This window comes from Microbispora triticiradicis (assembly GCF_005864065.1).
Taxonomy (GTDB): domain Bacteria; phylum Actinomycetota; class Actinomycetes; order Streptosporangiales; family Streptosporangiaceae; genus Microbispora; species Microbispora triticiradicis.
In genome coordinates this window covers 1-57671 of record NZ_VANP01000006.1, presented here as the reverse complement: position 1 = coordinate 57671, position 57671 = coordinate 1, and the positions used below count along the sequence as shown (strand labels likewise).

Genomic DNA, 57671 nt, shown 5'->3' with positions numbered 1-57671 from the left:
CAGCCGGTGGAGGCGAGCACCTCCCGAAGCAGATTCACCGATGCGGCGTCCATCAGATTCTCCCCAGGGGGCCGTTGCCTTCAGGTGACGGGGGAATCGGGAGCGGAAGGGCCGCCAAGGCGCGGGTGTGCGGTGACCTGCCTGGTTTGCGCATCAGAGATCGGTCTCCGTTCGTCGCGTATTGGATGTGCGGCGCTGTCATGATGATCGTGTGACTCGGCAAGGGCGCATGTCCCCCGCTGCGGCGTATGACCTTGGGCACCACGTCGTGTGGTGCCCGAAGTACCGGCGCCCGGTCCTCGGCGGGCGAGCCAAGGATCGTCGTGAGGAACTGATTCGCGCCACAGCCGGCGAGCACGGCTGCCAGATCATGGCGCTTGACGTGGTGTCGGACCAGGTGCACCTGTTCGTCACGCCCAACCCGAAGAGCGCGCCGGCGTACGTCGCCAACCAGTTCCCGGGCTTCACCTCCCACCACCCGCGCGCCGGGTTCCCGCACCCGCGTTCCCCGTTGCCCACACCGTGGTCAAGGTCCTGCTTCGTGGCCACGGTCGGCGCGGTGCCGGCCGAGACGGTGCGGCGCTATATGGAGACGCGGTACGAGCGGCCGGAAGGCGGTGGCCGTGCCTAGGTCGTTCAAGTTCCTGCTGCGCCCGACCGCCAAGCAGGCCGCCGCGCTCGCCGCGTGCCTGGAGGACCACCGCACGCTGTACAACGCGGCCTTGGAGCACCGCCGTACGGCCTACGTCAAGGCGGGTGTGAGTGTCCGGTACGGCGACCAGTCCGCCGAGCTGAAGCACATCCGGGGTGATGACCCCGACGGGCAGGGCCGGTGGTCGTTCTCCTCCCAGCAGGCGACACTGCGCCGTCTGGACAAGGCGTTCGCCGCGTTTTTCACCCGCGTGAAGGCCGGGCGCACCCCGGGCTTCCCCCGGTTCAAGGGCCGGGGCTGGTTCGATGCGGTGGAGTGGCCCAAGGACGGTGACGGCTGCCGCTGGGACTCCCAGCCCGAGCACCCCTCGGCCACGTTCGTGCGACTTCAGGGCGTCGGACATGTCCGGGTGCACCAGCACCGTCCGGTCAGGGGCCGGGTCAAGACGATCAGCGCCAAGCGGGAGGGCAAACGCTGGTACGTGGTCCTGGCGTGTGACGACGTGCCCGCCGAGCCGCTTCCCGGCACGGGTGCGGTGGTCGGCCTCGACATGGGCGTGGCCTGTCTGGTCACCATGAACGACGGTGTGCACGTCGCCAACCCGCGCCACCTCGCCGCGACCGCCGATCGTCTCGCGGAAGCTCAGCGAGACCTCGCCCGCGGCGAACGCGGATCCAGACGCCGCCGCAAGAAGGTGGCGCGGGTCGCCGCCCTGCACGGCAAGGTCCGCCGTCAGCGGATCGACTACGCGCACAAGGTCGCCAACGCGCTGGTCCGGGCGTATGACGTGATCGTGCACGAGGACCTGCGGATAGCGAACATGACCCGTTCGGCGTCCGGCACGGTCGAGCAGCCCGGCCGGAACGTCGCGCAGAAGTCCGGCTTGAATCGCAGCATTTTGGACGCGGGTTGGGGGGTGTTCCTGACGGTCCTCGCGCACAAGGCTGAAAGCGCCGGTCGAGAGCTGATCGCGGTGAACCCCGCCGACACCTCCCGCACCTGCTCGCGTTGCGGGCATTGCGCGAAGGAGAACCGCGTCACCCAGGCCGAGTTCGTCTGTACAGCGTGCGGACATGCCGCGCACGCCGACGTGAACGCGGCGACCAACATCTTGAGGGCGGGGCTTGCCCTTCGCCAGGCTGCGGAAGCGGCTTAGCGAGAAGCCGCTCCCTCCAGAGAGCGGAGGAGTCACGAACGTCATGGTGCCTGACAGACACGAGTGAAGTCCCGCCGATCCGGTTCTTGACACACCGTTACCGGAGGATGACGATCAGCCCACGGCGCTGAGATCGTCCTGTGCACACCCCACCGGAAGGCGGCTCGATGAACCTGCGCGTGCGCGCCCTCGTGTCGATGATCGGGGTCTTCCTCCTGCTGCCCGCGCTGGGCGGCACCGCGCACGCGACCTCCGCCGGGGACGTCGTCGAGGCCCGCGCGACCACCGTCTACCTCGCCCCGGGCAGGCTGCTGGAGGTGCCGGTGAAGGCGTGGCACCTCCGGTACCGATCCACCTCCGCGACGGGTGAGCCGAACGTCGTCTCGGGCACCCTCCTCGTGCCGGCCGCCCCCTATCCGCTGGGCCGGCGGCCCGTCGTTGGCTACGCCGTCGGGACGCACGGCCTGGGAGACCAGTGCGCCCCGTCCGCCGCGATGGCCGGCGGCACCGAGGCCGAGCTCGCGATCATGAGCCTGATGCTGCTCAAGGGCTGGGCCGTCGCGGTGACCGACTACGAGGGCCTCGGCACGCCGGGCGACCACACGTTCATGGCGGGCCTCTCCCAGGGGCACGCCGTGCTCGACGCGATCAGGGCCGCGGTCCGGGTGCCGGACGCGAACCTGTCCGCCGCCGCGCCGGTCGTGGTGATGGGCTACTCGCAGGGCGGCTCGTCGGCGGCGTGGGCGGCCCAGCTCCAGCCGTCGTACGCGCCCGAACTGCGGCTCAGGGGAGTCGCCGCGGGCGGGGTCCCGGCCGACCTGAGGGCGGTGGCCGATCACCTGGACGGCACGGGAGACTTCGGGCTGGCCGCCGCGGCGGGCCTCGGGCTGGACGCCGCCTATCCGGAGCTGCGCCTGGAGAGCCATCTCACCCCCGAGGGCGCCGCGCTGTTCGGCGACGCGCGGGACGACTGCGTGGGCGACCTGCGGGCGAAACTCGGCGGACGGCGCCTGTCGGAGCTGACCACGACCGACGTGCTGGACCTGCCCGAGTGGCGGGCCCGCCTCGCCGAGAACCGCCTCGGGGCGTCCGCGCCGAAGGCGCCGCTGTTCCTGTACCACGCGAAGGGCGACGAGATCATCCCGTACGAGCTGGGCCGGACGCTGCGGCGGGAGTACTGCGCGCGTGGGGCGAACGTCCTGTGGACCGGCCTGCCGGCCGGCGGTCACGTGCTCGGCGCGGTGGAGGGCGCCCCGCTGGCGGTGGCCTGGCTGGCGACCCGGGTGGCCGGGCTGCCCGCCATCGGCGACTGCTGAGCCGTTCACGTCCCCGGACGCGCTCCGCCCGGGCGGTTCCCGGCCCCGGCATGCTGGCATGATCTGACTCATGGCAGAGCAGACCACAGATGTCCCCGACGTGTCCGGGCTGACCATCGGCATCCTGGGCGGCACCGGAGACCAGGGCAAGGGGCTGGCCCGCCGGTTCTCCCTCGCCGGTCACACCGTGCTGATCGGCTCGCGCAGCGCCGAGCGCGCGGGGGAGGCGGCCCGGGAGATCGGCGTGCGCGGGGCCGCGAACGCCGACGTGGCGGCCGAGGCCGACGTCGTGATCGTCGCCGTGCCCTGGGAGGGCCACCGGGCCCTGCTGGAGTCGCTGCGCGAGCCGCTCACCGGCAAGATCGTGGTCGACTGCGTGAACCCGCTCGGCTTCGACAAGCAGGGGGCGTACGCGCTGCCCGTGGAGGAGGGGAGCGCGGCCCAGCAGGCGGCGGCGGTGCTGACCGGCAGCCGCGTGGTCGCGGCGTTCCACCACGTGTCGGCGGTGCTGCTGCTCGACCCCTCGGTGGAGGAGATCGACCTCGACGTCCTCGTGCTCGGCGACGACCGGGAGGCCACCGACGTCGTGCGGGCGCTCGCCGCCCGCATTCCCGGCGCACGCGGGGTCTACGCGGGACGGCTGCGGAACGCCCACCAGATCGAGGCGCTGACCGCGAACCTCATCTCGGTCAACCGCAGGTACAAGGCCCACGCCGGCATCCGGGTCACCGACGTATAGCCATCCGGGCGTCATCTGATCTTCACGGCGGAGACGTCGTCGTTCACTACCTTCGGGCGCTGTCACCGCTGTCTGAAAGGTCTCCAGTGCCACGTCACCTCTTCGCCGGTCTGGCCGTCGCCGCCGCGCTCACCCTCACCGCCACCGGTACGGTCGCCGCCACCCCGGCCGGGGGCCCCGTGGTCGTCGCCGACGTCACGCTGCCCGCTCCCGCGCTGAAGCGGGTGCAGCCGTCCATCGCGGACGACCACGGCGTGCGGTTCGGCGGGGCCGGCAGCGGCCTGTTCCCGGCCGGCCGGGCCGGTGAGTTCTGGCTCGTCACGGACCGCGGGCCGAACGGCCAGCCGACCGTGGACGGAGAGAAGCGCCGCACCTTCCCGGTGCCCGAGTTCACGCCGGCGATCGTCCGGGTCGCCCTCGCGCGCGGCACGGCCACGATCAAGCAGTACATCCCGATCGTCGGCGCCTCGGGCAGGCCCGTGACCGGCCTGTCGAACCAGGCGGGGCACGACGAGACGCCGTACACCTGGGACGGCCGCACGGCCCTGCCGTACAACCCGAGCGGCCTGGACGTCGAGGACCTGGTGCGCACCCGGGACGGCGACTTCTGGCTGGTCGACGAGTACGGCCCGTCGCTGGTGCGGGTGTCGCGCGACGGCCGGGTGCTGGAGCGCCACGTTCCGGCGGGGCTCGGACTGACCGGCGCGGACTATCCGGTGAAGGAGACGCTGCCCGCGATCCTGGCGAGCCGGCAGCAGAACCGCGGTTTCGAGGGCCTCGCGATCTCGTCCGACGAGCGCACGCTCTACCTGGCCGTGCAGAGCCCGCTGGCCAACCCCGACAAGAAGGCCGCCAAGAAGTCGCGGATCGGGCGCATCCTCACCTTCGACCTGCGCCACCGGAAGGTGACCGGGGAGTATCCGTACCGGTTCGAGGACGTCACGACCTTCGACCCGAAGGTGAACGGCGACCAGAGCGAGATGAAGATCTCCGGCCTGGCGTACGCCGGCCGGGGCCGCCTGCTCGTCGACGAGCGCACCGACAACGTGGCGCGGGTGTACTCGATCGACCTGACCAGGGCCGCGAACCTGCTCGGCGGGCCCTACGACGACCCGAAGACCAGCCCGTCTCTGGAGGAGGGGGCGGGCGCGTCCGATCTCAGGCTGCCCGCCAAGTCGCTCGTGCTGGAGCCGAACGCGCTGGTGCCGTCGCTGCCCGGCAAGATCGAGGGGCTGGCGGTGCTCGACCCCCGCACGATCGCCCTGGCCAACGACAACGACTTCGGCCTCGGCGACTTCGGCCCCGACGGCAGGCTGGTGGACAGCGGCGTGCCGAACCGCCTCGTCGTCATCCGGCTCCCTCGCGCGCTCGGCGCCCGCTGAGGGCGCCCGCTGGAGGCCCGCTGAGGGCACCCGCCCGTCAAACGGCGGTGGCGACGAGCCAGTCGGCCACCGCCTCGGGGGCGACGAGCTGGTGCAGGTGCTCGCCGGGGATGCGCGCGACCGGCCAGCCGCGCTCGCCGGCCTCCCCGGCCAGGGCGGCGTATGCGTCCCCGAACCACAGGTAACCGCTCCTGACGTGGTCCCAGCGGGCGGGCACGGGGATCTCCTCCTGGTAGTACGCGAGCGGCAGGCGCGGCTGCTCGGCCACGACCACCTGGCGCGTCACGGGGTCGGGCAGGAGGGCTGCGACGTCCTCCTCGGGCCACCAGTCGGTCCACCGTGGCAGGACGCCCGCGTCGTCGGCGAGGGAGCGCAGGAAGCCGAGGTGCTCCGGCTCCGCCGCACGGCACGTGCCGTCGCGCGGCGGCAGGGCGGCGTCCACGAACAGGCACGCGGCGACCTGCCCGGCGAGCGCCTGGGCGATCAGCGGCACGAACAGCCCGGCGTTGCTGTGCGCCACGACCGCCAGCGGCCCGCGCGGCGCGCTCGCCGTCACCTGCCGCACCAGGCCCGGCCAGTACGGCGGCGGGCCGGCCGTCACGTCCGTCAGCGGCGGCACGACCGCGAGGTGGCCCCGCGCCCGGAGGGCCTCGGCGACCGGTGCCCAGGTCGAGGGACCGACGGAGGGGCTGTGCACCAGGAGGAAGCTGATGTCCATTCCCTCATCCTCGCCGTGGGCGGCGGCGACGGGATCGGACTCCGCTCGCCGCTTAACCGGTCGTCGGCGGGCCAAACTGACAAGAATGGCTTTTGTGGGTCATTCTGGACGACATGAGCTCCCTGCATCCGGAAACGCGTGTCGTCCACCTGCCCCGGCCCGTGCCCGAGGGCAGCACTCCGATCTCCATGCCGATCTACCAGACCTCGGGGTTCGTCTTCGACGACCCGGCCGTCTTCGCCGACGGCATGGGGCGGCCCGACGGGGCGTACGTCTACGGCAGGCTCTCCAACCCCACCGTGCGGGCCCTGGAGGAGGCGGTGGCCGGTCTGGAGGGCGGCGTGGCCGCCGTGGCCACCGGCTCCGGCATGGGCGCCATCAACGCCGTGCTGCTCGGCCTGCTGAAGTCGGGCGACCACGTGATCGCCCAGTCGGCGCTCTACGGGGCCACCGCCCAGGCGCTGGCCGACCTCGCGCGGCGCTTCGGCGTGGAGGTGACCCACGTGCCGCAGGACGACCCCGCCGCCGTGCGCGCCGCCGTACGGCCGACGACGCGGCTGCTGTACCTGGAGACCATCGCCAACCCGATGACGCAGGTGGCCGATTTGCCGGGCATGTGCGCGGCGGCGCGCGAGGCCGGGATCCTGACCGTCGTCGACAACACCTTCGCCTCGCCGATCCTGTGCCGGCCCATCGAGCACGGCGCGGACGTCGTCGTGCACTCCGTCACGAAGTACCTGTCCGGGCACACCGACGTCCTCGGCGGGGTCGCCGTCTTCGCCGACCACGACCTGCACCGCGGGGTGTGGTCGTACGCCGTGGAACTCGGCGCGACGGCCGACCCGTTCGCCGCGTGGCTGACCCTCCGGGGGATCCAGACGCTGCCGCTGCGCATGGAGCGGCACTGCGCCAACGCCCGCGTGCTCGCGACGCGGCTGGCCGGCCACCCGGCCGTGGCCGCGGTCCACTGGCCGGGCCTGCCGTCGCATCCGTCGTACGACCTCGCGGCCAAGCTCCTGCCCGACTTCGGCGGGGTGTTCTCCTTCGACCTCGCCGGAGGACGCGCCGCCGGCGAGGCGTTCATGCGGAACGTTCGCCTCGCGCTGCTCGCGCCGTCGCTCGGCGGCGTCGAGACGCTGATCCTCCACCCGGCCACCACCTCGCACCGCACCGTGGACGCCGCGGGACTGGCCGCGGCCGGCATCGGCGAGGGCACGGTGCGGGTGGCCGTCGGCATCGAGCACCCGGAGGACCTGTGGGCCGACTTCGCCCAGGCGCTCGACGCCGTCTGACCGGCTCGTGAGGCGGCTCGCGAGGCGTCCCGTGAGGCGGCTCGCGGGGGATTACCGGTAGCTGTGCTCCGGCGTGGGGAACACGCCGGAGACGACCTCGTCGGCGTAGGCGCGCACGGCGCGGTCCATCTCGCCCGCGAGGTCGAAGTACTTCTTCACGAACTTGGCCGGCTGGGGGGTGAGGCCCATCAGGTCCTGCCAGACGAGCACCTGCGCGTCCGTGCAGGGCCCGGCGCCGATGCCGACCGTGGGAATGCTCAGCGAGGTGGTGACCCGCGCGGCGAGGTCGCTCGGCACGCACTCCAGCACGACGGCGAAGGCGCCCGCGTGCTCCAGCGCCTTGGCGTCGGCCATCAGCTCGTCACCCGCCTGGCCGCGGCCCTGCACGCGATAGCCGCCGAAGGCGTTGACCGACTGCGGGGTCAGGCCGAGGTGGGCCATGACCGGGATGCCGGCCGACACGAGCATCTCCACCTGCGGGAGCACGCGGTGGCCGCCCTCCAGCTTGACGGCGTGCGCGCCGGCCTCCTTCATGAAGCGGGCGGCGGTCTCCAGCGCCTGCTGCGGCGAGGCCTGGTAGGAGCCGAACGGAAGGTCGGCCACGACCATCGCGCGTGAGGAGCCGCGCACCACGGCGGCCGTGAGGGGGATCAGGTCGTCGACGGTGACCGGCAGCGTCGAGTCGTAGCCGTACACGACCATCGCGGCGGAGTCGCCGACGAGCAGCACCGGGATCCCGGCCTCGTCGAACACCCTCGCCGTCATGGCGTCGTACGCCGTGACCATCGGCCACTTCTCGTGCCGCTCCTTGGCGGCCGCGATGTCGCGGACGGTGACCCTGCGACCCGCGGCGCCGCCGTACAAGGCGGAAGTGGACACAGCGGAAACAGAGGACATGGCTACCTCCTGGCCTCGTGGCGCCCCTGTGGCGTCCCCGGACAGTCCGATCATTGCATGCCGACATGGCATGGAACACCCCGGATCGGCGCCGTAATCCAGGGGTGCGACCAGTGGGGCGCGTGGGGCCCCGGCGGCGAACTTGTCGGACCCACCAGGCACAATGCCTGCGGAGGTAAGCAACCACAATGGCTTTTGATCGTTACCGGCGGGTGCTCGCCCTGCCGGGCGTGCGGGCACTGCTGCTGGTCGGCATGATCGCGAGAATCCCCCTGACCGGCACCGGGATGACCCTCACCCTGCACGTGGTGAACCACCAGAAGCTGGGTTTCCTCCAGGCCGGCCTCATCGGCGCGGCGTCCATGGCGGGCGCCGCGATCGGCTCGCCGCTCGTCGGAAGGTTCGTCGACCGGCGCGGGCTGCGCCCGGTGATGGCGGTCACGACGGTGGTGCAGCTGTGCCTGTGGTGCGCCGCGCCGGCGATGCCGTATGCCGTGCTGCTGCCGGGCGCGCTCGTCGGCGGGCTGTTCAGCCAGCCCGTCTTCGGGGCGGTGCGCCAGTGCATCGCCGCGATGGTGCCCAAGGAGAACCACCAGACCGGCTTCGCCCTCGACTCGATGGGCGTGGAGCTGTCGTACATGGTCGGGCCGGCTCTCGCGGTCACGTGCGTGACGGCGTTCGGCAGCACCGCGACGATGTACGGCGTGGCGGCCGGGCTCGTCGGCGCGGGGGTGGCGTTCTACCTGCTCGACCCGCCCACGCGCTCCGCAGAGGAGGCCGCGGGGCACGAGGAGGCCGTCCCCCGGCGGCAGTGGCTGCGGCCCGCGTTGTTCGCCCTGTTCGGGATGGTGACGGGGCTCACCTTCGTGCTCACGACGACCGAGCTGGCCGTCGTCGCGATGCTGAAGGCCGGTGACGCCGGGCTGGTCGTCGCGCTGTGGTGTGCCTACTCGCTGGTCGGAGGCTTCGTGTACGGCGGGCTGCCGCGGGGGCTGTCGCCCGTGCTGCTCGCGGGCGGCCTGTGCGCGCTGACCGTGCCCGTCGGCCTGGTCGGCGGCGGCTGGTGGTGGCTGTGCCTGGCGCTGCTGCCGTCCGGGCTGCTGTGCGCCCCGGCGCTGTCGTCCACGGTGGACGCGGTCAACCGGCGCGTCCCGGCGGCGGCCAGGGGAGAGGCGATGGGCCTGCACGGCACCTCGCTGACCATCGGCGGAGCCCTGGCCGGGCCGATCGCCGGCGGGATCCTCGACGCCCACGGCCCCGCCTGGGCGTTCGCCGCGTCCGGAGTGGCGGGTCTCGTGCCGGCCGTGATCGCCGTGCTGGTCTGGCGCAGGGCGCCGGTCTCGGTCCCCGGCGCGACGGCTCCGGGCGCGATGTTTCCGGGCGCGGCCCTTCCGGAGGCGGCGGTTCCGGAGGCGGGAGCCGCCCTGGAGGTCCCCGGCGCCGGCGGCGCCGTCGCCGGGGCGGAGGCCGCCGCCTCACTGCGCGCGTCCGACGGGGAATAGAACCCGCCCCCGGGCGCTTGGTACGGAGGCATCGGGCGATTATGAAACGGTGCCGTTGCGTATCGGAACCGCCTAGCGCTACGCTAGCGTTGCGAAACTCAAGCGTATCGAAATCATGCGTACCGCAGTCATGGGGGATTCCTTGGAAGCGCATACCGGTCACCCACGCCGATGGCAGATCCTCGGCGTGATGGTGTTCAGCCTGCTGGCCGTCGTCCTCGACAACACCATCCTCAACGTGGCGATCAAGACGATCGCCGATCCCGTCCACGGCCTGGGCGCGACCCAGAGCGAGCTCGAATGGGCGATGAACTCCTACACGCTGGTGTTCGCCGGCCTGTTGTTCACCTTCGGGGTCCTGGGCGACCGCTACGGGCGTAAGCGCATGCTTTTCGTCGGCATGGCCCTGTTCGGCCTGGCCTCCCTGGCCAGCGCGTACGCCCAGGACCCGATGCAGCTCATCGCGGCGAGGGCGCTGATGGGCCTCGGGGGCGCGGCCATCATGCCGGCCACGCTGGCGGTCATCTCGAACGTCTTCCCGATCCACGAGCGGGGCAAGGCGATCGGGATCTGGGCGGGCGGCGTCGGCATCGCCGTCGCGATCGGCCCGATCACCGGGGGCGTGCTGCTGGAGCACTTCTGGTGGGGCTCGGTCTTCCTCGTCAACGTGCCGATCGTCATCATCGGCCTGGTGCTCATCGCCGCGCTCGTCCCCGACTCCAGGGACCCGAGCAAGAACAGCCTCGACCCGGTCGGCGTGTTGCTGTCCATCGCCGGTCTGATCAGCCTCGTCTACGGCATCGTCCGGATCAGCGACCTCGGCACCGTCGCGGACGTCTCGGTCATCGCGCCTTCGCTGCTGGGGCTCGCGATCCTCGCCGCGTTCGTGTGGTACGAGAGCCGCATCGAGCACCCGGCGTTCGACGTGCGCAACTTCCGCAACGCGGGATTCTCCACCGCGATCGTCAGCGTCGGCCTAGTGTTCTTCTCGGCCATGGGCGTCATGTTCTTCCTGGCCTTCTACTGGCAGATCGTGCGCGGATACTCGCCGCTGCAGTCCGGCGCGCTCGTGCTCCCGTTCGCCGCGGCCCAGCTGATCTTCGCGCCGCAGAGCGCGCGCATGGTCCAGAAGTACGGCGCGCGGGCCGTCGGCACGGTCGCGATGCTGGTCATCACGCTCGCCCTCGCCGCCTACGCCTTCGTGCAGGTGGACACCCCGATCTGGCTGCTGCTCGTCCTTACGTTCGTCCAGGGCGTGGCGATGGCCAACATCATGCCTCCGGCGACCACGGCCATCATGAACGCGCTGCCGCGGGAGAAGGCCGGTGTGGGCTCCTCGATGAGCAACGTCGTCCGGCAGGTCGGCGGCACGCTCGGCATCGCCATCCTGGGCGCGGTCCTGTCCGCGAGCTACCGCAACGACATGCAGGACAAGGTCACCGCGCTGCCGGAGGAGCTCCGGCACGTCGTCACCGAGTCCATCTCGGGCGCGGCGGGGGTCGCCGGACACCTGGGCGCGCGGGGCGCGGGCCTGCTCGACACGGCCAACGCCGCGTTCGTCACCGGCATCCACTGGGCGGCTCTCGGCTCGGCCCTCGTCGCCCTCCTCGGCACCCTCGTGGTGGCCCGCTGGATGCCGGGTAAGACCCGGGTCGACGTCGCGGCCGACAAGGCCGGGACCGAAAAGGAAGCGGCGGTAGTCTGAACAGGCCATGAATACGCAGCAGACGGCTGAGGGGGCGGCCCGCCCGGCGGGCCGCCCGCGCAGCGAGAAGGCGGAACGGTCGATCATCGAGGCCACCCTCGACCTGCTCGGCGAGGGCATCGGCGTGTCGGAGCTGTCCATCGAGTCGATCGCGAGCCGCGCCGGTGTCGGGAAGACCACGATCTACCGCAGGTGGTCCAACAAGGAAGACCTCGTGGTGGACGCCCTGGCGACGCTCAAGCCGCCGATCCCGCTGCCTCAGGGCGGGACGGTCCGGGACGACCTGGTGACCTACCTCCGGGTGATCCAGGAGGAGACCCGCCACCTCCGCACCCGCTGCATCATGAACATCGCCATGAGCGACTCCGAGCGGCATCCCCGGCTGGCGGAGCGGTTCCGCGAGCTGGCCGTGGAGCCGCGAAGAGCGGTGGTGGCGGCCGTCCTGCGCCGTGGCATGGACACCGGTGAGCTGCGGGCCGACCTCGACGTCGACATGGCGCTGGCGCTCCTCAGCGGCGCCATGGTGTGGCTCACGAAGTGGTCCGACGGGCACTCCCCGGCCGACCTGCCCGAGCGGATCGTCGACGAGGCGCTGAAGGGCTTCCGCCCCCGCCCCGCCGAGTGACCCGCCGGACGACCCGTTGAGTGAACCCCCGCGCGGCCGGCCACGCCCGGCCGCGCGGAACGGCGGCCGGGCACCATTTGGCCGCCTCCGTCCGACATCGGCGGCGACGCCACCCTGTCCGGCATCGCCGGGAGGACCATCGGCCCCCGAGGCTGCCGCGGCTGGTCAGCGCGGCTCGTACGCCTTCGGCAGCCGCATGCCGCGGTCGGTCATGATCTGCCGCACGCGGTTCGGGTAGTTCGTGATGACGCCGTCGATGCCCATATCCATCAGGGCCTCGATGGTGGCCGGGTCGTCGCAGGTCCAGGGGACGACCTTCAGGCCGAGGGCATGCGCCTCCGACACCATGTCCTCGGTCACGTAGAAGCGGAACGCCGGGTCGCTGATCTTTCCGTCCTGGGGGAAGCCGTAGACGGGCGACAGTGCGGCGACACCGGGGATGGTGGCGGCGGCCCTGACGAAGTCGCCACCGAAGTCGTCGGCGTCGAGGCCGCCGAGCCATGGGGAGGCCCCGGGCTTGCCAACCTGGAGGAAGTCGTAGTTCGTCAGCGCCACAAGCGGCCAGGCGGGCGCGAGCCGGTGCATCTCCTTCAGCGCGCCCCAGTCGAAGGACTGGATGGTGACCTGCTCCTCGATCCCGGAGTTGTGGATCTCCTCGTAGACCCGGCGGACGAAGAGCTCCCGCGGCGCGGTCTGTTGCGGCGCGCCCGCCTCGACCTTGGTCTCGACGTTCAGCTTGACCTGCTTGGCGCGGTAGCTTTTGACGAGGTCCAGCACGTCCTTGAGCTCGACCATCCGGAAGCCCTCGATCTGCTCCTGATCGGGGAAACCCGGCAGCTGCTGGTATCCGCAGTCCATGGTTTTGATCTGGGCCAGGGTCAGATCCTTGATGTACTTGCCCACGTACGGATACATCGGGTCGCCCGGCGTGATCGGCCCGGTGTCGCGGCACTTCTGGGCGCTGATCTGCCGGTCGTGGTTGACGACGACCTTCTCGTCCCTGGTGACGTGGGTGTCCAGCTCCAGCGTGCTGACGCCAAGGCGCATCGCCTTGGCGAAGCCCTCCAGTGACTCCTCGGTCGTCATGCCGATGCCACCCCGATGGGCCTGCAGGTCGAAATGGGTCTTCTGCGGCAGCACGACACCGGGATCGCCGGTCGTTGACGCGGAAGCGGCATCGGGCGCGAACGCGATGAGCGCGGGCAGCACGGTCAGGGTCGCCAGGACATGACGTACGAACATGAAGAGACCTCGGCTCCGGACGGTTCACGGTGACGGCGCGACGCTATTCCGGGAGCCGGCCTGATGCGTGATCCTGGCGTGATGGACGGCTGAACGTTCACGGAACGCGTGCATGCCGGCCTGCCGCCGCGGACCCGCGAGGCGCGCGGCGGGTGACTAGAGGCGCTCGCGCCAGCGGTTGGTGATGGGCAGGCGGCGATCGCGACCGAAGTTCTTGGGCGTGATCTTCGGGCCCGGCGGATACTGGCGGCGCTTGTACTCGGCCAGGTCCACCATGCGGATCACCTTGGTCACCAGCTCGGGATCGTGCCCGGCCGCGATCAGTTCGTCCCGCCCCATGTCCCGCTCCACGTAGTCGCGCAGCAGGCTGTCGAGCACCTCGTACTGCGGCAGCGAGTCGGTGTCGCGCTGGTCGGGCCGCAGCTCCGCGCTCGGCTCCTTGGTGATGGAGTTCTCCGGGATCGGCGGCACCCCCGGCTGGGCGTTGCGCCACTCCGCGAGCTTCCAGACGACGCTCTTCAGCACGTCCTTGATCGGCGCGTAGCCGCCCGCCGAGTCGCCGTACAGGGTGGAGTAGCCGGTGGCGAGCTCGCTCTTGTTGCCGGTGGTCAGCACGAGGTGGCCGTGCTCGTTCGACAGGCTCATCAGCAGCATGCCGCGCACCCGGGCCTGCAGGTTCTCCGCGGCCAGACCGGTCAGGGCGATCTCCTTCTCGAACGCCGAGACGATGTCGGCGATCGGCACGACCTGCGCGTTCACCCCCTGGCGGCGCACCAGCTCCTCGGCGTCGGTGATCGAGTGGTCCGAGGAGTACCGCGACGGCATCAGCACCGTGTGGACCCGCTCGGGCCCGATGGCGTCGGCCGCGATCGTGGCGGTCAGGGCCGAGTCGATGCCGCCGGAGAGGCCGAGGATGACGGACTTGAAGCCGTTCTTGCGCACGTAGTCGCGCACTCCGGTCACCAGCGCGTGGTAGACCTCCGCGAGGTCGTCCAGCCGCTCGGCGACGACCGGGGGCTCCGGCTCGTACGGCTCGACCGGGTCGGCCGACAGCAGCACCCGCTCGACCGTGATGACCGTCCCGTCGTGGGCGTCGTAGGAGTCATGGCTCGGCTCGCCGAGCTCGACCGCGGCCTCCGGGAGCTCCAGGTCGGTGACGAACAGCTCCTCGCGGAACTGGGACGCGCGGGCGACCAGCGCGCCGGAGGCGTCCACGACGAGGGAGTCGCCGTCGAAGACCAGCTCGTCCTGGCCGCCGACCATGTTCACGTACGCGAGGGCGCAGCCCGCCTCGCGGGCCCGCCGCGCGCACAGTTCCAGCCGCACGTCGTCCTTGTTGGTCTCGTACGGCGAGCCGTTGGGCACGACGAGCAGCCCGGCGCCCGCCTCGGCGACCACCGAGACCGGCCCGCCCTCCTGCCACAGGTCCTCGCACAGGGCCACGGCGACGTCGACGCCGTGCAGCCGGAAGATCGGCAGCCGGTCGCCGCGGACGAAGTAGCGGTACTCGTCGAACACCCCGTAGTTGGGCAGGTGGTGCTTGGCCGACTTCGCCACGACCCTGCCCCGGTGCAGCACGGCGGCGGCGTCGAGCGGGGCGCCCTTCGGCTGCCCGACGCGGGGGGCGAGGTCGGCGCGGTCGAGGTATCCCACCACGACGGGGAGGTCTCCGAGCCCCTCGTCGGCGAGCCGCGCCGCCACCTCGGACAGCGTCGCGATCGACGCCTCGGCGAACGACGAGCGGAGCACCAGGTCCTCGGCCGGGTAGCCGGTCAGGAACATCTCGGGGAAGACGACGAGGTGCGCGCCGCGCCCGGCGGCCCGGCGGGTCCACTCGACGAGGGTCTCCGCGTTGCCGGCGATGTCTCCGACGACGGGATTGGTCTGGGCGAGAGCGATACGCAGTTGAGCCACGCCCCCACCTTAAGGTGTCCGGTTTTTTGTCGTCAAACTGACGATAAGTAGTTCAGGCGCCGGGCGTTCCCGGGCTGACCAGACCCCTCTCGTACGCGAGGACCACCAGCTGGGCGCGGTCGACCAGCCCCAGCGCGCGCAGCAGCGCCGTCACGTCGCCGGCGACCTCGCCTTCCGGCACGTCGAGTGTCATCGCGATCTGCCGGTTGGTGAAGCCCCGGGCGACGAGTTTGATGAGGTCGACGTCGGCGTCGGACAGGCCCTCCGGCGCCGACGGGTCGCGCCGCCCGGCGAAGGCGGAGATGAGATGGGTCGTGACCGCCGGGTCCAGCAGGGCGTCCCCCGCGACGGCCGCCCGGACCGCCGCGATGAGCTGCTCGGGCGCCGAGGTCTTCAGCACGAAACCGCTCACCCCGGCCCGCAGCGCCGCGTACAGGTTCTCGTCGGTGCCGAAGGTGGTCATCATGATCACCTTCGGCGGGGCCTCCGCCGCGAGGATCCGCCGGGCCGCCGCCAGGCCGTCCAGGCGCGGCATCTGGATGTCCATGAGCACCACGTCGGGCCGCGTGTCGCGGACGAGCGCGATGGCCTGCTCGCCGTTCTCCGCCTCCCCGACGAGGTCGAGCCCCGGCTCGCTGTCGAGGATCACCTTGAGGCCGGTGCGCACCAGCGCCTGGTCGTCGGCGATCAGCACGCGCAGGGCACGGGCGCCGGCCCGCGCCGGCTCGGTTCCGCGCGGCGTGTCGGGCACGGCGGGAGCGACCCGCGCTCCGGGCGACACGCCGGAGGCCGGGCCCGCCTCGGGGGCGTCGAGGTGCCCCGCCTGCGCGAGGATGTCCTGCTCCAGACGCTGCAGGGTGGGGCCGAGGTCGAGGCCGAGCTCGTCGCGCAGCGCCTCCCTCGCCCGCCGCAGCGCGCCGAGCGCGTCGCCCTGCCGCCCGGCGCGGTAGAGCGCGAGCGCGAGCAGCCGCCAGGCCTCCTCCCGCAGCGGGTGCGCGGAGGCGTGCGCCTCCAGGTCCGGGATCAGGGCGCCGGTGCGGCCGAGCCGCAGGGCGGCGTCCGCGCGGCGCTCCACGGCGAGAAGACGCAGCTCGTCCAGCCGCATCGCCTCGGCCTGCGCCCACATCAGCTCCTGGAATCCGGCGAGCGCGGGCCCCCGCCAGAGGCCGAGGGCCGTCTCCATCCGCTCCAGCGTCGCGGCCGGTCCGTCGTGGTCGCTCTTGACCAGGTGCTCGAAGTGCCAGGAGTCCACGTCCTCGACACCTGCGCGCAGCGCGTAGCCCGGGGGAGCCGAGACCAGGATGCCCGCCTCCTCGCGCGGCGCGCGGCCGGGTTCGAGCGCCCGCCGCAGCCGCGAGACGTACCCCTGGATGGTGGACAGCGCCTGGGCGGGCGGCTCGCCGGGCCACAGCTCGTCGATGAGCGCGCTCACCGGCACCGCGCGCCCTCCGGCCACGAGTAGCCGGGCGAGCACGGCCTGCTGCCGTTGCCCGCCCAGATCGAGCGTCTCGCCATCGGAAATAGCCTCGAACGGCCCCAGAGCACGAAAAATCACCATCGCACGGGTAAGCGTAAGGGCAGCGGCCCCCGAAGACGCGCCGCGCGCCTTTCGGTTGTGTCACGAGGTCATGACATGCCTGCTCACACCCCCGGAACACCGGATGGAGGCACTGGAGGAGGGCACCCGGGGACTCCTGTCGCCGGGCATGAGGTTCAAGCGGTGTGGCGGGAGCGGACGTGCACGGGAGCCCGGCAGCGCGCGGGGCAGGCAATGCGGGCAACGCAGGGGGTGCAGGCAGAGCGGGAGGGAGCAATGGGATGAGGGGAATCAGGCGGTTCGGGGAGTCAGGAGGTGAGGGGGAAGCGGGCCTCGACAACCGTGCCGCCGATGTCCGGGGCGGTGACGGTGCAACTGCCGCCGAGTTCCGCCGCGCGTTCGCGCATCGAGGACATGCCCACTCCCGCGCGCAGGTGGGCGGGCAGGCCGATGCCGTCGTCGGTGATCCGCACCCGTAGCTCGCCGCCGCCGTCCTCCGCCCTCGCTCCTGCCTCCACCTCTGCCGCCGCGGCTCCAGGTCCCGCCCCCGCTCCTGCCTTCGCCTCTGCTCCAGGTCCCGTCTCCGCCCCCGCTCCAGGCCTTGCCCCCACCCCCGCTCCGGGTCTCGCCACCGCCTCCGTCTCCGCCACCGCCCCGGTCCGGGTGACCTCGACCTGGACCCGGGTGGCGCGCGCGTGGCGGCGCACGTTGTTCAGCGCCTCCTGCACGATGCGGTAGACCGCGACCTCCACGGCGGCGGGCAGCCCGGCGAGATCGCCCTCGGCCCGCACCGCGACGTCCACCGGCGCCGGAGCGTCCTCCTCGTGCCCGGAGCCGCCGGCGGGCAGCGTCTCCGCCGCGAGGGCGCGTACGGCACCGGCCAGCCCGAGGTCGTCGAGGGCGGGCGGACGCAGGCCGTACACGAGCTCGCGGATGTCGCCGGCCACGGCGTCCATGCCCACCCGCAGGTCCCGCAGCAGGCCGTCGGCGGCGGAGGGCGACCGGGTGAGGCTCATCCGCGCGATGTTGATCGTCATCGCCATGGCCCCGAGGGTCTGGCCGAGCCCGTCGTGCAGGTCGCGGCGCAGCCGCCGGCGCTCCTCCTCGCGGGCGGCCAGGATGCGCTCCCGCGACCGCTGCAGGTCGGCGGCCATGCGTACGGCGTGGGCCACGTCGGCCACGTAGGGGAGCAGGGTGGCGAGCACCCGCTCGTCGTGCGCGGCGGCGAACCTCCGGGCGCCCGGCGGGCCGACCAGCAGCCGGCCCACCGGTTCGCCGTGCCAGACCAGCGGGACCTCGCGGGGCTCGGGCCCCACGTGGCCGCTCTCGACGTACCTCGGACTGCCGTCGGCGATCTCGACGGCTACCCCTTCCACGGCGAGGCCGTCCCGCACGACCGTCACCACCGAGGCGAGCGCGTCGGCGGGGTCGGCCCGCCGCACCTCCTGAGTCAGCCGTTCGGCGAGCAGCGCCGGGTCGCCCACCGGCCCGTACAGCGCGCGGTCCACGACGCCTTGCAGGGCGCGGCGCAGCGGCTGGAAGAACGCGCCCGCGAACAGCGCCGCCGCGAGCCCGGCCACCTGGTGGTATCCGGAGACGAACAGGCTGGAGGCGGCTCCGACGCCGAAGTACACCGCGCCGACCACGACGAGCAGCCCGACGCTGACGAACGTCCGGCTGATGAGGGTGTCGATGCCGTACAGCCGGTAGCGCAGGACCGCGAAGAGGATCGACGGCGGGATCAGCGCCGTCCACAGGGTGGCCGCGACCGAGGCCGACGCTCCCAGCAGGTACAACAGGACGTACACGGCGAAGAACAGGAGCGGCCAGGCGATCTGCCGCCGCGTCGCCGGGTCGGCCCGCCGCATCCGCAGCGCGAGCGACGCGAGCGCCGCGACCACGCAGACCTGGACGAGCACCTGCGGCGCTAACCAGAGCGACTGGTAGTAGGGAGCGAGAGCCCTGATCTCCAGCGGATTGTGGATCACTTCCGGCCAGGGGTAGTCCGCGGGATCCGGATCGGGCCGCACCAGGCCCATGACGATCAGGATGACGGTGGTGAGGACGCCCAGCACGACGACGGCCCGCCACCCGCGCGAGGGGAGCCGGCCGTCGGGGGAGTAGAGCGGAAGCAGGACCGCGAGCATCAGGCCCGCCACCGCCCAGCCCACGAGATACACCGCGCGTGCGGCGATGGCCGCGCCCATCTCACCTTGCGAGGCCCAGTAGAACGTGAACGCGGTGAAGGCGACGTTCACCGACCCCAGCAGGCCGCCGGCGCACATCAGCCAGGCCATGATGAGCCGGGGCCGCCGGGACACCAGGAACGCCCCCGTGGCCGGGAACGTGAGGGCGATGCCGGCGTCGGGCGGGATCGCCGGGTGCGGCTGCCATTCGGGGGGGAGCCGGAGCTGGACCACGACCCCCAGGAGAGTCAGTCCGAGCGCGACGGCCGCCATCGCGTACGCCATCGTGCGCGCGGGGAAGGCAGGGGGGTTCTCGTCCATTCTGGACCGAATTATGTCCTGTCCCGTTCCGCCCTGGAACAGAAAACCGGGACGCCGCCGGCCGGGACGCGGGCCCTTTCGTCAGGCGGCGGAGCGGCGGCGGACCGCGCGGCCGAGGAGAAGCTGGGCTCCCGCCGCGAGCAGGCCGAGGCCGCCCAGCACCGGCCAGACCAGGCCCGGCGCGTCCGCCAGCAACCGGGTGCCGACGAGGGGCGCGAGCAGCGCGCCGGCCGACCACGACAGTCCGTACAGGCCGGAGTAGCGTCCCCGCAGATGGGCGGGGGCGAGCGTCGCGACGATGGCTCCCGGGATCCCGGCGGTCAGCGCCTCGCCGAGCGTCCAGACGGCCACGGTCGCCGCGTGCCCGGCTCCCGACGACACCAGGGAGGTCAGCGCGAACCCGAGCCCGACGAGCGCGAACCCGGCCGCCAGCACCCTGGACGGGTCGAACCGGGCCAGCCAGGTGGTCGTCACCGGCTGCACGACCACGATCAGCAGGCCGTTCACGGCCATCGCCATGCCGTACGCGCTGGTCGGCAGGCCCTGCCCGGTCATCGCGAGCGGCAGTGTGCTGTAGGCCTGCAGGTAGACCAGCGCGTACACCAGGTTGGCCAGCACGAAGGCCAGCATGACCCGGTCGCGCAGCACGTCGGCGAACCGGCCGGGCGGCGCGTCTTCACGGGCCGGGCGGGTCTCGGGGATCGCCCGCCACACGAGGACGCCGAAGACCAGGCAGGTGACGGCGTCCACCCAGAACAACACCGTGAAGCCCGAGCGGGCGAGCCAGCCGCCGGCCACCATCGCCACCGCGAACCCGAGGTTGACGGCCCAGAACAGCAGCCCGAAGGCCCGGGGCCGGTCCTCCGGCGGCACCAGGTCGGCGACGATCGCCTGCGACGCCGGGCGGTAGGCGTCGACCACGATCCCCAGCACGAGCATCCCCGCGACGAGCCCCGGCACGCTCGTGGTGTAGCCGAGCGCGAGCATGGTGACGGCCGTCGCGACCATCCCGCCCGTCAGGGTGACCCGGCGCCCGAAGCGGTCGCTCAGCCATCCGGCGACCGGCTGCGCCAGCAGCGACCCCACGCCGAACATGGTCATCACCAGTCCGGCGGTGGCCAGCGGCACGCCGCGCGCCTGCGTGAGGTAGACGCCGATGAACGGCTCCACCATCGTGCCGAGACGGTTCACGAACGAGCCGCCGAACAGCACCCAGAACGGCCGGGGCAGGCCGCCGGCCCTCGACCGGAGGAACCCAGTCCCGCCTGTCCTGTCCGCCCTGCCGGAAACGGTTGTCACGCCGATCACTGTTGGACATCCGGAGTCCGCCGTGCGAATGTTTTAGGCCTGGCTGAAACATGGGGGCGCGGTGCCGGTGGAGTGGCGGTTCACGCCGGACGACGTGGCGCGGCTGCGGTTCGCCTTCTCCCCGATGTGGGAGCTCGTGGCGAGCCTCCGGGTGTTGCGGGCCCCCGCCCGCCACTCGCCGCACCTGCCGTGGCTGCGGGCCGTACAGCCGCGCCTGCGGGGGCTCGACCTCACCGACCTGTTCGCGCTGGTGCCGTTGAGCGGCTATCTGCCCGATTTCCTCACGCCGCCGCCGGACACGCCGCTGCCCGACTTCCTCGGCGAGCTGGAGCGGGTCCGCGCCACGCCTCCCGGCACGGCGTACGAGGAGGCGGCGTGGGTGCAGACGCCCGACCCCGCGGCCCTCTCGCGGTTCACGGCCGACCCCGCCGCGGGCGTACGGCGGGTGGCGGACCTGCTCGGGCGGTACTGGACGGTCGCCCTGGAGGAGTTCTGGCCGGCGGTCCGCGCGCTGCTGGAGGCGGACGTGATGTGGCGCGCCCGCAGGCTCGCGGCCGGGGGAGTGCGTGAGCTGTTCGCGGACCTGCACCCCGACGTCGCCTGGCACGGCGACCGTCTGGTGACGGCCAGGAGATGCGCCTACGACGGCGACCTCGGCGGCGACGGCCTCGTCCTGGTGCCGAGCGCCTTCTCCTCGCCGGGCGTCGCCGTGATGTACGAGCCGTACCGGCCCATGCTGTGCTACCCGGCGCGCGGGGTGGGCACGCTGTGGTCGGCCGGCGTGCCCTGCGCCCCGGAGCTGGCCGCGCTCATCGGCCGCACCCGGGCCCAGGTGCTGACCGCGCTGGCCGAGCCCGGCACGACCACCGCGCTCGCCCGGCGGCTCGGCCTCACGCCCGGCGCGGTCAGTCAGCACCTCACCGTGCTGTCGGGCGGCGGGCTCGTGACGCGGCAGCGGCTCGGCCGCGAGGTGCTCTACCGGCGGACGCCGGTCGGGGACGCGCTGACCGCCGCCCGCTGATCCGGCTCCGCCGGTCTGTGCCCGCCGATCCGGGGCCGCTCTGGGGCCGCCGGCTCGGCGCGGCCGTCAGGACCACGCGCCGCCGAGGGACGGCCCGGGTACGGCCGGCAGGCGGGCCGTGACGGTCGTGCCATGGCCGGGCTCGGAGGCGACGGCACAGGTGCCGCCCAGCTCGGCCGCCCGCTCCGCCATCGAGCACAGGCCGACGCCCGCCCTGCGGTTCGCCGGGAGCCCCACGCCGTCGTCGGCCACCGTCACCCGCAGCTCGCCGTTCCGATGCAGGACCACCCGCACGCGCCGCGCCCGCGCGTGCTTGCGCACGTTGGTCAGCGCCTCCTGCACGATCCGGTAGGCCGCCACCTCCACGGCGGCGGGCAGCCCGGCCAGGTCGCCGGTCACCTCGACCTCGGCGGCCGACTCCGCCCCGGCCGCCAGGCCCGGCCGGGCCTCCTCGACCAGGGCCCGTACGGCTCCCGCCAGCCCGAGGTCGTCGAGCGCGGGGGGACGCAGGCCGTACACGAGCTGGCGGACGTCGGCGGTGACGGTGTCCATGCCCTCGCGCAGGTCGCGCAGCAGCGTGTCGGCGGCGTCGGGGGAGCGTTCCAGGCTGACCCGCGCCGCGTTGAGCGTCATCGCCATCGACGCCAGCGTCTGCCCGAGCCCGTCGTGCAGGTCGCGGCGCAGCCGCCGTCGCTCCTCCTCCCCGGCGGTCAGGATGCGCTCGCGGGAGCGCTGCAGCGCGGTGGTCAGGAGCACCGTGTGCGCCGCGTCCGCGACGTACGGCGCCAGCACCGCGATCACCCGCTCGTCGTGGGCGGCGGGGAACCGGCGGCGGCCCGGCGGCCCGATCAGCATGCGGCCGACCGGCTCTCCGTGCCACACCAGCGGCATCTCGCGGGCCACGGGGCCCACCCGGCCGCTGGTCGTGGTCTTCCCGTCGATCTCCACCGCGATGCCGGTGACCGACAGGCCGTCGCGGAGCACCTCCAGGGCGGCGAGCAGGGCGTGCGCGGGGTCGGCGTGCGGCAGCCGCCGCCGTAGCCCGGCGGCCAGCGCGTGCGGGTCGCCGCCCCTGCCGTACAACGCGTGGTCGGCCAGGCGCTGCAGCCCGCGGCGGATCGGATGGAAGAACGCCCCGGCGAACAGGGCCGCGGCCAGCCCGGCGAACCGGTCGACGCCGGACAGGACCAGGCTGGAGCCCGCGCCCACGAGCACGTAGACGGCGGCGACCACGCCGACCAGGCCGGCGCCGACGAGGGCGCGGCTGATCAGCGTGTCGATGCCGTAGAGCCGGTAGCGCAGCACGGCGACCGCGATCGCGGCCGGCACCAGGGGCAGCGTCAGCGTGGCCGTCCACCAGACCGGATATCCGATCACCCACGGGACGACCAGGCCGGCCATGGCGACCAGCGGCCAGAGGATCTGCCGGCGCTCTATCCCGTCGGCCCGGTGGAACCGCACGACGAGCGAGGAGAACGCCAGCGCCATGCCCACCGCGACGACCATGTGCAGGCCCTGCCGGGTCTGCGCGTAGTACGGCGCGAAGGCCGCCACCTCCAGCGCGTTGCCGCCGGTACGGACGCTCGACGGGGCGATCCACGAGCACAGCCAGTCGAGGCCGAGGGCCGTCGCGGTGATCGCCCCGGGCACGCACCAGCGCTTGGACAGGATCCGCCCGGTCGGATACAGCAACGGCAGCAGCACGCCCAGCGCGTACGTCGTGAGGTTCCACACCCCGTCGGCGAACACCCACAGCGGGTGGACCAGCGGATGCCCCCCGTTCAGGACGAGCAGGGCCGCCGTGTTGGCCGCCAGGATGTTGGCGGCCGAGCCCAGGCCGCCGAGGCACAGCAGCCAGCCGAGCAGCAGCCGGGGCCGGGAGATCACCAGCAGCGCCCCGAAGATCGGGAACGTCGTGCCGGCCACGTCCTCCGGAGCGAACGGCAGCGGGTTGTAGGGGGACGGCGGCAGTTGCGCGGTCACCCAGATGTCGCCGATCTCCAGGGCGATCGCCGCGCACGCGATGGCCACCGCGACGGCCGGGCCGTACGCCCGCACCCGGCCGGACCAGTCGAGGGCGCGCGTGTCGAGCGGCGGTCGTGCCACGGGCGGGGACTCCTTCTGGTCGTGCACCGGCATGCGGGGACCGTAGAACGCGCGGGTCGATGCTCACTGGACGACGGATCAACGCCGGATCAATGAGCAACGACTACGCGCGGGGGCGGTTGGTTCGCTCTCACACCCCCTCGTAACCCCTGTGAAACACGAACGAGGCAAACTGGTAGACACGCCGTTCTGTAACTCCGAGAGGTACGCCTTGGACCGCCAGCAGGAATTCGTCCTCCGCACGCTCGAAGAGCGAGACATCCGGTTCATCCGGCTGTGGTTCACCGACGTGCTCGGTTTCCTGAAGTCGGTGGCGATCGCGCCGGCCGAGCTGGAGGGCGCCTTCGCCGAGGGCATCGGGTTCGACGGCTCGGCGATCGAGGGCTTCTCGCGGGTCTACGAGTCGGACATGCTGGCCAAGCCCGACCCCTCGACGTTCCAGATCCTGCCGTGGCGCAGCGAGACGCCGGGCGCCGCCCGCATGTTCTGCGACATCCTGATGCCGGACGGCTCGCCGTCGCACGCCGACCCGCGTTTCGTGCTGAAGCGGACGCTGGCCAAGGCGGCCGACATGGGGTTCACCTTCTACACCCACCCCGAGGTCGAGTTCTTCCTGCTGCGCAACCGGCCGGAGAAGGGCAGCAGGCCCGAGCCGATAGACGAGGGCGGCTACTTCGACCACACCCCGCACAGCGCGGGCCACGACTTCCGCCGCAACGCGATCATGATGCTGGAGTCGATGGGCATCTCGGTGGAGTACAGCCACCACGAGGGCGCCCCGGGCCAGCAGGAGATCGACCTGCGGTACGCCGACGCGCTCACCACCGCCGACAACATCATGACGTTCCGGCTGGTCATGAAGGAGGTGGCGCTGGAGCAGGGCGTGTGGGCCTCGTTCATGCCCAAGCCGTTCACCGACTTCCCCGGCTCCGGCATGCACACGCACATGTCGCTGTTCGAGGGCGACCGCAACGCCTTCTACGAGCCCGGCTCCGACTACCAGCTCTCCAAGATCGGCCGGTCGTTCATCGGCGGCCTGCTCCGGCACGCCGCGGAGATCACCGCCGTGTGCAACCAGTGGGTGAACTCCTACAAGCGGCTGTGGGGCGGCGCCGAGGCGATCGCCGGAGCCGGCGGAGAGGCCCCCGCGTACATCTGCTGGGGGCACAACAACCGCTCGGCGCTCGTGCGGGTGCCGATGTACAAGCCGCACAAGGGTGGCTCCACCCGCATCGAGTTCCGGTCGCTCGACTCCTCCTGCAACCCCTACCTCGCCTTCGCCGTCATCCTGGCGGCCGGGCTCAAGGGCATCGAGGAGGGGTACGAGATGCCGCCGGGGGCCGAGGACGACGTGTGGGCGCTCACCAGCTCGGAGCGGCGGGCGCTCGGCATCCAGCCGCTGCCCCAGTCGCTCGACGAGGCGATCGCGGCGATGGAGCACAGCGAGCTCGTCGCCGAGACCCTCGGTGAGCACGTCTTCGACTACTTCCTGCGTAACAAGCGCTCGGAGTGGCAGGAGTACCGCCGCCAGGTGACCGAGTACGAGCTCGGCCGCTACCTGCCGGTGCTGTAGCCGCCGCGCCGTCACGGCGACGTTACAGGTTGCAAATCTTCCCGACACTCCCGTCCGTTTAACTGTTTCCTATGCCGGAACAGTAAAATCGGCGCACTTGTTGTGACCCTTACGGGTGAGCCGTATCGACGTGACTCAGGGAGGACGTGGCCATATGACGGCGGCTGCGGGACTGCAGACCGTTCTGACCGTACCGAAGCGCTTCCGGGGGCCCGAGGGCACCGCCAACGGCGGATGGATCGCGGGCACCCTCGCCGGGACGCTGACGGGGGCCGGTCATGAATCTCCGGTGGAGGTCACCCTCCGCAGACCGGTCCCGCTCGAAACCGGGCTGACGCTCGAACAGGTCGGCAACGCCGTCGTCCTGAGCGTCGGCGAGAGCCATCTCGCCGAGGCCATCCCCGTCGCGGAGCCGCTGACGCCGCCGCCGTTCGTGTCGTTCACCGACGCGGCGCGGGCGGAGTCGGGCTTCCCCGGACTGCACGGCCACGCCATCGCCGGCTGCTTCGCCTGCGGGCTGCGCGAGCCGGGCGACGGCCTGCGGATCTTCCCCGGTCCGGTGGACGGCACCGACCTGGTGGCCGCCGGATGGCGGGTGCCGTTCAACGTCACCGACGAGCAGGGCGTGGTCCCCGGCTCGATCATCTGGGCGGCGCTCGACTGCGCCACCGGGTGGGCGCACCACCGCGCGTTCACCGGCGCCGAGCCCGCCCGGCCTCCGCTCCTCGGGCGGCTCACCGGGCAGGTGTTCCGCCGGGTCTACCCGATGGGCAGGTATTCCGTCGTCGCCCGCGCGACCGGCCGCGAGGGCCGCAAGATCTTCGGCACCAGCGCGGTCTACGAGGTGGACGGCACGCTGGTCGCCGCCGCCCAGGCGACCTGGATCATCCCCAAGTGATCAGCCGGCGGTGAGACGGGCGGCCACGAGCGCGGCGCAGCGGGGATCGAACAGGATCGTGTAGTGGTTGCAGTCGGGGACGACCTCGTCGCGCAGCCCCGGCAGCTCCGCCTTCCACCGCGCGGTGAGATCGTCGGGCTGCAGCCCGACGTCCTGGTTCAGCAGCCCTCTGGGCGCGCGGAGCAGCAGCGGCGCGGGCTCGATCGCCTTGAGCGCCGCGCCGAGTTCCGCGTGTCTCGTGAGGGGCCAGCGGCCGTCCTGCCGTACGGCCTCCTCGCGGACGCGCGACCGCACGGCGCCGTCCGGTCCGGTGGCGTCGTAGCGGACGTACTCCTCGACGACCGGGGACCAGTCGCCGGCCAGCGCGGGGTGGGCGCGGAACAGGTCGAGATACGCCTCCACGTCCGGGAAGGTCCGGGAGAGCCGGGCGATGGCGGGGCCGAGCGTCGCCGCCATCACCTCGTCGGGGTCCGCGCCCGGCGGCAGCGGCAGCGGCAGGCCGCCGTCCACCAGCACGACCCGGGCATAGCGCCACCCTCCATCCCCTGCGGCCCCGGTTCGAGCGGCCCCGATGCGAGCGGCGGCGTGCAGGGCGGCGACGTAGGCGCCCATCGAATGCCCGGTGAGCACGCTGGTGCCGTCCGCGCCGACGTGCCGGGCCACCAGTTCCAGGTCCTCCGCGTGCCGGTCCAGGCCGTACGGGCCGGGCAGGCCGGCGCTGTGGCCGCGGCCGCGCAGGTCGGCGGCGACCAGCGACCAGTCGGTCGGCAGCGCGTCGCCCACCGCCCGCCAGGCCATGAGGGAGGCGCTGATGCCGTGCGCCGCGATGATCAGACGCGGGCCGTCGCCGAACCGGGCGATCCGCAGCCGCCCGCCGGGGACGGCGACTTCGTCGAACTTCATGGAACGGACTGTACGGAACCGCGCATGCCGCGCCTGACCCGGGCGCCGGCGGCCGGGGGCGTGCCCCGGCAGGGTCGCCTCCTCGCTCGGTGGCGGACCCAGCCGGGCGCAGAGCCGGTAGGGGCACCGGTCAGAGGTAGTCCCGGTACAGGTTGACGGAGGGCCACGACGTCACGGCGTTGGCCGCCTGGCGTAGGGCGTTGTCGATGGACGCGTCGAAGTCGAGCTCGGTGTCGTCGTCACGCCTCCGGTTGAACAGGGCGGCCCAGTTGAGGCCGTCGTGGCGGCGTACGAGCAGGGTGGTCGTGCCGGGCAGGCTGCCGTTGTGGGCGGCGTCGATGCCGCCTCCGGCGTTGCGGACGACCCAGCCGCACCCGTACCACCACCCGCCCGGCTGGACCCCGATCTCCGGCTGGGCGAACGCCTGGTCGATCGAGTCGCCTTCCAGCGTCGGGAAGGTGATGTGGTCCAGGACGGGGTCGTACTTGATCCCGCGCTGGTCGAACAGGTCGCCGAACCGAACGACGTCGACCGCGCTGCCCAGCCAGCCGCCGTGGGCGTCCATGTTCTCCAGGTTGAAGCCGCCGTCGGGGGACGGCACCAAACTGCCGGAGGAGTCGAAGACGTAGACCGCCTCCTGCTTCGATTCGTAGGAGACCTCTCCGGGGGCGGCGTATTCGGGCAGGGAGCGGCCCTGGCGCATCCTGGTGATGCCCCGGGGATTGAGGATCCTCTCCTGGACGTAGGTGGCGTACGGCATCCCCCCGGCCTTCTCGATTATCCGGCCGAGCAGCATGTAGCCGTAGTTGCTGTAGGCGTACCTGGCCCCGGGGTCGAAGTCCAGCCGTACGCCGGTCGTGCGCCGCATGATGTTGGATCGGCTGATCGGAAGCGGCACGCCGAGCTCGCTCGCGATGACGGAATCGAGGAACATAGGGTCCGGCGTGAGGGCTCTGTCCCAGCCGCCCAGGTGCTGGAGGAGCCTGCGCACGGTCACGTTCCCCAGCCGGGCGTCGGCGGTCTTGCCTGGCGGCGGTGTCAGCGTGAGCCGGTCGGTCAGCTTGTCGTCGAGGCTGAGCTTTCCGGCCTGCACCAGCTTGAGCACGGCCGCCGCGGTGATCGGCTTGCTGACGCTGGCGAGCCGGAACAGCGCGGTCGGTTCGACCGTGAAATGCAGGTTGCGCGAGAAGCTGTATCCGCGGGCCAGCACCAGCTTGCCGTTGCGGCTGACGGCCAGGGAACCGGCGGAGATGTTCCGGTCCTGCATGAACCTGCTCATGGCCTGGTTGAAGGCGTCCAGCCCGGGATCGGTCGAGCCGGTCACCTTGAAGACGGGCCTGGGGAACTCGGGCTCGAAGGTGTCGGCGTGTGCCGTCCCCCGAGCCCCGGGCAGGAGGACGCCTCCGGCCACTCCGAGCCCGGCCAGCCCCGCCACCCGGCCGAAGTCGCGCCGGGTCAGTCTCTTCCGCTTCATCGGATCTCCGTCACCGGAGGGTCCGATCGCTCCTCCGCGGCCGATCACGCCTCGATCGCGATCTCGTTGTGGTTCACGCCGATGGGCACGACCGGCGGGAAGGGCGCCTGGTTCTGTCCCGGCTGAGGGACCTTGACATCGTCGTTCTCGGACACTTCTGCCTCATCTCGGACGGCTCGGGGTCTGCACGCATCAGCGTCGGGGCGCTCCGGCACGTACGGATAGAGCAATCACTACTCATCTTGGGACCGGCCGTTACTCCCGCGCCCGAGGTCGTGCGGCCGGGCGACGACCCCGCCGTGGCCATCTGGGTACGGCGGCTGTGCGCGTGCGACCCAGGTATCGCCTGTCCTGATATGTGTCTTTAAGCTGCGCGCATGGATGAACGTCTGCTCGTCATCGAGCACGAGGCCGAAGCCGGTCTGGGCTACTTCGCCGGCTGGCTGGAGGCCGCCGGCGTCGCCGTCGAGGTCGTCCGGCCGTACAAGGGAGAGGCGGTGCCCGCGACCGCGGGCGGCGGGCTGCTCGTCCTCGGCGGCGCCGCCGCCGCGTGGGACGACGAGGGGTATCCGTGGCTGCCCGCCACCAGGGACCTGCTCGCGCGCGCGGTGGACGGCGGAGTCCCGGTTCTCGGCATCTGCCTCGGCGCCCAGCTCATGACCCTGGCCTGCGGCGGGACCGTCGAGCGCGGCGACGCGGGCCCGGAGATCGGCCTCTGCGAGATCGAACCGCTGCCCGAGGCGGCGGACGACCCGCTCCTGTCCGCGCCGCCCGGCGGAACGGTACCCCTGCGATCTGAGCCCCTGCGGTCGGTGCCTCTGCGGACGGTGCAGTACCACTACGACGCGATGACCACCCTGCCACCCGGCGCGGTACGCCTCGCGACCGGCGCGCGGTACGCCAACCAGGCCTACCGGCTCGGCGACCACGCCTGGGCGGTGCAGTTCCACCCCGAGGCCACGCCCGAGATCTTCGCCTCCTGGGCCGGGAGCGGCGAGCTCGCGCCCGACACGGCGGCGGAGCTGACCACGCAGGTCACGGCGGCCGGGCGGGAGCTCGAACAGACCTGGAGGCCGCTGGCCGAGGCGTTCGCGGCCCAGGTGACACGGCTCTGACCTGCCGTCCCGCCGCGCGGGAGGCGCGGAGAAGGGGCGCGGGCAAACCGCGTGATGCACCGATTACGCAGAGAAACCGCTAAGGACGCCGCACAACCCGCCGGGTTACCGTGTGCGCGAGCCCGGCACGCGCCGAGCTGCGACATCAGTGGACGCCGGGAGGCGTCCGTTCGGGAATCGGGTCCCGAGGGGGGACCGATCTCTGCGAGGAGGCGTCCATCCCTGTGTACGGTTACTGGGAAGGCATGTCTCGGGGGACCGACGTGATCGACGTCGGGGTGGAGGAAGGAACGGTGAACGCGGCGCCGCGCATACAGACGACGGCTGGGCGCCTGGCCGCACTGGGATTCGCCGACGGCGCGCGGGCCGAACGGTTGCTGGACGACCTCGGCCCCGAGGCGGTCGGCGACTTCGCGCTGCTCGACGACCTGGTCAGGGCGGCCGACCCCGATCTCGCGCTCACCACATTGAGCCGCCTGGTCGAGCGGGATCCGAGCGTGCTCGGCACGTTCCGCGCCGATCCCGCGCTGCGCCGCAGGCTGCTCGGTGTGTTCGGGATCAGCGCGGCGCTCGGCGAGCACGTCGTACGGCACCCGGACTGCCTGACGGTGGCCGGGTCGCCGCAGTGGCCGGTCGCCCGTGAGCTGTGCGAGGAGTTGCTGCTGGCGGTCGGGGCGGACCCGGACGCCGCCGAGCCGGTGGCCGGCGGGGCCACGGCGGGCGCGGCCGAACCGGGCGTGGCCGCCCAGGCGATGGACGCGCTGCGCGTCGCCCACCGGACCAGGCTGCTCGACCTGGCCGCGCGGGACGTGACGGGCGAGTGCACGCTCGCGGAGACCGCCGCCGCGCTGGCCGACCTGGCCGCCGCGGCGCTCGACGCGGCCCTCGCCATCGCCAGGGCGGAGGTGGCGGACGCCGGCGACGTGCGGCTCGCCGTCATCGGCATGGGCAAGTGCGGGGCGCGCGAGCTGAACTACATCTCCGACGTCGACGTCGTCTTCGTGGCCGAGCCGAAGGAGGGCGTCGACGAGACCAAGGCGCTGCAGATCGCGACGCGGCTCGCGCAGGGCATGATGCGGGCCTGCTCGGCGAGCACCCGCGAGGGTGCGCTGTGGGAGGTGGACGCCAACCTGCGTCCCGAGGGCAAGATGGGCCCGCTCGTCCGCAGCATGGAAAGCCACCTGGCCTACTATCGCCGCTGGGCCAAGACCTGGGAGTTCCAGGCGCTGCTGAAGGCCCGGCCGGTCGCCGGCGACCTGGACCTCGGCCAGGAGTACGTCGCCGCGGTCAACGACCTGGTGTGGCAGGCCGCGGCGCGGCCCAACTTCGTCGAGGACGTGCAGTCCATGCGCCGCCGGGTCGAGGCGCACGTGCCGGTGAGCGAGGCCGACCGGCAGATCAAGCTGGGGCCCGGCGGGCTGCGGGACATCGAGTTCGCCGTCCAGCTCCTGCAACTCGTGCACGGCCGCTCCGACCCGCTGCTGCGCCGCAGGGCGACGCTGTCGGCCCTCGCCGCTCTGTCGCGGGGCGGTTACGTCGGACGGGACGACGCCAAGGCCCTCGCCGAGGCGTACACCTTCCTGCGGCAGGTCGAGCACATGCTCCAGCTGCACCGGCTGCGCCGCACGCATGTGGTGCCGTCGGACACCGCCGACCTGCGGCGGATCGGCCGCGGGCTCGGCATGACGACCGACCCGGTGGGAGAGTTCACCACCACCTGGAAGCGGCACGCGCTGGAGGTGCGGAGGCTGCACGAGAAGCTGTTCTACCGGCCGCTGCTGCAGGCCGTCGCCCGCCTGCCGGAGACCGAGACCCGCCTGTCCGCGGCCGCTGCCACCGCGCGGCTCCAGGCGCTCGGGTACGCCGACCCCGAGGGCGCTTTACGGCACATCGCCGCTCTCACCAGCGGCGTCTCCCGCCGCGCGGCCATCCAGCGCACGCTGCTGCCGGTCATGCTCGGCTGGTTCGCCAACGCCCCCGACCCGGACGCCGGCCTGCTCGGGTTCCGCCAGGTGAGCGACAAGCTCGGCAGCACGCCGTGGTATCTGCGCCTGCTGCGGGACGAGACCGCCGTGGCCGAGCGCCTCGCCCACCTGCTCGGCACCAGCAAGTACGTCACCGTCCTGCTGCTGCACGCCCCGGACGCGGTCGGCATGCTGGGCTCGCCCGCCGAGCTCGCCGTACGGCCGGCCGCGACGCTGGCCGCCGAGGCCGCCGCGGCGGTGGGCCGCTACGCGGAGGACGCCGAGACCGCCGTCGCCGCCGCCCGCGCGCTGCGCCGCCGGGAACTGCTCCGTACGGCCTGCGCCGACCTGTCCGGCCTGATCGACATCGAGGAGGTCGGCCAGGCGCTGTCGTCACTCAACGACGTGACGATCCAGGCGGCGCTGACTGCGGCGATCAACAAGGTCACGCTGGAGCGGCGCGAGCCGTTCCCGACCCGCGTCGCCGTGATCGCCATGGGCCGCCTCGGCGGCCTGGAGAGCTCCTACGCCAGCGACGCCGATGTGATGTTCGTACACGCGCCGCTGCCCGGCGTGGCGGAGCGGGACGCCACCGACGCGGCCCACGCGGTGGCCGAGGAGACGCGCAGGCTGCTCGCGCGGCCCGCCCCCGACCCGCCGCTGCAGATCGACGCCGGGCTGCGGCCGGAGGGGCGGCAGGGGCCGCTCGTCCGCACGATCGCCTCCTACAAGGCCTACTACGACCGCTGGGCCTCGCACTGGGAGGCGCAGGCGCTGCTGCGCGCCCGGTTCTGCGCGGGTGACGCCGACCTCGGCCGGGAGTTCACGGCCCTCGTCGATCCGATGCGCTACCCGGAGGGCGGCATATCGGTCGACGCCGTACGGGAGATCCGCAAGCTCAAGGCCAGGATGGAGGCCGAACGCCTGCCGCGCGGCGCCGATCCGGCCCTGCACACCAAGCTCGGCAGGGGCGGGCTGACCGACGTGGAGTGGGTGGCCCAGCTCATCCAGTTGCGGCACGCGGGCGCCGTACCGGCGCTGCGCACCACCCGCACGCTGGACGCGCTGCGCGCCGCGGCGGCGGAGGACCTGCTCGACCCGGCCGACGAGGCGGTGCTCGCGGAGGCGTGGCTGTTCGCCTCGCGCATCCGCGACGCCCTGATGCTGGTGCGCGGCCGGGCCGCCGACAGCATCCCCACCCTGGTCAAGGAGCGGCTGCTGCTCGCGCGGGCCCTCGGCTACCCGCCGGAGGGCACCGAGGACTTCGTGGAGGACTACCGGCGCGCCACGCGGCGGGCCAGGACCGTCGTGGAGCGCGTCTTCTACGAGGGCTGACCCCTGCCGCCCGGCGGGTCCCCCGTCTCTCGGGACCCGCCCGGCGCGGCCGCCGTCCCCTTTGTCCAGATCCCTCGCGACTCTCCGGGTCCTTCTCGGCCCGCTGTCTCCCGACGGGCCGGCACGCCCGGCCTGGCTTCGACGGTCCGGCATGCCGTGGCGCCGCACGACCGCGGCTTTGTTTCAGGTTCCATTCATCCTGGAACTCCCGGCTGGGAGCCTCATTGAGTACGACTCATCGCTTGCCAATGACGGACCGGGGAGATGAACGCTGAGGTAGATCGTGATATCGGGCGAGGTAGTGGGCTTCCGGACCGGGCTCCCCGACGCGCGGAGCCGGAAATAGGCATGCACAAGCGCCTTGACTGACTTCGCTGATCACCTCGTAATTAGTACTCAAGCCATTGGGCCCTCGGTGACCCGGCCAGGACGGCGACCGCGGGCACTCGCCTGGCCGGCCTGTCCGGCGTCCTCGGCCCACCACGAGACGCGTCGCGCACTCCCTGGAGAACACGTGAACCATCGTGACAAGCCGCGCCGGCACGGCCTTTTCCCTCGGGCGGCGGTGCTGAGACCGCTTGTGACCGGGATCGCCGCCGCCGTGGCGGCGGCGACGGCGGTCGCCGCCGCCCCTGCGATCCCGGCTCTCGCCGCCACGACGACCCTGTACGTGTCGCCCTCCGGAACCGGCAGCGCCTGCTCCTCCGCGGAGCCGTGCTCCCTGGACGCGGCGCAGACGGCGGTCCGGTCGCAGAACGGCTCCATGTCCGGCGACATCGTCGTGCAGCTCGCCGACGGCGTGTACCGGCGCACCTCGCCGCTCAGGTTCACCGCCGCCGACTCCGGAAGCAACGGCTACCGGGTCGTCTGGCAGGCGGCGCCGGGGGCGCGCCCGGTCATCAGCGGCGCCAGGCAGGTCACCGGATGGACCGTCGCCGACTCCGGGAAGAACATCTGGAAGGCGAGCGTCGGCACCGGGATCGACGCCCGGCAGCTGTACGTCGACGGCCGCATGGCCACCCGGGCCCGTACCACGGTGAACCGGGCCGACTTCACCGCCACCGGCACCGGCCTGCGGTTCAGCAACAGCGCGCTGAGCTACCTGAACAACCTGGCCGGCCAGAGCCGGATCGAGCTGGAGGGCATCGGCTCGTTCACCGACCGGTACGTGCCCGTGCAGAGCATCTCCGGCAACTTCATCACGATGAAGCAGCCGGCCTGGAACAACAACACCTTCGGGTACGACACCATCGTCAACCCCTACCGCAAGGGACCGATGTACCTGGAGAACGCGTACGAGTTCCTGGACTCGCCCGGGGAGTGGTACCTCAACACCGGCACGGGGGTGCTGTACTACATCCCGCCGTCCGGGAAGAACATGAGCACCGCGGACGTGGAGCTTCCCCTCCTGCAGTCGCTGGTACAGCTCGGTGGCACCTACGCCGCGCCCGCGCACCACATCACCTTCTCCGGCATCACGTTCGCCGGGACGAGCTGGCTGGGGCCCAGCAGCAACCAGGGGTACGCCGACCAGCAGACGGGGGCGTACATCTCGGGCGACTGGAACTGGCCGAGTAACGCGCTGTCGTCCTGCCAGTACGGCTGCACCCAGTTCGAGTCGGTGCGTCCGCACTGGAACCAGATGCCCGCGGCCGTCCAGGTGTCGGCGGCCAACACGATCAGCTTCGTCCGCGACCGGTTCCTGAACCTGGGCCAGACGGCGCTGGGCATCGGCAACGACGCCAACGCTCACGCATCCGGGGTGGGGCTGGGGGCAAGCTCGATCACGGTGACGGGCAACGTGTTCGCGTACAGCGCGGCGGGCGCGGTGGTCGCGGGCGGCGTGCAGGCCGACGCGCACCATCCGAGCGACTCCCGGATGGTCAACCGCGACCTCACCTTCACCGACAACCTGGTGCACGACATCGGCGTGGACTACCGGGGCATCACCTCGTTCCTGCCCACCTATGTCACCAACGCCACGATCTCGCACAATGAGATCTACAACATGCCGTACCTGGGGGTCGCCTTCGGGTACGGATGGGGCTCCAACGATGCGGGCGGCAGCCCCGACTACACCAACCGGGGCCTGTACAACTACCAGCCGCGGTACTCGACGGCGACCACCGCGTCGAACAACAAGATCACGCAGAACTACGTGCACGACGTCATGCAGCAGATGAACGATGGGGCGTGCGTCTACACACTGTCGGCCAACCCCGGCGGGCAGATCAGCGGCAACTACTGCCTGAGGGCGGGCACGGGCCAGTTCGGCCTGTACTTCGACGAGGGATCCCGCTCCATCACGGCGACGAACAACGTCTTCGACGGCAGCTGGTGGATGTTCGCCCACGGCAACTACCAGGGCGGCAACAACACCGGAGCCCTGACGGTCACCAACAACTGGGCGTCCAGCAGCTCCACCGACGTGACGAACGGCGACCGCGGCAACACCGTCTACGGCAACACCACGGTCACCAACGGTAACTGGCCGACCGGCGCGCGGTCCGTCATGTCCGCCGCCGGGCTTGAGGCGGCCTACCAGGACATCAAGAACGAGACCGTTCCGTCGCCGTCGCCGTCGCCGTCGGCCTCTCCCTCGTCCTCGCCGAGCCAGTCTCCGTCGGCCTCTCCCTCGTCCTCGCCAAGCCCGTCTCCAAGCCCGTCTCCAAGCCCGTCTCCGAGCCCGTCTCCGAGCCCGTCTCCGAGCCAGTCCCCGAGCCAGTCCCCGAGCCAGTCGCCTGGTGGCGGGGGGTGCGCCGCCACCTACCGGGTCGTCAACGAGTGGCCCGGCGGGTTCCAGGGCGAGGTGACGGTGCGGAACAGCGGCGTCACCGCCACCACCTCGTGGTCGGTGAGCTGGATGTTTCCCAGCGGCCAGACCATCACCCAGGTCTGGAACGGCACCCTGTCCCAGAGCGGGTCCGCGGTCTCGGTGAGCAACGTCTCCTACAACGGCGCCCTCGGGGCCGGAGCCTCGACCACGTTCGGCTTCACCGGCTCCTCCAGCGGGAGCAACGGCGCTCCGGCATCCCTGACCTGCACCGCCTCCTGATCTCATGATCCGCGCCGGCGCCTGGGCGATCCGCCCCGGCGCCGGACCGCCACGGCTACGGGGGCAGCTCGACAACTACGAGCCCGCGGTAGGGGATTACCGCCCTCCGGCGATACTTGCGGCGATATGACCCATATGTGTGCGGATCGGAGCGTTGCCATCGCAGCCCGTGACGGTGTATCAACGGGGACGGGTGATCTCTTTGATCTCGTATTACGCCGATCTCGCCATCGGGCTGATCCTGGCCTTCCTGCTGCTGTCGCTTCTCGTCAGCGGCATCAACGAGGGCATCGTCAGGCTGCTCGGCATCCGCAGCAAGTTCCTGTGGGCCTACCTCCGCGACACGCTCGACGGCGCGGAGACGGCCGACGGGACCTCCCGGCTCGACCGGATCGTGGACCTCCTGAAGAGGCTCGTGCGCCGGATCAGCACGCCGCTCACGGCGGCGCCGTCGCCGGGGGAGGGGCGCTCGCGCCTGCCGGCGACCGTGCTGGGGGTGTTCGCGCGGCTGCCGTTCGGCCGGGACCCGCGGCCCGCCTTCAGCCAGGAGCCGCCGCCCGCGCAGAGCCCGCCGCTCGCCCCCGCCACCGGGACGGTCGCGGCCGAGCAGATGATGGCCGCGGAGCAGGCGGCCGCCGACCAGACAGCCGCCGACCAGACAGCCGTACAGCAGGCCACCACCGGGCCGTCGGACGGCGGCCCGGTGGCTGGCACGGCGGGCGGCACGGCGGGCGGCACGGCGGGCGGCACGGTGGGCGGCACTGCGGGCTCTGCGGGTGCGACGGTGGACCCCGCGCACTCCGCCGAGCAGGCCGATCCCCTGGAGCGGGCCGTACTCACCCTGGACGCGAGTGAGGCCGCCGCCGGCGTGGCGGGCGGGGCCGCAGTCGGCGGGATGGTCGATGCGGCGGCGGCGGACGGCGCGGCGGGGGTCGGGGTCGCGTTGCCCGGCGAGGGCAAGTCGATGGCCGAACTGCTCCACGAGCGCCTGCAGGAGATCGATCACGCCAAGCGCGGCCGGACGAGCATCGCCGACATCCCTCCGGCGCGCTTCGCCGTCGCCGTCCTGGAGATCGCCACCGAGCACGGCGGCGTCGAGGCCCTCATGCGCGACCTCGACGCGCTCAACAGCCCGCTCTCCCGGCCGCTCAAGGCGGTGTGGAACAGGGCCAGCCACGACCTGGAGGCGTTCCGGCGCGGGGTGGAGGACTGGTTCGACGGGGAGATGGAGCGGCTCACCCTGCTCTACCGCCGCTACGTGCGCTGGGTCATCGCCGCGCTCGGCCTCCTCGTCACGCTGCTGTTCGGCCTGGACTCCCTGGAGTACGGCAAGACGCTGCTGCAGGACAACGCCTACCGCAGCGAGGTGACCGCCTTCGCCCAGTCGGGCCCGGAGGCGCTGGAGCCGCTGCGTGAGAGGTGCGCGCCCGCGCAGGACACCTACGCGTGCGTGACCGACGTGCTGAGCACCCCGGCGTTCGTCAAGATCTTCACGCACGCCCCGGTCAGCGTCAGCATGGACGCCGGCGGCCCGGCCTGGGAGTGGCACGGCGAGGACTGGTGGCGGCGTCTCACGACCCCGGGCCACTGGCCGGGCCTGCTGCTCACCCTCGTCGCCGTGCTGTTCGGCGCGCCGTTCTGGTGGGACATCCTGCGCCGCGTCAGCGGCATGCGCAGCCGATCCCAGGGCTCGTCCGGCTGACCTTCCCCGGCTCGAAGGAGGACGAATCGCCGATGGACGCCGACGTCACCCGCTCTGCCCGATGGCTCGTGACGCGTTACTTCGAGATGTGGAACATGGGGGACGCGTCGGCGGCCGACGAGATCCTGAGCCCTGCCTGGGTCGACCACGCTCACCCCGAAGTGGTCGGGCCCGACGGCGTCCGGCAGGCCGTCGGGCGGATCCGCCAGGCGCAGCCCGATCTCCGGTTCACGATCGACGCCGTTCTCGGAGACGGCGATCTGGTGGCCGTCGCCGGAACCGCCGGCCAGGGGACGGCGAGCACCCGGCTCATCTGGCTGGTCCGCGTGGAGGACGGCCTGCTCACCGAGATGCGGACCTACCGCGACACGAGCGTCGTTTCGTGAGGAGTTGACCTGGAGCGGGCTCCAGGTGATGGAATGCCGGATCGGGCGCGAAGACGCTCGCGACGCATCGATCACCATGGGGGCACGGATGACGGACTCTCCTGTCGCTTTGATCACCGGGGGCGGTAGCGGCATCGGGGCGGCGACCGCCCGGCGCCTGCTCGACCGGGGGCACCGAGTGAGCGTCACCGGCCGTGACGAGGGTCGTCTGAGGCGTTTCGCCGAGTCGATCGGCGACCCCGGCCGCCTGCTGACGATCCCGGCCGACGCGTCCGACCACGACGCGGTCCTGTCCGCCGTCGAGACGACGGTGAAGGAGTTCGGGCGCCTGGACACCGCCATCGCCAACGCGGGCTTCGCCACCCACGACACCCTGGCCGACGGAGACCCGGCCGGGTGGCGGGAGATGGTGCTGACCAACGTGCTCGGGCCCGCCCTGCTGATCAGGGCCGCGCTGCCCGAACTGAAGCGGTCGAAGGGCCGGATCGTCCTCGTCGGCAGCGTCGCGGGGTTCGTCAACACCCCGGGCAACATCTACGGCGCGACCAAGTGGGCGGTGACGGGCCTGGCCGAGAACACCCGGCGCATGGTGACCGCCGACGGTGTGGGCGTCACCCTGATCGCTCCGGGCCGCGTGGAGACCCCGTTCTGGGATGGGCTGGGCGCTCTGCCCGAGGGGAACCTTCTCACCGCCGACCAAATCGCCGACGCCATCGTGTGGGCCGTCGCGCAGCCGGGCGGCGTCGACGTCAACACGGTCGTCGTCCGGCCCATCGGCCAGCCCACCTGACCGCCCGCGGCGGCGCCGGGTCAGTCGTAGTCGATGCACACGGCGTACCACCTGTCGGTCAGGCGGTCGACGCTGGAGAAGCCGGGAGGCCGGGCGCCTCCCTGCGGGACATAAGCGAATCCGCACTCCTCCAGGAAGCCGCCGGAACCGGCCATCACCAGCTCGGTCACGCCGTCCTGCCGGAGAACCCGGCTCACGGTGAACAGCCCGACGTGATCGCGCGTGCTCTCCCAGCGCTTCTCGCCGGGCACGGACTCGACGTATCTCGTGAGGGCGGGTTCGGAGACCAGGAAGGCAGCCTTCATCGGTACGTCGAGGGCCACCAGCGCGATGGCGACAAGGGCGGCGAGGGGCGGCGCCAGGACCCAGAGGCTCCGCCGGTAGCCCCGGAACAGGAGAGCCCCGAGCCATACCAGCCCGGACAGCAGCCAGGCGGGTATCGCGGCCAGGACCAGCGGAAAGTTGCCGCCGGGGGGCGTCGCGGCCATCAGGGTCACGATCGCGGTGGTGATCACCGGAACGGTGAGCGCCGCGAGCCGCCAACGGCTCCAGCGCGTACGGTCGCCGCCCGTTTCCGTGTCCTGCCGCACCGTTGCCCGCACGTCGTCCTTTCTCAGCGGCCCGAAAAACCAGTGGACGGTACGAATATCCCAGGACGATGGTGGAGTGCGTGCGTCAAGAGCAGATCTGGGATGCCGAGGCCGCCGGACGCTACGACACGCCGGGCCGGGGGATGTTCGCGCCCGAGGTCCTGGGGCCGGCGGTGGACCGTCTCGCCGAACTCGCGGGAGACGGACGCGCCCTTGAGTTCGCGATCGGGACCGGGCGCGTGGCCGTCCCGCTCGCCGGGCGGGGAGTGCCCGTCACCGGCATCGAACTGTCAACTCCGATGATCGAGCAACTGCGGACGAAGGCGGACGAGGCGGCCATCCCGGTGATCGTCGGCGACATGGCGACGGCCGTCGCGCCGGGGGAGTACTCGCTCGTCTATCTCGTCTACAACACCATCTCGAACCTGCTCACCCAGGCCGAGCAGGTCGCGTGCTTCCGCAACGCCGCGCGGCACCTCGTGCCCGGCGGGCGCTTCGTGATCGAGCTCGGGGTGCCCGAGCTACGCGCGCTCCCACCGGGGCGGCAGGCCGTGGTGTGGCACTCGGAGCCCGGCTACATCGGCCTGGACACCTACGACGTGCTGCGCCAGCACCTCGTGTCGCACCACTTCACGTTCGACGAGAGCAGGCAGGCCACCCTGTTCCGCAGCCCGCACCGCTACATCTGGCCGGCCGAGCTCGACCTCATGGCCCAACTGGCCGGCTTCGAGCTGGAGTCGAGGCACGCGGACTGGGCCGGCGCCGAGTTCACCGCCGAGTCGCCCTCCCACGTGTCCGTCTACCGTCTTCCGGACCAGGCGGCCTGACCGCGCTCTCGCCCGCCGTTGGCTTCGGCATCCACCATCGGCGGGTGGCGAGGGCCGCGAGCACGGCCCCGGCCGTGTTCAGGATGACGTCGTCCACGGAGCTCACCCGCCCGAGCCGCAGGACGTACTGGAGGATCTCGACGGTGAGCGAGGCGGTGGCCGCGACGGCGGCGACCGCCCTGAGCGACGCGAAGCGCGCCGAGCGAACCGGGAGCATCGCACCGAGCGCCGCGAACACCAGGAGATTGCCCCCGATCTGAACGAACGTCGCCCCCGGCGACATCCGCGTGATCTGGTCCACGAGGTCGAGGAGGGGAACCAACTGCACGCCCTGTCCCGCCCCGGGCGTGAGGATCATCCAGATCCACGGAGCGGTTCCAATGACGATGGCGACATCCGCGACGGCCGTGCGGCGGGGGAAGGGATGCCCCCTCCGGTCCCGGAGGCGTGCGAGCACGAACGCGAGGAGAGCCGCGGCAGGCAGGGCCACGACAGCCGCCACGACGACGGGCCCCCACGCGTTCCACGCCTGATGCACCCGATCATGATGGCACCGGCGGGCATGAGAAAGGCCATCGGCCGGCGCCGTGGTGGGGCGCCGGCCGATGGCCGTTCCTGCGGACGCGAGTGCGCCGGTCGTGACCCTGGCAGAGGCCGTACGGCCCTTCCCGCCGGGGTCGGCGGCTCAGCGGATCACACGTCGTAGTAGAGCTCGAACTCGTGCGGGTGCGGGCGGAGGCGGATCGGGTCGACCTCGTTCTCGCGCTTGTAGGAGATCCAGGTCTCGATGAGGTCCGGCGTGAAGACGCCGCCCTCCAGCAGGTAGTCGTGGTCGGCCTCGAGCGCGTCGAGCACCTTCTCCAGCGAGCCCGGCACCTGCGGGATGTTGCGGGCCTCCTCGGGCGGAAGCTCGTACAGGTCCTTGTCGACCGGCTCCGGCGGCTCGATCTTGTTGCGGATGCCGTCGATGCCGGCCATCAGCATGGCGGCGAAGGCGAAGTACGGGTTGCAGGACGGGTCCGGCACCCGGAACTCGATGCGCTTGGCCTTGGGGTTCGACCCGGTGATCGGGATGCGGACGCAGGCCGAGCGGTTGCGCTGGGAGTAGACCAGGTTGACCGGGGCCTCGTAGCCGGGCACCAGGCGGTGGTAGGAGTTCACCGTCGGGTTGGTGAAGGCCAGCAGCGACGGGGCGTGCTTGAGCAGGCCGCCGATGTAGTAGCGCGCGGTGTCCGACAGACCGGCGTAGCCGACCTCGTCGTAGAACAGCGGCTCGCCGTCCTTCCACAGCGACTGGTGGCAGTGCATGCCGGAGCCGTTGTCACCGAAGATCGGCTTGGGCATGAACGTGACCGTGCGGCCCGCCTGGATGGCCGTGCTCTTGATGATGTACTTGTACAGCATCAGCTTGTCGGCCGTCTCGAGCAGCGTGCCGAACCGGAAGTCGATCTCGGCCTGGCCGGCGGTGCCCACCTCGTGGTGCTGCATCTCGGTCTCGATGCCGGCCTCGATGAGGTTGCGGACCATCTCGGAGCGCAGGTCGGTGAAGTGGTCCATCGGCGGGACCGGGAAGTAGCCGCCCTTGTAGCGGGGCTTGTAACCCAGGTTGCCGCCCTCGGAGGCCTTGCCGGTGTTCCAGGCGCCTTCGATGGAGTCGATGTAGTAGTAACCGGCGTTCTGCCGCGTCTCGAAGCGGACGTCGTCGAAGATGTAGAACTCGGCCTCGGGGCCGAAGTAGACCGTGTCCGCGATGCCCGTGCCCTTGAGGTACTCCTCGGCCTTGCGGGCGACGTTGCGCGGGTCGCGGCTGTAGGCCTCGCCGGTCAGCGGGTCGTGCACGAAGAAGTTGATGTTCAGCGTCTTGTGCTGACGGAACGGGTCGATCACGGCCGTCGTGGGGTCGGGCAGCAGCAGCATGTCCGACTCGTGGATGGCCTGGAAACCACGGATCGACGATCCGTCGAACATCAGGCCGTCGGTGAAGACATTCGAACCGAAGTTCTCAGACGGGAAGGTGAAGTGGTGCGTCGTGCCCGGCAGGTCCGTGAACCTGACGTCAACGAACTGCACACCCTCGTCCCGGATGAAATTGAGGACGTCATCGGCGGAGTTGAACACTCTCGAACCTCCCAGGGGCACGGGCTAGCGCAACCCGAAAATAGGCCGATGCCGTTTCCGCCCCATGTCTCGATTGTTTCGCGCGTGTTAAGGGAAAGCGCTACCCGGGCGGCCACCGCGTTAACACCGGCCTCGCTCGTCCCCGGCCTCCATCGTACGGCCTTCTCGCAGGTCAGGTGGCATACGCGGCCGGGCATGCCGGTCGCCGTGAGACCGCGGAGGCGCGGTCGTACGGGTTGACGGGCTCGCCGGAGGGCCGCGCCTCGCGCGGGTCGCCGGGGAAGTACGGATGGACGAACCCGTCGCCCGTGTCGCAGCTCGCGCCGAACAGCGCCGACCGGTCGCCGTCCAGCCAGACGACCAGCTTCCCGCCCTCCCGGTAGGCGGCGAACTCGCTCCTGTGGTGCTCGACGACCCTCGTCACGGTAAGAGGGTCGCCGGGCCGGGTGACGGGATGGACGAACAGGTAGTCGGCCTCGATCGTGACGCCTCCGCCGGTCCGCGCGCCGACCGTCGTCGCCCCGGAGACCTTCACGACGTTCCCGGCCGGCTGGGCGGCGCCGGGCGCGAGGCTGAACACCCACGAGCGGGTGCCGGACGGGCCGCTCTCGTCCAGACCGCCCAGGAACGACTCACGTTGCCGGGGGTGCAGCAGCGCGGCGAACCGCTCCGGCCGGCCGCCGCGGACCGTCGCGGGGTCGAGGTGCGCGGCCGACAGCAGCAGCTTCACCCGCAGCAGCGCGCGGCCGACCTCGTCCTCGGTGAGCCCGCCCAGCTTCCGCGCGGGCGGCATGACCAGCCCTTCCTCGCCGTCGGCGAACCCGGCGGCCGGGGTGCCCGTGAACGGACCGGCGGGCGCCGGGTCGAGGTCGGCGAGGCCCTCCTCGCCGTCGGGGATCGGCGTCAGCACGGGACCGGGCCGGGCGACCACCGCGCCGGTGACGAACCGGTCCTCGTCGCCGGATGCCTGGCCGCCGACGCCCAGCCGCTCCAGGGCGTCGGGCCGTACGGTGACGACGAGCCCCGCGACCAGGACGGCGGCGGCGATCGCCACCAGCACGGCCGGCAGGCGGCGCCGCGTCCTCCGGCGGGTGAGGGGGTCTCGCTCCGCCGCCGTGATCATGCTGCGGATCTCGTCCTCGTCGAACTGCGCGACCAGCGCCTCGAAACGCGCGTCGATGTCATCGGGGTCCGCCGGCCGCACGGTTCCCTCCAAACGCCTAAGTCGTAAATGGCCCACCATACAGGGCATTTGATGGGTTCGACCTGCCCCATCATGGACGGCTTCGCGGCCGCACGCCAGACCGGTGACCCTCCCCGATACGCTGGTCAACCATGAGTGACCGGCAGCCGCGTTGGACGCAGACCTGGCTCGGCGGCACCCGCGCCGCCGGGATCGACCTCGGCTATCCCGGTGAGCGGCTCGGCCTGCCCGAGCACGGCCCCGGCGCGGTCGCGGGCTGGGGGCGCAGGCTCGGCGCGGTCGTCGTCGACTGGCTCCTGTGCACCTGGGCCATCGCCGGTGGCCTGCTCCGTGTCCGCGGCGCCGACGTCAGCGCGGTCGGCCTCGGCGTGTTCGCCGCGGAGTACGTCCTGCTGCTCGGCACGATCGGCATGACCCTGGGGATGCGGCTGTTCGGCATCCGGGTGGCCGCACTGGACGGCGGCCGGCCGCGCTTCCTCGGCGTGCTGGTCCGCACGCTCCTGCTGTGCCTCGCCGTACCCGCCCTGATCTGGGACCGCGACCGGCGCGGCCTGCACGACCGCGCGTCCGGCACGGTGGTCGTCACCCTCTGACGGTCCGTACGAGGGACCCGGCGCGGCCCGTGATCACGGTTCGACGAGGCCGGCCCGGATGGCGTAACGGGTCAGGTCAAGCCGGTCGCGCATGCCGAGCTTCTGCAGGATGTTCGCGCGGTGCCGGTCGACGGTCTTCACGCTGATGTAGAGCGTCTCCGCGATCTCCTTGGCGGAGTTGCCCTCGGCGATGAGCTTGACGATCTCCTCCTCGCGGGGCGTCAGGATGCTGTCCGGCACCCGCTCGCCCTGCCGGGCGCGCTGGAGGTAGTCGCGGATGAGGGCGGTGACCGCGCCGGGGTAGAGGAAGGGCTCTCCGCGCATCGCCGCCCGGCAGGCCTCCAGCAGGTCCTGGTCGGCGACCGACTTGAGCACGTAACCCGACGCCCCGGCCTTGAGCGCCTCGAAGAAGTACTGCTCGTTGTCGTACATCGACAGGATCAGGATGCGGATGCCGGGAGCGCGCCGTGAGATCTCACGTGCGGCCTGGATCCCGGTCATGCGGGGCATCGCGATGTCCAGGATGGCGAGGTCGATCGTCTCGGAGCGGGCGGCCTCGACCGCCTCGGCGCCGTCGGAGGCCTCCGCGACCACCATGAGGTCGGGCTCGGCGTCGAGGATCAGCCGCAGTCCGCGGCGGACCAGCGCGTGGTCGTCCGCCAGCAGGATGCGGGTCTTGGCGCTCTCCACGGCTCAGCTCTCCTTCACCGCGTGTGGGGAGGACGACGTGCGGGGGGACGGCGAGAGAGGGGGGACGTGTGGGGGGACGACGAGACGCACGTCCGTGCCGCCGCCGGGCGGGGAGTCGACGGTCAGCCGGGCGCCGATGAGCAGGGCGCGCTCGCGCATCCCGCGGATGCCGGCGCCCTCGGTCCGGGCGCCCCCGCGCCCGTCGTCGGCGATGCGCAGGGTGAGCCGCCCGTCCTCCTCGGTGAGCGACAGCTCCGCCCGGCGGGCGCGGGAGTGCCTGGCCACGTTCGTCAGCCCTTCCTGCGCGATCCGGTAGAGGACGAGCTCGACCTCCTCGCTGAGCGCGGGCAGCCGGGGGTCGATGTCGCGGGTGATCCGGATCCCGCTCGCCTGGGAGAAGTCGCTGCCGAGCGCGCTCAGCGCGCTGTGCAGACCGAGGTCGTCCAGGACGCCCGGACGCAGCCGCCTGGCGACCTGCCGCACCTCGTCCAGGCTGGCCCGCACCGTCTCCTGCGCGGAGCGCAGCTCCTCCCGGAGATCCTCGGGCGCGCGGTCCACGACGCGCTTGAGCTCCAGCAGCGCCACTGTGAGGCTCTGGCCGATCTCGTCGTGCAGTTCCCGCGCGATCCGCCGCCGTTCCCCCTCCTGCGCGGCCAGCGCGTGCGCGCTGCTCGCGCTTCGCTCGGCTTCGAGCCGTTCGAGCATCTCGTTGAACGTGCCGATGACCTGGGCGAGGTCGCCGTTGCCGCTGTCGGTGAGCCGGTCGCCCGCCCGCAGCAGGTCGACCCGCCGCATGAGCGTGGTGAGCGCGTCGAGCGGGGCCAGGCTCCTGCGGATCAGCAGCGCGTTGGCCGTGATGATCAGGGCCAGCCCCACGGTCAGGACCGGTACCTCGGTGAGCAGGACCGGTGAGGACACCGTGGCGGGGGAGAGCGCGAGCACCAGCGTCCCGGCGGTGAAGACCAGTCCGTTGATCGCGAACAGCCGCCAGAACAGGGCCCGGGCCGGGCGCCGCGACCGCGGCGCCGCCGCCGGCCGGCCGGACCGCCGGTCGTCGCCCCGGTCATCGCGCCGGTCGGTGCGCCGGTCAGTGGGCTCGTTCACGTCTCACAGCCTGCTCGTTCGCGTACGCGGGTGTCCATGCGGGGTGCTCCCCATCTCGCGGGGGCCGCTACATGTCATACCTCTCCCGATATGGGTGCCGGACCCGATGGTCCCCGGCCGGGGTGTTCCGAAGACTGGAACAGCAGGCAACGACGGACGGGAGGTATTCGAGATGGACGTGACCAGCGCCACCCTGCCCGGCGTCGCGACCGTGCACCAGTGCGTCACCCGTGACGGCCGGTGCTTCGGGGTGCTCGTCGAGAAGTCCGGCCGCCGGCGGCTCCTCTTCTACGACCCCGCCGAGCCCGACACCGTGCTGCAGGCGATCAGCCTGGAGCAGTGCGAGGCCGACCAGCTCGCCGACATCCTGCACAGCAGGCCCGTCCTCGATCGGCTCGCCGATCTCGAACGCCGTTTCACCGAGTTCACCGAGTTCACCCAGGCTGCGTTCACCGAGGCGGCCCGATGACCATGGCAAGGAACCTCCGTCTCCCCGATCGATGTGATGACCTGATGCAAGCGCGCGAAGTCGTCGTGAACCTGCCGACGGTGACCGTCCACGACCCCGTCGCCCGGGCCGTACGGATCATGGTGCTGAACCGGATGCCGGGACTGATCGTCGTGGACGACAGGAGACGGCCGGGCTGGGTGCTGCCCGGCACGCAGGTGCTGCGTCTCATGGTCCCCGGGGCCTACCAGGAGGACGCGGCGCTCGCCCGGGCGATCGACGAGGCCCACGCCGACCGCTTCTGGCAGGAGCTGGCCGGCATCACGGTGGGAGACTGCCTGCCGCCCCAGCCGCCCAGGCCGGTGACGGTGCCGCTCGACGCGACCCTGCTCGAGGTGGCCGCCCTCATGACCCGGATGCGCAGTCCCATCGTCGCGGTCGTCGACCGGGACGGCGCCCTGGCCGGGGCGATCACGCTGGAGCGGCTGCTCACCAGCCTGGCGCTCGTCCCGCCGGGCGACTGACCGCCACGAGCGGGCCGCCGCGCCCGGCGAAGCGCCGGGTTCGGCGGCGCCCCTTGGCCCCCGCGGCCGGAGCCCCCGGGCCGCGGGGGCCGCCTCCGGCTTCCCCGGCTGTCACGTCGCCTGCCGCGTCGCCGTCCCGCCTTCCGCGCGCTTTCCTGTCACCTTGATTCCTGCCGTCATGTCGCTTCCCCCTGGCACGTCGCGCCGTGCGGCGTGTCCCTGCTCCGGAGGTTCCGTCATCCACCGCTTCGCCATGCCGTCGCCGTCCTCGTCGCGCCCACCCGCCGGGACACCGTGCCGGGCCTCCGCCGATCACGCCCGCACCGGCCTCGCGAGCGTCGCCGGACCCCCGGGGCGCCGTACGTGAGCGCCGTCGCCTCTTTCTCGATCTTCCTGACGGCCTTCGCCCTCATCGCGTCCGAGAAGGTGCACAAGGTCAAGGTGGTCCTCGTCGCCGCGGGCGCGATGGCCGTCCTGGGGCTGATCCCCGGCGACGAGGTGTTCTTCTCCGAGACCGCCGGCATCGACTGGAACGTCGTCTTCCTGCTGCTCGGCATGATGATCATCGTCGGCGTCGTCAAGCAGACAGGTGTCTTCGACTACCTCGCCATCTGGGCGGCGAAGAGATCCAGGGGCAGGCCCTACCGGCTGATGGTGATGCTGATGGTCATCACCGCCGTCGCCTCGCCGTTCCTGGACAACGTCACCACGATCATGCTCGTCGCGCCGGTCACCGTGGTCGTCTGCGACCGGCTCCGCATCCCGGCCCAGCCGTACCTGATCGCCGAGGTCCTGGCGTCCAACATCGGCGGCGCGGCGACGCTCATCGGCGATCCCCCCAACATCATCATCGGCAGCCGCGCCGGGCTGACGTTCAACGACTTCCTGGCCCACATGGCGCCGATCGTGGTCGTCGTCTTCGTGGTGTTCGTGCTGCTCACCCGCGTGCTCTTCCGCAGGTCGTTCCGCTACGACCCCGAGCGGGTGGCCGCCGTGACGGCGCTGCAGGAACGGCGGGCCATCACCGACCCCCGCCTGCTCCTGCGGTGCCTGATCGTGCTGGCCGGGGTCGTCGCCGGGTTCTGCCTGCACGCCGTGGTGCACGTGGAGCCGTCGATCGTCGCCCTGGTGGGCGCCGGGGTGATGCTGCTGGTGTCCCGCGCCGACGTGCCGGAGGTCCTGCGCGAGGTCGAGTGGAGCACGCTGGTCTTCTTCATGGGCCTGTTCGTCATGGTCGCCGGGCTGGTGCACACCGGCGTCATCGCGGTGATCGGCGGCTGGGCGGTCGGCGCGCTCGGCGACGACTACTTCCTCGCGGCCACGGCGCTGCTGTTCGGCTCCGGGGTGCTGGGCGCGTTCTTCGACAACATCCCCTACGTCGCCACGATGGTGCCGGTCGTGGAGGAGATGGTCGCCCAGGCGCCGGACGGGCAGACCGGGCGGGCGCTGTGGTGGTCCTTCGCCCTGGGGGCCGACTTCAGCGGCAACGGCACCGCGGTGGCGGCGAGCGCCAACGTCGTGGCCGTCGGCATCGCCGCCCGGACCGGCCACCGCATCGGCTTCTGGCAGTTCACCAGGTACGGCATCCTGGTCACCGTGCTGAGCATCACGATGGCCTGGGTCTACGTCTGGCTGCGTTACTTCCTCTGACCCGCCGCGCTCACGAGGAGGCGTGCTGTAAGGACGCGGTGCTCTGAAAGGACACGGTGCTCAGAAGGACGCGGTGCACTGGAAGATCGCCGTGCCGGGCAGCAGGCGCCCGCGCAGCGGGCTCCACCCGTCCCAGGCGCGGTCGTGGCCGGGCGGCCACTCGGGTTCGGTCAGGCCGGTCAGCGTCAGGCCGGCGCCGGTGATCAGGCCGACCCAGTCGCCCATCGTCCGGTGGTGCTCGACGTACGACGGCTCGCCCTCGTCGGAGTACTCGACGTACGGCGTCCGGTCGAAGTAGGGGCGGTCGGCGGTCAGGCCGCGCGGCCCGGGATCGTCGGGAAACGCCCACCGGACGGGGTGGCTGACGGAGAACACGAACCGGCCGCCTGGGCGCAGCACCCGGCGCACCTCGGCCAGCACCGCCGCGGCGTCCGCGACGAACGGCAGCGCGCCGTAGGCGGAGCACGCGAGGTCGAACGAGCCGCCCGCGAACGGCAGTGTCTCGGCGTCGGCCTGCACGACGGGCAGCCGCACCCCGGCCGCCATGTCGATGCGCCGGGAGTGCTGCAACTGCCGGTGGGACAGGTCGGCGCCGACGACCGTCGCGCCCTGCCCGAGCAGCCACCGGCCGCACTGCCCGGCGCCGCACCCGATCTCCAGGATCCGGCGGCCGGCGACCTCGCCCAGCAGGCGCGCGCTCGCCTCGTCCAGCCCTTCCGGGCACCAGACGAAGCCGTCGTCGCGCAGGAATCCGCCGTGCTCGGCCTGGTAGTCGTCGGCCGCGCCGTCCCACCAGCCCCGGTTGGCCCGGGAGGTCTGCGACCGGGAGACCGGCCGCCGTCCGACGTCCATGTGTCGCCGTCTTCCGAACGAGTCTTCCGGCCGGGTCAGCGCATCTTCGGGCCGCGCGGCATGCGCATGCCCTTGGGGATCGGCCCCTTGGGCATCGGCACGGCGGGGGTGAGCGCGCGCATCCGGTTGTTGACCTCGGACACCGCGCCCTTCTTGAGGTTGCGGGGCAGCTTCATCATGTGCCGCTGGAGCTTGGCCAGGGGGACCTGCCCCTCGGCGTCACCGCACTGGATGTCGTAGACCGGCACGTCGATCGCGACCCGCTGCACGCGCTTCTTCTCCGCGACGAGCATCCGCTGGACCCGGTTCGGCGGGCCCTCGGAGACCAGGATGACCCCCGGGAAGCCGACCACCCGGAAGACCATGTCCTGGTCGCGGTTGACCGCGACCGGCTTCTCCTCGACATACCACGTGCCCCGCAGGCTCTGCAGGATCGCGTACGACGCGCCCGGCTGGCCGTGCAGCATGGAGTACTGCGACTTCTGCGCGAACCGGCTGAAGACGAGCATGCCCACGAGGACGGCGGCGAAGACGCCGAAGACGATCCACGTCCAGCCGAAGATCACGCCGATGACGACGAACAGGGCGAGTGTCCCGGCAGCCGACGCGTAGACGATCGGCATGCCCTTCGGATTCGCCTGTTGAATGATCTGTGCGACCATCCGGATCTGCTTGAGGCGTCCCGGAGCCGCTGCGTCTTTGGCCATGTCCTGAAGGATACAAACGCCGAGCTGACTTAATGAAAACGAGACTCACGCACGGGCGGCGATCGCCTGCTGGTAGAGCCGTCCGGCCCGGTAGGACGAGCGGACCAGCGGGCCGGACATGACGCCGGCGAAGCCGATCTCCTCGGCCGCGCGCTGGAGCTCGACGAACTCCTCGGGCTTGACCCAGCGGTCCACGGGGTGGTGGCGCGGGGTGGGACGCAGGTACTGCGTGATCGTCACCAGGTCGCAGCCGGCCTCGTGGAGGTCGCGCAGCGCCTGGAGGATCTCCTCGCGCTCCTCGCCCATGCCGAGGATGAGGTTCGACTTGGTGACCAGTCCCGCCTCGCGGGCCATCGTGATCACCGCGAGCGACCGCTCGTAGCGGAACGCCGGGCGGATCCGCTTGAAGATCCGCGGCACGGTCTCGATGTTGTGCGCGAAGACCTCGGGCCGGGCGGAGAAGACCTCCTCCAGCTGGCCTCGGTCGCCGTTGAAGTCGGGCGCCAGCAGTTCGACGCCGCAGCCGGGGACCATCTCGTGGATCTGCCGGGCGGTCTCGGCGTACAGCCAGGAGCCGCCGTCGGGCAGGTCGTCGCGGGCGACGCCGGTCACCGTGGCGTAGCGCAGCCCCATCTGGAGGACCGACTCGGCGACGCGGCGCGGCTCGTCCCTGTCGTACTCCGCGGGCTTGCCCGTGTCGATCTGGCAGAAGTCGCAGCGCCGGGTGCACTGGTCACCCCCGATGAGGAAGGTGGCCTCGCGGTCCTCCCAGCACTCGGAGATGTTGGGGCAGCCCGCCTCCTGGCACACGGTGTGCAGCCCCGCGCCCTTCACCAGCGATTTGATCTCGGTGAAGTTCGGGCCGTTGCGCAGCCGCGTCTTGATCCACGGCGGCTTCTTCTCGATGGGGACCTGGCTGTTGCGCACCTCCAGGCGGAGGAGCTTTCGACCTTCCGGAGCGACCGTCACCGTTCCAGCTTATTACCCGGTCGGGTGTCGGCCGCCTCGCCCCCGTATCGCTTTCCGCACCCCTGGCGCCCGGTCCGTACGGTCTCGCCGGCGGCCGCTCCCGGCGCGGTCACAGGAGCCGGTGGTCCCTGGCGTAGACGGCGGCCTGGGTCCGGTCGCGCAGGCCCAGCCGGCCGAGGATCCGCGAGATGTGGTTCTTCACCGTGCCCTCGCTGAGGTACATGCGCGTCGCGATCTCCCTGTTGGTCGAGCCGGTCGCGATGAGCCGCAGGACCTCGATCTCGCGGGGCGTCAGCACCGAGGCCGGCGACGGCCCGGCGTCACGGCCGGGCTCCGGCTCGGACGGCAGGGCGGCGGCCAGGCGACGGGCCACCGAGGAGTCGAGCTGGGAGACGCCGGCGGACGCCAGCCGCACCGCCTCGGCGAGCCGGGTGGCGGGCAGGTTCTTCAGCAGGTAACCCGCCGCGCCCGCCCGCAGCGCCTCGACGACGTACTCGTCGTCGTCAAAGGTCGTCAGCATCACCACCCGGCAGGCGGGGGCTCGGCGGCGCAGGACGGCGGCCGCGTCGACGCCGCTCATCCGAGGCATGCGGACGTCCATGAGGACCACGTCCGGCTCGAGCGAGAGCGCGGCCTCGACGGCCTCCTGGCCGTCCGCCGCCGTGCCCACGACCGTGACGCCGGGCTGGATGCCGAGCAGGGACGCGATGCCCTCACGGACCAGCTCCTGGTCGTCGGCGACCAGCACCCGCACAATGGCGTCGCCGGAACGGGCCGGGCCGGGGGAGGGGGTCACGTCACACCGCCCCGGCCGGCTCGCGCGGCACGGTCACGGTGACGGTGGTGCCGCGACCCGGCTCACTCGTGAGGGACACATCGCCCCCGGCGAGCCGCACCCGTTCCCGCATCCCGCGCAGGCCGAACCCCCGCTCCTCCCGGGGGCCGGGGGGAAGGCCTCCGCCGTCGTCCTCCACCACGAGCCGCGCCCGCGCCTCCCCGCAGGTCACGGACACCGCGACCCGGCCGGCGGCGGCGTGCTTGAAGGCGTTGGTCAGCGCCTCCTGCGCGGCGCGATACAGCGTCCTCAGCGCCGCGGCGTCGTAGCCCGACTCGTCGCCGCCCGTCTCCAGCGTCACGCGCGGGCCGCCGCCGTCCAGGCGCCGTACGAGCTCGGCCAGCGCCTCCGACAGGCGGAACGGCCCCGCCTCCCCGCGCAGGGCGCGCACGGAGTGACGGACCTCCCCCAAGGCCCGCGCGGCCGACGACCGGGCGTCGGCCAGCGCGCGCTCGGCGGTGGCCCGGTCGCGGTCGAGGAACGCCTCCGCCTTCTCCATCTGCACCGCGGCGGCGGTGAGGTGGTGCCCGAGACTGTCGTGGATCTCACGTGCGAGCCGGTTGCGTTCCTCCGCCGCGGTGAGCTCGGCGACCCGCTCCGCGTACGCGGTGAGCCGCGCGTGGGACTCCTCCACCTCGTACAGCGCGTGCTCCAGGCGGGTACGCGACTCCTGCTCGCCGACGGCCACGGCCGCCATGGAGAGGGCGAGGACCAGGCCCAGGCCGAACATGAGCACGTCGGACACGTACGCCGCGGTCACGTGCCAGCCCGGCACCGTGATCGAGAGCCACGCGATCAGCAGGCCCAGGCACCCGGCGGCCAGTGCGACGGCGACCCGGCGGCCGAAGGCGAAGTACGCGGAGAACGGAAGCAGGACGAACAGCACCCGGGACAGGCCGGCGGTGTCGGCGGCCGCGACCGCGGCGAACAGGGCCAGCCGCGCTCCCAGCAGGGCGGCCGCGAGGCCTTTGGGCGTCCGCACGCGGTGCCGCCGCCGCTCCAGCACGTCCAGGCCGGACAGCGTCACCAGGCCGGCGACGAAGGCGGCGACCTTGGCGGGTGACGGAGGGGCGTCGCCGGCGACGTCGTAGTACAGCCCGCCCGCCAGGACCGCGGCGTAGAGCACCGGCGCGACCCAGGGAACGGGACGCCCGGAGGCGTGCGGTGCGGGGGAACAGGCCGGCGTCGGAACGGAGGCCGTGGCGAGCACGGCCGGCGGCGAGGCCATCCTGAACCCTCCCTACCGGTGCGGCGGCGGACCGCTCCCGGACAGCGTGTCCCTCCCGGCGCCGACCCGGCGACCGGACCACGCCGGGAACCGGGCCCGCTCCCGTGCGGCGGCTTCCCGGTCGGGATCCCGCCCGCCGTCAGGCTACGCCCCGCTCGCGAACGGGGCGATCGTCGCGGGCCGGTTCAGGCCGGACGGCAGGTGCCGACCGGCACGGTCCGCTCCGGAGTCCGGCACCCCGCCCCGGCGTGCCCCGCGTGACCTCCGGACGAGGGCCGCGACGATCGGCACCTGCTCCTGACGGCCGGCTCCTCCTACGGTCGTCGCATCCCCACCGACGACGGCAAGGAGCCGCTCTGTGATGTCTTCCACCTGGCTGCCGCGCTTCGGCGCGATCTGCGCGATCCTGCTGGGACTCTCACTCGGGGGCCCGGCACTGGTCGAGGCGTTCACCGGCGAGACCGCCGCGACCAGCTTCGTCATCGGAATCGGGACGGCGCTGGGAACGCCGGCCCTGACGGTCCTCTACCTGCACCACGGCGCGGCCGGAGGGCGCTTCGGGCTCGTCGCCTACGCCGTGAACGTCGTCGGGCTCGGCCTGTTCGCCGGCGTCGCGTTCAGCCTGAACATCGTCCTGTTCTTCCTGGAACCCACGATCGCGGGCCGGTTGCTCCAGGGGCCGCCCAGGGTGGCGTTCCTCGTCGCGACCGCGGTGTTCGTGGCCGGTACCGTGCTGTTCGCCGTCTCGATGGCGCGCTCGCGGATGTTCCCCCGGCCCGCGGTGTACGGATACGGCGTCGCGTTGCCGCTGCTGGCGGTGCTCGCCCCGCTGCCCGACGGCCCGCTCACCAGCGCGGTCCACGTGGCGGCGGCCGCGTCGCTGATCTGGCTCGCACTGTCGGTGCTGCCCCGTCGGGCCGCCGTGATCCCCTAGCCCAGCTCCTCTTCGTACATGTCGTACGGCTCCTCGCCGAGGGCCTCGGCGAGGCGCTTTCCGGCGAAGGGGATGACCTCGTCGACCGTGATGCGCCTGCCGGTCTCCGCCGACAGCGAGGTGACTCCGGCGTCGTCCCCGGTGAGGTCTCCGGTGATGCGGTTGTACCAGCTCAGGTCGTTCACGCAGTTGAGCGCGAAGCCGTGCATGGTCACCCCGCCGGTGACCCGGATCCCGATCGTGCCGAGCCTGCGGTCGGGCAGCCCGTGGGACGGGTCGCCGGGGACCCAGAGCCCGCCGCGCCCCTCGACCCGACGCGCGGTCAGCCCGAAGTCGGCGCAGACCTGGATCAGGACCTCCTCCAGCAGCCGGAGGTAGGAGACGACGTCGGCGATCCGGATGATCGGGTAGCAGACCAGCTGGCCCGGGCCATGCCAGGTGATCTTCCCGCCCCGGTCCACGTCGATGACCGGGGTGCCGTCGGCCGGCCGCTCCTGCGGCAGGGTCCGCTTGCCCGCGGTGTAGACGGGGGCGTGCTCCAGCATCAGGCACAGGTCGGAGATCTCGCCGGCCGCGCGGCGGGCGTGCAGCCGCCGCTGCAGGGCCCAGGCCTGCTCGTACGGAACGTCCACTCCCAGGCGGACGATGGCCAAGCCCTTCACGCTGACAGGGTAGTGGAGGTCAGCAGCCGGGGCTCGACCCGCAGCTCCTTGACGGCGGGCCCGTCACGCTCGATCCGGTACGCGTACCCCCGGGGATCGGTGGTCACGGCCTGGATGAACTCCGTGCCGACGTAGTGCAGCGCCACACCCTCGTCGGCGGCGTACCCCTCCGGCAGCTCGCCCGAGGCGACCGACTCGTGCAGCAGCGACCGCCGCTGCGGGTCGGAGTTGTAGTGGACGCCGCAGGAGTACGGCAGCAGGGCCAGGCCCTCGGACCAGGGCCGCAGCCTCGGCCCGAACGAGTCGGTGTTGCCCCCGACGTGCCAGCACAGCGCCCCCGCGCTCTGCCCGGACAGCACCACGCCCGCCCGCCAGGCCTCGGCGAACGCCTCGTCGAGGCCGTGCAGCCGCCACAGCGCGGCGAGGTTGGCGACGCTGCCGCCGCTCACGTAGATCGCGTCCTGCTCCAGGATCCACTCACGGGGGTCGGCGACGTTCGGCATCGGGAACACCGTCAGGTGGCTGACCTCGACGTCCCACCGGGCGAACGCGCCGTACATCTTCAGCAGCCAGTCGGCGTCGTCGCCCGTGGCGGTGGCGAGCAGCCCGAGCTTGGGCCGGTCCTGCCCGGTCAGGTCGAGGACGTAGCGCAGCAGCGCGGTCGGCTCGATGAACCCGTACCGCTCCGACTGCCGGAACGAGCCGCCCCCGATGGCGACGATGTGCGACTGCCCGATGCGGCTCATGCCCCACCACTTCCGTGTCCGGATCGACTGACTCTTCAGAGTACGGCGGCCAGGGCGTCGCCGATGGCGGGATGGGCGAACCGGTGACCTGCGTCGAGGAGCCGCCGGGGGAGCACCCGCTGGCCCGCGAGCAGGGCCTCGTCGGCGAACTCGCCGAGTGCCAGGCGCAGCGCGAGGCGCGGGGCCGGGACCGGCATCACCGGCCGCTTCAGCGCCTTCGCGAGCGCGGCGGTGTAGTCCGCGTTCGTCACCGGCCCGGGCGCCGTCAGGTTGACCGGCCCGGACAGGTCCTCGCGGGAGAGCAGGAAGCGGACCGCGTCCACCCAGTCGGGCAGCGAGATCCACGACACGTACTGCCTGCCGCTGCCGAGGACGGCCCCCGCGCCCATCCTGAAGATCGGCAGCATCCGGGCGAGCGCGCCGCCCCGGCCGCTGAGCACCACCCCGGTGCGCAGCCGCGCCACCCGGAGGCCGGCCTCGGCGGCGGGCGCCGTGGCGTCCTCCCAGGCGCGCACCAGGTCGGCCAGGAAGCCCTCTCCCGGCGGGGCGGACTCGTCCACCGCCCGGTCGCCTGTGTCGCCGTAGAAGCCGATCGCCGAGGAGGACAGCAGGACACGGGGTCCGCCGTCCGCGCGGGCCAGCGCCTCGGCGAGCGTCCGCGTGCCGGAGACCCGGCTCTCCACCAGCTCCCGCTTGTACGCGTCGGACCACCGGCGGTCGCCGATCCCCGCCCCGGCGAGATGGACGACGGCGTCGGCGCCCTCCAGGGCGGCCGGGTCGAGAACCCCGCCCGCCGGGTCCCAGAAGCGCTCGTCGGGCGCCGCCGGCTCGCGCCGCACCAGGCGGCGCACCTCGTGCCCGTCGTCCCGCAGCGCGCTCACCAGGGCCGAGCCGAGCAGACCGGACGCACCGGTCACCACAGTCGTCATCGTCTCCACAGCCCCTTATACGCCGGAAGCCGCCCCGCGGGATGCGGGACGGCTTCGCGGTGTCTCGGGAGACTAGGCCAGGCCGAGCTGGGCCTCGAAGCGGCCCTCCTCAAGACGACGCTTGATCGTCGTGAGGAAGCGGGCGGCGTCGGCGCCGTCCACCAGGCGGTGGTCGTAGCTCAGCGCGAGGTACACCATCGAGCGGACCGCGATGACCTCGCCCTCCGGGGTGTCCACGACGACCGGGCGCTTGACGACCGCGCCGGTGCCCAGCATGCCGACCTGCGGCTGGTTGAGGATCGGCGTGTCGAACAGCGCGCCCCGGCTGCCGGTGTTGGTCAGCGTGAACGTGCCGCCGGTGATCTCGTCGGGGCTCACCTTGTTGGTGCGGGTGCGCTCGGCGAGGTCGGCGATCTTACGGGCGAGCCCGGCGATGTTGAGGTCGCCCGCGTTCTTGATCACCGGGACGAGCAGGCCGCGCTCGGTGTCGGTCGCGAAGCCGAGGTGCTCGACGTCGAAGTAGGTGACCTCGTTGGTCTCGCTGTTGATCGTGGCGTTCAGCTTCGGGTGCTGCTTGAGCGCCTCGATCGCGGCGATCGCGAAGAACGGCATGAACGACAGCTTGACGCCCTCGCGCCGCAGGAACTCGCCCTTGGCCTGGTCGCGCAGGCGGGCGATGCGGGTGACGTCGACCTCGACCACGGTGGTGAGCTGGGCCGAGACCTGCAGCGACTCCACCATGCGCTTGGCGATGGTCTGCCGCAGGCGCGACATCTTCTCGGTGCGGCCGCGCAGGGTGGTGTCCACCCGCACCTCCGCCGCGGCGGGCGCGGCGGCGGCCGGGGCCGCGGGCGCCTGGGCGGGCGCCGCCTGCGGCGCGGCCGGGGCGGCGGCGGCCTGCTCGCGCTGGACGCGGGCGGCCTCGATCACGTCCTGCTTGCGGATCCGGCCGCCGACGCCGGTGCCGGTCAGCGCCTCGAGGTCGACGCCGTGCTCGGCCGCGAGCTTGCGGACCAGCGGCGTGACGTACGGGCTCTCGCCGGACGACGGCAGCGGGGTCGGCTCGGCCGCAGGAGCGGGCTGCGCCGGCTGGGCCTGCGGCTGCGGAGCCGGAGCGGGCTGAGCCTGCGGCTGCGGGGCGGGCTGGGCCTGCGGGGCCGGCTGCGGCGTGACCACGGCGGGCGCGGGCTGCGGGATCGAGGAGATCGGCGCGGGCGCGGGCTCGGGCGCGGCGGCCTGCGGCGCGG

Annotated in this window: 50 protein-coding genes (1 of these 50 running past the window's edge); 24 read left to right on the top strand and 26 right to left on the bottom strand. The window is 72.2% G+C overall.

Annotated elements, in window-relative coordinates; translation table 11 throughout:
- Positions 1-53: the start of a hypothetical protein gene (locus tag FED44_RS17030; protein WP_138461276.1), read on the bottom strand. 529 nt of this gene lie to the left of the window's left edge; 53 of the gene's 582 nt are visible here — the first part of the coding sequence; the start codon lies at positions 51-53; its stop codon lies beyond the left edge, outside the window.
- Between the two features lie 176 nt (positions 54-229).
- Here FED44_RS17030 and tnpA point away from each other — a divergent pair, with 176 nt between their 5' ends.
- From tnpA to FED44_RS17005, 5 genes are all read left to right on the top strand, one after another.
- A complete protein-coding gene (tnpA, locus tag FED44_RS17025; RefSeq protein WP_138461471.1) occupies positions 230-631 on the top strand; it encodes an IS200/IS605 family transposase in 402 nt (133 codons plus the stop codon).
- Complete coding sequence (locus tag FED44_RS17020) at positions 624-1808, top strand: RNA-guided endonuclease InsQ/TnpB family protein (protein ID WP_244302011.1); 1185 nt, start codon at positions 624-626, stop codon at positions 1806-1808. The genes tnpA and FED44_RS17020 overlap by 8 nt, the downstream gene beginning before the upstream one ends.
- Positions 1809-1975: 167 nt before the next feature.
- Positions 1976-3124: a lipase family protein gene (locus FED44_RS17015; protein WP_117408537.1), complete on the top strand. Its 1149-nt coding sequence runs from the start codon at positions 1976-1978 to the stop codon at positions 3122-3124.
- 70 nt (positions 3125-3194) lie between these two features.
- Positions 3195-3863 carry an NADPH-dependent F420 reductase gene (npdG, locus tag FED44_RS17010; RefSeq protein ID WP_138461274.1) on the top strand — a complete coding sequence of 223 codons (669 nt, stop codon included), beginning with the start codon at positions 3195-3197 and terminating at the stop codon, positions 3861-3863.
- 86 nt (positions 3864-3949) lie between these two features.
- Positions 3950-5245 carry an esterase-like activity of phytase family protein gene (locus FED44_RS17005; RefSeq protein ID WP_208759028.1) on the top strand — a complete coding sequence of 432 codons (1296 nt, stop codon included), beginning with the start codon at positions 3950-3952 and terminating at the stop codon, positions 5243-5245.
- Positions 5246-5282: 37 nt separating this feature from the next.
- On the opposite strand, the gene FED44_RS17000 is transcribed toward FED44_RS17005, so the two are convergent.
- The gene (locus tag FED44_RS17000) at positions 5283-5963 is read right to left on the bottom strand and encodes an alpha/beta hydrolase (RefSeq protein WP_117408540.1); all 681 of its coding nucleotides are present in this window, start codon (positions 5961-5963) and stop codon (positions 5283-5285) included.
- A gap of 113 nt (positions 5964-6076) precedes the next feature.
- Here FED44_RS17000 and FED44_RS16995 point away from each other — a divergent pair, with 113 nt between their 5' ends.
- Positions 6077-7255, top strand: a complete 1179-nt coding sequence (locus tag FED44_RS16995; RefSeq protein WP_138461272.1) for a trans-sulfuration enzyme family protein — start codon at positions 6077-6079, stop codon at positions 7253-7255.
- Positions 7256-7306: 51 nt separating this feature from the next.
- Here FED44_RS16995 and panB read toward each other — a convergent pair whose 3' ends face one another.
- Positions 7307-8134 (bottom strand): 3-methyl-2-oxobutanoate hydroxymethyltransferase, encoded by an 828-nt coding sequence (gene panB / locus FED44_RS16990; RefSeq protein WP_396699252.1) that lies wholly within the window; start codon positions 8132-8134, stop codon positions 7307-7309.
- 206 nt (positions 8135-8340) lie between these two features.
- On the opposite strand from panB, the gene FED44_RS16985 reads away from it, so the two are divergent.
- From FED44_RS16985 to FED44_RS16975, 3 genes are all read left to right on the top strand, one after another.
- Complete coding sequence (locus tag FED44_RS16985; protein ID WP_138461271.1) at positions 8341-9654, top strand: MFS transporter; 1314 nt, start codon at positions 8341-8343, stop codon at positions 9652-9654.
- Positions 9655-9796: 142 nt separating this feature from the next.
- On the top strand, positions 9797-11359 hold the full coding sequence (locus FED44_RS16980) for an MFS transporter (protein ID WP_117408543.1): 1563 nt from the start codon (positions 9797-9799) through the stop codon (positions 11357-11359).
- Positions 11360-11366: 7 nt separating this feature from the next.
- Complete coding sequence (locus FED44_RS16975) at positions 11367-11984, top strand: TetR/AcrR family transcriptional regulator (RefSeq protein WP_117408544.1); 618 nt, start codon at positions 11367-11369, stop codon at positions 11982-11984.
- A gap of 165 nt (positions 11985-12149) precedes the next feature.
- Here FED44_RS16975 and FED44_RS16970 read toward each other — a convergent pair whose 3' ends face one another.
- From FED44_RS16970 to FED44_RS16950, 5 genes are all read right to left on the bottom strand, one after another.
- Positions 12150-13226, bottom strand: a complete 1077-nt coding sequence (locus FED44_RS16970; RefSeq protein WP_117408545.1) for a glycerophosphodiester phosphodiesterase family protein — start codon at positions 13224-13226, stop codon at positions 12150-12152.
- A gap of 156 nt (positions 13227-13382) precedes the next feature.
- Entirely contained in the window at positions 13383-15140 is a 1758-nt protein-coding gene (locus FED44_RS16965) for an NAD+ synthase (protein WP_138461270.1), read from the bottom strand.
- A 52-nt stretch (positions 15141-15192) separates the two neighbouring features.
- A complete protein-coding gene (locus FED44_RS38300; protein ID WP_138461269.1) occupies positions 15193-16698 on the bottom strand; it encodes a BTAD domain-containing putative transcriptional regulator in 1506 nt (501 codons plus the stop codon).
- A 287-nt stretch (positions 16699-16985) separates the two neighbouring features.
- Positions 16986-19184, bottom strand: a complete 2199-nt coding sequence (locus tag FED44_RS16955) for a sensor histidine kinase (protein WP_138461268.1) — start codon at positions 19182-19184, stop codon at positions 16986-16988.
- An 81-nt stretch (positions 19185-19265) separates the two neighbouring features.
- Positions 19266-20483: an MDR family MFS transporter gene (locus FED44_RS16950; protein WP_117408558.1), complete on the bottom strand. Its 1218-nt coding sequence runs from the start codon at positions 20481-20483 to the stop codon at positions 19266-19268.
- A gap of 70 nt (positions 20484-20553) precedes the next feature.
- Here FED44_RS16950 and FED44_RS16945 point away from each other — a divergent pair, with 70 nt between their 5' ends.
- Entirely contained in the window at positions 20554-21513 is a 960-nt protein-coding gene (locus FED44_RS16945; protein ID WP_138461267.1) for a DUF5937 family protein, read from the top strand.
- 66 nt (positions 21514-21579) lie between these two features.
- Here FED44_RS16945 and FED44_RS16940 read toward each other — a convergent pair whose 3' ends face one another.
- Positions 21580-23652, bottom strand: a complete 2073-nt coding sequence (locus FED44_RS16940) for a sensor histidine kinase (protein ID WP_138461266.1) — start codon at positions 23650-23652, stop codon at positions 21580-21582.
- A 178-nt stretch (positions 23653-23830) separates the two neighbouring features.
- Here FED44_RS16940 and glnA (FED44_RS16935) point away from each other — a divergent pair, with 178 nt between their 5' ends.
- Both glnA (FED44_RS16935) and FED44_RS16930 read left to right on the top strand, forming a co-directional pair.
- On the top strand, positions 23831-25192 hold the full coding sequence (gene glnA / locus FED44_RS16935) for a type I glutamate--ammonia ligase (protein WP_138461265.1): 1362 nt from the start codon (positions 23831-23833) through the stop codon (positions 25190-25192).
- Between the two features lie 154 nt (positions 25193-25346).
- The gene (locus FED44_RS16930) at positions 25347-26090 is read left to right on the top strand and encodes a hotdog fold domain-containing protein (RefSeq protein ID WP_138461264.1); all 744 of its coding nucleotides are present in this window, start codon (positions 25347-25349) and stop codon (positions 26088-26090) included.
- On the opposite strand, the gene FED44_RS16925 is transcribed toward FED44_RS16930, so the two are convergent.
- Both FED44_RS16925 and FED44_RS16920 read right to left on the bottom strand, forming a co-directional pair.
- Positions 26091-26993: an alpha/beta hydrolase gene (locus FED44_RS16925; protein WP_138461263.1), complete on the bottom strand. Its 903-nt coding sequence runs from the start codon at positions 26991-26993 to the stop codon at positions 26091-26093. It lies immediately after the preceding gene.
- Between the two features lie 130 nt (positions 26994-27123).
- Entirely contained in the window at positions 27124-28467 is a 1344-nt protein-coding gene (locus FED44_RS16920; protein ID WP_138461262.1) for a serine hydrolase domain-containing protein, read from the bottom strand.
- Between the two features lie 377 nt (positions 28468-28844).
- On the opposite strand from FED44_RS16920, the gene FED44_RS16915 reads away from it, so the two are divergent.
- The 6 genes from FED44_RS16915 (at position 28845) to FED44_RS16885 (ending at position 38814) form a co-directional block, all read left to right on the top strand.
- Entirely contained in the window at positions 28845-29582 is a 738-nt protein-coding gene (locus tag FED44_RS16915; protein ID WP_138461261.1) for a type 1 glutamine amidotransferase, read from the top strand.
- Between the two features lie 245 nt (positions 29583-29827).
- Positions 29828-32881 (top strand): bifunctional [glutamine synthetase] adenylyltransferase/[glutamine synthetase]-adenylyl-L-tyrosine phosphorylase, encoded by a 3054-nt coding sequence (locus FED44_RS16910; RefSeq protein WP_138461260.1) that lies wholly within the window; start codon positions 29828-29830, stop codon positions 32879-32881.
- Positions 32882-33446: 565 nt separating this feature from the next.
- Entirely contained in the window at positions 33447-35936 is a 2490-nt protein-coding gene (locus tag FED44_RS37380) for a cellulose-binding domain-containing protein (RefSeq protein WP_138461259.1), read from the top strand.
- Between the two features lie 202 nt (positions 35937-36138).
- On the top strand, positions 36139-37638 hold the full coding sequence (locus FED44_RS36455) for a hypothetical protein (RefSeq protein ID WP_187406023.1): 1500 nt from the start codon (positions 36139-36141) through the stop codon (positions 37636-37638).
- A 32-nt stretch (positions 37639-37670) separates the two neighbouring features.
- Positions 37671-38024 (top strand): ester cyclase, encoded by a 354-nt coding sequence (locus FED44_RS16890; protein ID WP_117410567.1) that lies wholly within the window; start codon positions 37671-37673, stop codon positions 38022-38024.
- 88 nt (positions 38025-38112) lie between these two features.
- Positions 38113-38814 (top strand): SDR family oxidoreductase, encoded by a 702-nt coding sequence (locus FED44_RS16885; protein WP_138461258.1) that lies wholly within the window; start codon positions 38113-38115, stop codon positions 38812-38814.
- Positions 38815-38834: 20 nt separating this feature from the next.
- On the opposite strand, the gene FED44_RS16880 is transcribed toward FED44_RS16885, so the two are convergent.
- Positions 38835-39416: a hypothetical protein gene (locus FED44_RS16880; RefSeq protein WP_138461257.1), complete on the bottom strand. Its 582-nt coding sequence runs from the start codon at positions 39414-39416 to the stop codon at positions 38835-38837.
- Positions 39417-39547: 131 nt separating this feature from the next.
- On the opposite strand from FED44_RS16880, the gene FED44_RS16875 reads away from it, so the two are divergent.
- Positions 39548-40231, top strand: coding sequence for a class I SAM-dependent methyltransferase (locus tag FED44_RS16875; protein WP_244302060.1), 684 nt, complete (start codon positions 39548-39550; stop codon positions 40229-40231).
- On the opposite strand, the gene FED44_RS16870 is transcribed toward FED44_RS16875, so the two are convergent.
- From FED44_RS16870 to FED44_RS16860, 3 genes are all read right to left on the bottom strand, one after another.
- Positions 40173-40769 carry a VanZ family protein gene (locus FED44_RS16870; protein ID WP_208759026.1) on the bottom strand — a complete coding sequence of 199 codons (597 nt, stop codon included), beginning with the start codon at positions 40767-40769 and terminating at the stop codon, positions 40173-40175. The two genes, FED44_RS16875 and FED44_RS16870, sit on opposite strands and share 59 nt — an antisense overlap.
- A gap of 155 nt (positions 40770-40924) precedes the next feature.
- Positions 40925-42349: a type I glutamate--ammonia ligase gene (gene glnA / locus FED44_RS16865; RefSeq protein ID WP_117410564.1), complete on the bottom strand. Its 1425-nt coding sequence runs from the start codon at positions 42347-42349 to the stop codon at positions 40925-40927.
- 172 nt (positions 42350-42521) lie between these two features.
- Positions 42522-43553, bottom strand: a complete 1032-nt coding sequence (locus FED44_RS16860; RefSeq protein ID WP_117410563.1) for a hypothetical protein — start codon at positions 43551-43553, stop codon at positions 42522-42524.
- 131 nt (positions 43554-43684) lie between these two features.
- Here FED44_RS16860 and FED44_RS16855 point away from each other — a divergent pair, with 131 nt between their 5' ends.
- Positions 43685-44146: an RDD family protein gene (locus FED44_RS16855; RefSeq protein ID WP_117410562.1), complete on the top strand. Its 462-nt coding sequence runs from the start codon at positions 43685-43687 to the stop codon at positions 44144-44146.
- A gap of 33 nt (positions 44147-44179) precedes the next feature.
- On the opposite strand, the gene FED44_RS16850 is transcribed toward FED44_RS16855, so the two are convergent.
- Both FED44_RS16850 and FED44_RS16845 read right to left on the bottom strand, forming a co-directional pair.
- A complete protein-coding gene (locus FED44_RS16850; protein ID WP_138461254.1) occupies positions 44180-44836 on the bottom strand; it encodes a response regulator in 657 nt (218 codons plus the stop codon).
- Between the two features lie 3 nt (positions 44837-44839).
- The gene (locus tag FED44_RS16845) at positions 44840-45940 is read right to left on the bottom strand and encodes a HAMP domain-containing sensor histidine kinase (RefSeq protein ID WP_138461253.1); all 1101 of its coding nucleotides are present in this window, start codon (positions 45938-45940) and stop codon (positions 44840-44842) included.
- Positions 45941-46112: 172 nt separating this feature from the next.
- Here FED44_RS16845 and FED44_RS16840 point away from each other — a divergent pair, with 172 nt between their 5' ends.
- The 3 genes from FED44_RS16840 to FED44_RS16830 all read left to right on the top strand — a co-directional run bounded on the left by FED44_RS16840 (position 46113) and on the right by FED44_RS16830 (position 48562).
- Entirely contained in the window at positions 46113-46409 is a 297-nt protein-coding gene (locus FED44_RS16840; RefSeq protein ID WP_117410559.1) for a hypothetical protein, read from the top strand.
- A gap of 44 nt (positions 46410-46453) precedes the next feature.
- Positions 46454-46912 (top strand): CBS domain-containing protein, encoded by a 459-nt coding sequence (locus tag FED44_RS16835; RefSeq protein ID WP_138461252.1) that lies wholly within the window; start codon positions 46454-46456, stop codon positions 46910-46912.
- 363 nt (positions 46913-47275) lie between these two features.
- Entirely contained in the window at positions 47276-48562 is a 1287-nt protein-coding gene (locus FED44_RS16830; RefSeq protein WP_117410557.1) for an ArsB/NhaD family transporter, read from the top strand.
- A gap of 60 nt (positions 48563-48622) precedes the next feature.
- Here FED44_RS16830 and FED44_RS16825 read toward each other — a convergent pair whose 3' ends face one another.
- From FED44_RS16825 to FED44_RS16805, 5 genes are all read right to left on the bottom strand, one after another.
- On the bottom strand, positions 48623-49414 hold the full coding sequence (locus FED44_RS16825) for a class I SAM-dependent methyltransferase (protein WP_138461251.1): 792 nt from the start codon (positions 49412-49414) through the stop codon (positions 48623-48625).
- Between the two features lie 35 nt (positions 49415-49449).
- Positions 49450-50121, bottom strand: coding sequence for a DUF4191 domain-containing protein (locus FED44_RS16820; RefSeq protein ID WP_117410555.1), 672 nt, complete (start codon positions 50119-50121; stop codon positions 49450-49452).
- A gap of 45 nt (positions 50122-50166) precedes the next feature.
- A complete protein-coding gene (gene lipA / locus FED44_RS16815) occupies positions 50167-51090 on the bottom strand; it encodes a lipoyl synthase (RefSeq protein ID WP_117410554.1) in 924 nt (307 codons plus the stop codon).
- A 109-nt stretch (positions 51091-51199) separates the two neighbouring features.
- Entirely contained in the window at positions 51200-51886 is a 687-nt protein-coding gene (locus tag FED44_RS16810; RefSeq protein ID WP_244302010.1) for a response regulator, read from the bottom strand.
- Between the two features lies 1 nt (position 51887).
- Positions 51888-53153 carry a sensor histidine kinase gene (locus FED44_RS16805; RefSeq protein ID WP_138461250.1) on the bottom strand — a complete coding sequence of 422 codons (1266 nt, stop codon included), beginning with the start codon at positions 53151-53153 and terminating at the stop codon, positions 51888-51890.
- 358 nt (positions 53154-53511) lie between these two features.
- Between FED44_RS16805 and FED44_RS16800 the strand changes: the two genes are divergently transcribed.
- Positions 53512-54087 carry a hypothetical protein gene (locus FED44_RS16800; protein ID WP_167521498.1) on the top strand — a complete coding sequence of 192 codons (576 nt, stop codon included), beginning with the start codon at positions 53512-53514 and terminating at the stop codon, positions 54085-54087.
- Here the strand turns inward: FED44_RS16800 and lipB are convergent.
- The 4 genes from lipB to sucB form a co-directional block, all read right to left on the bottom strand.
- Complete coding sequence (gene lipB / locus FED44_RS16795) at positions 54084-54749, bottom strand: lipoyl(octanoyl) transferase LipB (protein WP_117410550.1); 666 nt, start codon at positions 54747-54749, stop codon at positions 54084-54086. The genes FED44_RS16800 and lipB overlap by 4 nt on opposite strands.
- Positions 54746-55495, bottom strand: a complete 750-nt coding sequence (locus FED44_RS16790) for a Type 1 glutamine amidotransferase-like domain-containing protein (RefSeq protein WP_117410549.1) — start codon at positions 55493-55495, stop codon at positions 54746-54748. The genes lipB and FED44_RS16790 overlap by 4 nt, the downstream gene beginning before the upstream one ends.
- Before the next feature lie 35 nt (positions 55496-55530).
- Positions 55531-56424 (bottom strand): TIGR01777 family oxidoreductase, encoded by an 894-nt coding sequence (locus FED44_RS16785; RefSeq protein WP_138461248.1) that lies wholly within the window; start codon positions 56422-56424, stop codon positions 55531-55533.
- Positions 56425-56496: 72 nt separating this feature from the next.
- Positions 56497-57671: 2-oxoglutarate dehydrogenase, E2 component, dihydrolipoamide succinyltransferase (sucB, locus tag FED44_RS16780; RefSeq protein WP_138461247.1), on the bottom strand; the 1175-nt coding region annotated here is incomplete at its 5' end.

What these genes read in the sequence shown, in the direction of transcription:
- npdG (WP_138461274.1), top strand. Translation starts at nt 3,195, where the DNA reads ATGGCAGAGCAGACCACAGATGTCCCCGACGTGTCCGGGCTGACCATC.
- FED44_RS16825 (WP_138461251.1), bottom strand. Translation starts at nt 49,414, where the DNA reads ATGGACGTCGGACGGCGGCCGGTCTCCCGGTCGCAGACCTCCCGGGCC.
- FED44_RS16885 (WP_138461258.1), top strand. Translation starts at nt 38,113, where the DNA reads ATGACGGACTCTCCTGTCGCTTTGATCACCGGGGGCGGTAGCGGCATC.
- FED44_RS38300 (WP_138461269.1), bottom strand. Translation starts at nt 16,698, where the DNA reads ATGGTGATTTTTCGTGCTCTGGGGCCGTTCGAGGCTATTTCCGATGGC.
- FED44_RS16820 (WP_117410555.1), bottom strand. Translation starts at nt 50,121, where the DNA reads ATGGCCAAAGACGCAGCGGCTCCGGGACGCCTCAAGCAGATCCGGATG.
- FED44_RS16910 (WP_138461260.1), top strand. Translation starts at nt 29,828, where the DNA reads ATGTCTCGGGGGACCGACGTGATCGACGTCGGGGTGGAGGAAGGAACG.
- FED44_RS16995 (WP_138461272.1), top strand. Translation starts at nt 6,077, where the DNA reads ATGAGCTCCCTGCATCCGGAAACGCGTGTCGTCCACCTGCCCCGGCCC.
- FED44_RS16890 (WP_117410567.1), top strand. Translation starts at nt 37,671, where the DNA reads ATGGACGCCGACGTCACCCGCTCTGCCCGATGGCTCGTGACGCGTTAC.
- FED44_RS16940 (WP_138461266.1), bottom strand. Translation starts at nt 23,652, where the DNA reads ATGCCGGTGCACGACCAGAAGGAGTCCCCGCCCGTGGCACGACCGCCG.
- FED44_RS16835 (WP_138461252.1), top strand. Translation starts at nt 46,454, where the DNA reads ATGCAAGCGCGCGAAGTCGTCGTGAACCTGCCGACGGTGACCGTCCAC.
- FED44_RS16790 (WP_117410549.1), bottom strand. Translation starts at nt 55,495, where the DNA reads ATGAGCCGCATCGGGCAGTCGCACATCGTCGCCATCGGGGGCGGCTCG.
- FED44_RS16785 (WP_138461248.1), bottom strand. Translation starts at nt 56,424, where the DNA reads ATGACGACTGTGGTGACCGGTGCGTCCGGTCTGCTCGGCTCGGCCCTG.
- FED44_RS16955 (WP_138461268.1), bottom strand. Translation starts at nt 19,184, where the DNA reads ATGGACGAGAACCCCCCTGCCTTCCCCGCGCGCACGATGGCGTACGCG.
- FED44_RS16915 (WP_138461261.1), top strand. Translation starts at nt 28,845, where the DNA reads ATGGATGAACGTCTGCTCGTCATCGAGCACGAGGCCGAAGCCGGTCTG.
- FED44_RS16855 (WP_117410562.1), top strand. Translation starts at nt 43,685, where the DNA reads ATGAGTGACCGGCAGCCGCGTTGGACGCAGACCTGGCTCGGCGGCACC.
- FED44_RS16925 (WP_138461263.1), bottom strand. Translation starts at nt 26,993, where the DNA reads ATGAAGTTCGACGAAGTCGCCGTCCCCGGCGGGCGGCTGCGGATCGCC.
- FED44_RS16985 (WP_138461271.1), top strand. Translation starts at nt 8,341, where the DNA reads ATGGCTTTTGATCGTTACCGGCGGGTGCTCGCCCTGCCGGGCGTGCGG.
- FED44_RS17015 (WP_117408537.1), top strand. Translation starts at nt 1,976, where the DNA reads ATGAACCTGCGCGTGCGCGCCCTCGTGTCGATGATCGGGGTCTTCCTC.
- FED44_RS16970 (WP_117408545.1), bottom strand. Translation starts at nt 13,226, where the DNA reads ATGTTCGTACGTCATGTCCTGGCGACCCTGACCGTGCTGCCCGCGCTC.
- FED44_RS16920 (WP_138461262.1), bottom strand. Translation starts at nt 28,467, where the DNA reads ATGAAGCGGAAGAGACTGACCCGGCGCGACTTCGGCCGGGTGGCGGGG.
- FED44_RS16840 (WP_117410559.1), top strand. Translation starts at nt 46,113, where the DNA reads ATGGACGTGACCAGCGCCACCCTGCCCGGCGTCGCGACCGTGCACCAG.
- FED44_RS16875 (WP_244302060.1), top strand. Translation starts at nt 39,548, where the DNA reads ATGTTCGCGCCCGAGGTCCTGGGGCCGGCGGTGGACCGTCTCGCCGAA.
- FED44_RS16805 (WP_138461250.1), bottom strand. Translation starts at nt 53,153, where the DNA reads ATGGCCTCGCCGCCGGCCGTGCTCGCCACGGCCTCCGTTCCGACGCCG.
- FED44_RS16975 (WP_117408544.1), top strand. Translation starts at nt 11,367, where the DNA reads ATGAATACGCAGCAGACGGCTGAGGGGGCGGCCCGCCCGGCGGGCCGC.
- FED44_RS17000 (WP_117408540.1), bottom strand. Translation starts at nt 5,963, where the DNA reads ATGGACATCAGCTTCCTCCTGGTGCACAGCCCCTCCGTCGGTCCCTCG.
- tnpA (WP_138461471.1), top strand. Translation starts at nt 230, where the DNA reads ATGTCCCCCGCTGCGGCGTATGACCTTGGGCACCACGTCGTGTGGTGC.
- FED44_RS16930 (WP_138461264.1), top strand. Translation starts at nt 25,347, where the DNA reads ATGACGGCGGCTGCGGGACTGCAGACCGTTCTGACCGTACCGAAGCGC.